A 55845-nucleotide genomic window follows, 5' to 3' on the forward strand; every position below is an offset into this window, starting at 1 on the left:
GCTCGCCTCCCCCGACACCCTCGCGGTCAACGCGGGCGCCCACCTGGCGATCGTCGCCGTCGCCGCGTTCGGCGTCTCGTTGCCCGCGCTGCCCGCCGGTGGCCTCGCCTTCTGCGGAGGGCTGGCCGCCGCCGGGCTGGTGATGGCGATGTCCTCCGGTGGGCAGGCCGGCACCACCCGGCTGATCCTCGCCGGCTCGGCGACCGCGCTGGCGCTCGGGTCGGTGACCACCCTGCTGCTGCTCCTGTTCGAGCAGGCCACCATCGGTCTGTTCGCCTGGGGCAACGGCTCGCTGGTGCAGAGCGACCTGACCGCGCTGACCCAGCTCGCCCCGGTGATCGTCGGCGCGGCCGTCGTGCTCGTGCTGCTCGGGCACCGCCTTGACATCCTCGCCCTCGGCGACGACACCGCTACCGTGCTCGGCCTCGACGTGCGGCGTACCCGGCTCACCGTCATGGTGCTGGCCGTGCTGCTGTCCGCCGCAGCCGTCACCCTCACCGGCCCGGTCGGCTTCGTCGGCCTGTGCGCCCCGGTGATCGTCCGGCTGCTCGCTCCCGTGGTGCCGGGGGTGCACCGGCACCGCGTCCTGCTGCCGTTGTCCGGCATCGCCGGGGTCATCATCGTGCTCGGCTCCGACGTGCTGCTGCGTGCCGTGCTGGGCGGGCAGGCCGGGGTCGACATTCCGACCGGAGTGGTCACCACCCTGTTCGGTGCGGCGATCCTCATCTGGCTGGCCCGCCGGCACCGCGACGCGGGCCCCACCCGCCGCCCGCCCGGCGGGCACGCGGCCGTCCGCTCCGCCGTCTTCCACCGCGGCGTCGTCGCCGCCACCGCCGTCCTGACCATCTCCGCCGTGGCGGTCGGCATGCTCGCCGGTGACACGTGGGTGCTGCTCGGTGACGTCGTGAACTGGGTCAACGGCACCACCGGGCCCGCGTACACCTTTGTGCTGGACCAGCGGTGGCCGCGCGTCGCCGCGGCGGTCCTGGCCGGCGCGGCGCTCGCGGTCGCCGGCACCACAGTGCAGGCGGTCTGCCGCAATCCGCTGGCCGAACCCGGCATCCTCGGCATCACCGCCGGCGCCGGGCTCGGGGCCGTCTCCCTGCTCACCTTCGTGCCGCTGGCCGGGGTATGGGCCGTTTCCGGCGTCGCCGGGCTCGGCGCGATGGTGGCGTTCGCCCTGGTCTACGGCCTGGCGTGGCGTGGCGGGTTGAGCTCCGACCGACTGGTGCTGATCGGCTTCGGCGCCTGGCAGGGCGGCATGGCGGTCATCACCTACCTGGTCATCGCCTTCGACCCGTGGAACACCGGGAAGGCGTTGACCTGGCTCTCCGGCTCCACCTACGGCCGCATGCCCACCCAGGTACTGCCGGTGCTGATCGCCCTGCTGGTGCTCACCCCGGCCGTGGTCGCCGCCCGTCGGGAACTCGACCTGATGGCGTTGGATGACGACACCCCCCGGGTGCTGGGCGTCCGTCTGGAACGCACCCGGTTGGTCGCGCTCGGCGCGGCGGCGCTGCTCACCTCCACCGCGGTCTCGGCCGTCGGGGTCATCGGCTTCGTCGGCCTGGTCGCCCCGCACGCCGCGCGGGCGCTCGTCGGCGGACGGCACTCCCGGGTGCTCCCGGTGGCAGCCCTGCTGGGCGCGGCGCTGGTCAGCATCGCCGACACCCTCGGACGGACGATCATCGCTCCGGCCCAGGTCCCTGCCGGCCTGGTCACCGCCATGATCGGCACCCCGTACTTCGTCTGGCTGCTGTGGCGCTCCCGCGCCGTGGCGAGCAACACCCGGTAGACACCGGCCCGAGTCGAGGAGAGGCACCATGACCGAGACCCTGACCATCGCCCCGTGGCGCGTGTTCGACGTCACCGTCCGCGCGGTACGCCGACTCAGCCCGTCCTTCACCCGGGTGACCTTCACCGGGTCGGACCTCGACCGCTTCGCCGACAACGGTTACGACCAGCGGATCAAACTGGCGCTGCCGCTGCCCGGCCAGCGCCGGGCGGACCTTCCGGAGGGTGCGGACTGGTACGCGAAGTGGCGGGCCCTGCCGGAGCACCTGCGCAACCCGATCCGCACCTACACCGTGCGGGCGGTCCGACCGCACCTGGCCGAGGTGGACGTCGACCTGGTGCTGCACGGTGACAGCGGTCCGGCGACGCGCTGGGCTCGGCGGGCGAGCGTCGGCGACGGGATCGCCCTGGTCGGCCCGGACGCCGGCTTCGACGGCAACCACGGCGGGATCGAGTTTCGACAGTCGAACGGCGCCACCCTGCTGCTGGCCGGGGACGAGACCGCCGTACCGGCGATCAGCGGCATCTGTGAGCGACTCCCCCTCGACGCCCGGGGCACTGTCGTGCTGGAGGTGCCCGACGCCGCCGACGTGTTGCCGCTGGTCGCGCCGCCCGGCATCGAGGTCCGCTGGCTGTCTCGGGGCACCGACGGGTACGGCAGCCGGCTGGTGCCCGCCGTCGCCGCCGCGGCCGGGGAGCTGCTGACCCCCGGTGCGTCCAAGACCGCCCAGCCCGTCCCGGACGTGGACGTGGACACCGAGATCCTGTGGGAGGTTCCCGACGAGGTGGCCGCGGTGCCGCTCTACGCGTGGCTGGCCGGGGAGGCCGGCGTCATCCGTACGCTGCGCCGGCACCTGGTCGTCGAGCGGGGTCTGGACCGGCGGGCGGTGGCGTTCATGGGCTACTGGCGTCTCGGCCAGGCCGACGCCGACTGAGCGCCACGCCGACTGACAGCGACGCCGACTGGCGGCCGTGTCGACTGGTAGCCACGCCGACTGAGCGCCGCGAGGTGCGTCGGAGGCGATGAGGCGCGTACCGTTTCGGGTCGGACTTGGGGCAGGCCGGTTGGATCCGGCACGGGACACGGGACGAGACAACGACGCATGACGGTGGACAACGTTACCGAAAACGGTCACGAGGGTATTGACCGAAGCCGGCTGGAGGCCTGCCTCAGCGTCTTCGAGGCGTTGGAGGCGCTGCCCTCCGACCACCCCGACGTGGTGCGTGTGCAGCGGGCCACCGCCCGGCTCTACAAGGTGATCAAGCAGCGGCGACGCGAGGAGCGGCGGGAGGCCATCCTCACGGCCGACCGCGCGGTGACCGAGGCCACCGCCACCGGCGCACCCGGGCGGATCGACGACGAGACACAGGGCATCCCGCTCGCGACCTCCGTCGCGGGCGAGACGGCGGGTTTCCTGCACAACCCGCGCGGCTGTTACGTCTGCAAGCAGCGCTACCGCCAGGTGGACGCGTTCTACCACCAGCTCTGCCCGTCCTGCGCCGCGCTCAACCGGGAGCGCCGCGACGCCCGTACCGACCTGACCGGCCGACGTGCGCTGCTCACCGGCGGCCGGGCCAAGATCGGCATGTACATCGCGCTGCGGCTGCTGCGCGACGGCGCGCACACGACGGTGACGACGCGGTTCCCGCACGACGCGGTCCGCCGGTTCGCCGCGATGCCCGACAGCGGCGACTGGCTGCACCGGCTGCGCATCGTCGGGATCGACCTGCGCGACCCCGCCCAGGTGATCGCTCTCGCCGACTCGGTCAGCAGCCAGGGCCCGCTGGACATCCTGATCAACAACGCGGCACAGACCGTCCGCCGGTCCCCCGGGGCGTACGCGCAACTCATCGCCGCGGAGGCCGCGGCCCTGCCAGACGGTCCACTGCCGGAGCTGATCACGTTCGCCAAGCCGGACGGGCCGGGCGTCCCGGTGGGCAGCCTGACCGCCGGCCCACAGTCGACCGCGCTCACCCCGCACGCGCTCACCGCGTTGGCGCTCACCAGCGGCTCGGCCTCACCGGAACGGATCGCGGCTTCCACGGCGATCGACGCCGGTGGTCTCGTGCCCGACCTCGACTCGGTCAACAGCTGGGTTCAGCGGGTGCAGGAGGTCGACCCGGTCGAGCTGCTCGAAGTGCAGCTGTGCAACGTCACCGCGCCGTTCGTGCTGGTCAGCCGGTTGCGGCCGGCGATGGCCGCCGCGGCGGCCCGCCGCAAGTACGTGGTGAACGTGTCGGCGATGGAGGGCCAGTTCGGCCGCGGTTACAAGGGCCCGGGGCACCCGCACACCAACATGGCCAAGGCCGCACTGAACATGCTGACCCGCACCAGCGCCGAGGAGATGCTGACCGACGGCATCCTGATGACAAGCGTCGACACCGGCTGGATCACCGACGAACGCCCCCACCCGACGAAGATGCGGCTGGCCGACGAGGGCTTCCACGCCCCACTGGACCTGGTCGACGGCGCGGCGCGGGTGTACGACCCGATCGTCCGCGGCGAGCAGGGCGAGGACCTGTACGGCTGCTTCCTGAAGGACTACGCGCCCTGCGCCTGGTGATCGCCTTCGTTCGACGAGGAGAAAAACATGTCAACTGACCGTGGATCGTGGCCGACGCTGGACGAGCTGCTCCGCGAGGAGGAAGAGCTACAGCTCGCGGGCCTGTCCGAGACCGACGCGTACGAGCTGGGGATGCTCGCCGTCGCCGCCGCGACCGAGCAGCGGCTGCCGGTCGCGGTGGGGGTGTGGCGGGCCGGGCGGCAGCTGTTCCACTGTGGCCTGCCGGGGTCGACGGCGGACAACGACGCGTGGCTGCGCCGCAAGGGGCGGGTGGTGATGCGCTTCGAGCACTCCTCGCTCTACATGGCCCGGCTGTGTCAGGACAAGCAGGTGACGTTGGCCGAGAAGTTCGGCCTGCCGGCCTCGCGGTACGCCGCCGCCGGAGGCGCGGTGCCACTGCGCGTCCGCGGCACCGGCGTGGTGGGCTGGGTCGGTGTCTCCGGGCTGCCGCAGCTGGACGACCACCGTTTCGTGGTCGACGTCCTCCGCAAGCTCCCCCGTTAGTGCGCGGCCCCGGCGGCCTCGCATGAGGCCGCCGGGTCACCCGTTCAGCGTGCTCGCCGGTTGGCGCGCAGGGCGCCCAGGAGCACGCCGGGCCGGGCCAGCGTGCGCGGGTGCTCGCGCATGGAGACGACCTCGTTGAACCGCCGCGCGGTCGTCACGTCCGTGACGGTCGCGGCGATGATCTGCCTGCTGGCCCAGCTGGAGAGCCGGTGACCACGCGGGTAGGGCCCGTCGACGTGCGGCAACGCCAGGTCCGCCGAGGTCGAGAGCGACCAGGCGGCGTCGACCACGACCTTCTGTAGCGCGAGGAAGTGACGCGCGGGCGTCCGCAGATCCGGGCCGGAGCGCAGGTACGTCGACAGGCAGACCGCGTGCAGGGCCGCCGCCGTCATGCCCTGCCCGTACACCGGGTTGAACGACGCGACGGCGTCACCGACGCTGACCAGACCAGCCGGGAACCGGTCGAGCGCGTGGAAGTCCCGTCGTCGGCTGTCGGCATGGTGGTAGGTCTGGACGTCGCCGAGCATCTCCTGGTCGGCGACCTCGCCGAACTCCGGCGGAAACTGCTCGCGCAGGCGGCGGACGAAGTCCTCCGCGGTACGCCCCGGACGGTCGTTGCCGTAACCGGCCATCATGGTCATCCACTGGCCATCCTCGATGGCGAAGAACGCGGCGCCGGCCACGTCCACCGCCGTCGTCGGGGTGTGCAGCGCCATCACGACCGTCGAGGCCGGGGCGACCTCCGGCCGGCGGAACAGGGCTGTCGCGTAGTTGAGATGCACGGTCATCCGCCGGGTGACCGGCCGCTCCCAGCCGGCCTGCTCCAGCCAGTCCGACAGTCGGCTGGACCGCCCCATGGCGTCCACCACGAGGTCACCGCGCTCGACACCGGGCACCCCACCGACGTCGCAGCGGACCCCGGTGACCACGGTGCCGTCGAACACGAGGCCGGTGGCGCGGGCGGTGACCGTCTTGACGTTGGGCAGTCGAAGCACCTGCTGGCGGATCAGGCCCTCCAGGAGCGGCCGACTGCCCGCCAGGCTGTCGGCGTCGTCGGGGACGACGACCTTCGGGCGGCCGTCGAGGTAGTTGCGGCGAGCCTCGGGCGGCGCCTCAACCGCCCCGTGCGCCACCGCCTCGTCACGAAACCCGGGGAACAGGCGCTCCAGCTGGAGGAAGCCGCCGGGCAGCAGCGCGTGCAGCTGCGTTCCCTGGGGTACGCCGGGCCGCGCGCCGCTCACCTGCGGGTCGTCCCGGTCGATGATGACGACGCTGTCGGCGTGGTCGGACAGCACCCGGGCGGCCAGCAGCCCGGCGACACTGCCGCCGACCACCACGGCCGTTCCCATCATCGGGGCGGCCTGGTCAGGGGGTCGAGCCGCGTTCAGCTCGGCAAAGACCCGGGACGGGGAGAGGGACATCGTGCTCTCCAAGGGGGTAACGAGGTGTGTGCCCTCCCCGGTGTCTGCCCGCGAGCGCGCGCGGACAGACCGGTGGACGGTCAATCGACGATGATGCCAGCCGATCGTCGCACAACCACCCGAAAGGCAACCGACAGTGTCTGCCAGATGACCATCTGTTGACCAGCGGGCTGGACGGGATCGACGTTCGGGCCGGTCGGGTGGCGCGCGTCCCGGCTGGCTGTCACGATCTCCGGCATGCCCGTTGCGCGTCGTACCCTGCTCGGGGCCGGCCTGGCCGCCGCGACCTCCGCCCTCACCGGTTGTGGCGACAACGGCGCTGCGGACCCGGGCGCGGCCGGTCCCGGCGACGCGGTGACCGCGACCGACGCCGCCGGAAATCGGGTGGGGTTCGGCTCGGCGGGGAATGCCTCGTCACCGTCCGGCGCACCGAGCGCCACCGCACCCCCGAGCGGCGGTGCCGCGCCAGCCGGCCAGGCCCGCTACGCGCAGAACGTGACCGCGCTGCTCCGCAAGCACCTGCCCGCCACGCCGCAGACCGTGCAGCACCAGGGCTTTCCCGGCGCGGTCGCGGTCGTCCTGGTCGATGGCAGGACGACTGTGCACACTGCGGTCGGGGAGGCGTTGCGCTACGGCGCGGGCCCGAAGCTGCTTCCGGCGAGCGGACGCGTCGCGATGCGTCCCGACTCGATCTTCGACCTCGCCTCGGTCACCAAGATGTACACGGCCATCCTGCTGTTGCAGCAGGTCGACAAGGGGCGTGTCGACCTCGGCGCTCCGGTACGCGACTACCTGCCCGCCTTCACCGGCACGGGCAAGGAGCGGATCACCGTCGAGATGCTGCTCACCCACACCAGCGGCCTCCCGGTCGGCGCCAAGGTCACCGGCCAGCCCGACAACGCGGCCCGGTGGAATGCCGTGCTCAGCACGCCGCTGGTCTCCGGCGCCGTGCCCGGTCAGACGTTCCGCTATTCAAGCGTGGGGCTGATGACCGCCGGCAAGATCGTCGAGAAGGTCACCGGTCAACGGCTCGACCAGGCCCTCAAGAGCAACCTCACCGGCCCGCTCGGCCTGCGCGACACCGGCTTCAACCCCAACAGTTGGTTGTCGACAAGCGCGAAGGCCGGCCGACTGGTCGCCACCGACGCCCGCTCGTCGCGGGGCCTGCTGCGGGGCACGGTCCACGACGACGTCGCCAACCATCTCGGCGGCGTCGCCGGTCACGCCGGCATCTTCGCCACCGCCAGCGACCTCGCGGCGATCGGTCAGCTGCTCCTCGACGGGGGCACCTACCAGGGCAAACGGATCCTCGCCGCGGCGACCGTGCGCCGGATGCTCACCAACCACAACGCCGGCAAACCCGCCATCGACCCCGAGCGCCCCAACCGGACCTCGGCGCACGGTCTCGGAGTCGTCCTCAACCAGAGCTGGTTCATGGGGAGGCTCAGCTCCGCCCGGACCTTCGGCCACACCGGGTTCGCCGGCCCCTCGCTCCTGGTCGCGCCCGACCGCAAGCTCGTCCTCGCGCTGCTCACCAACCGCGCACACCCCAACTGGAGTTGGGCGAACCCCGATCCGGTCCGCGCCGCCGTCGGTGACCTGCTGGCCAGAGAGGTCAGCTGACCGCCCCGCACGGGCGGCCCGGCCAGCTCAGGTCGAGACGGTGGCCGGGATCCGCTCGCGCACTCGTCACACGGTGGCCGGAACTCGGTCGCGCGCTCGTCGCCCGACGGCGAAGCTGACCAGCCCCAGGATCAACCCGACGACCGCCAGGACGACGCCGACCCGGGCCGGCGCGAGGTAACCGAGTCCCGCGGCGATGGCGACGCTGCCCAGGGCGGCGCCCATGCTGTTCGCGATGTTCATGGCCGACTGGTTGAGCGCCGCACCCATCAGTTGCGCGCCGGGGGCGACGGTGATCAGGCGTGCCTGCAGGACCGGACCGAGATAGAGGCTGGTCGCGCCGACCAGGAACGCGCCCACGAACAGGCCGACACGGGTCGACGCCACGAGGCTGAACACGGCGATGCTCACGATCATCGCCACGAACCCGATGACCATGCTCCGCTGCAGGTCACGGTCCGCCAGCCAGCCACCCAGGGCGTTGCCGACGGTCATCCCGAGACCCACCGCGACCAGCGCCCACGGCACCGTCGCGGCGGAGAGGCCGGCGACATCGGTGGTGACCGGCGCGATGTAGGTGTCCACCGCGAAGAACCCCGCGAAGCCGACCGCGCCGGTCGCGGCGACCAGCCAGACCTGCGAGGTCCGCAGCGCCCTCAACTCGGCCGCCGGCGAGCCGTCGACCGCCGCGGCGACCTCCGGGACGACCGCCAGCACCGCCAGCAGGGTGAGCACGAAGACCCCGGCGATGACCAGGTACGCGACCCGCCAGCCGGCTGCCTGCCCGAGCCGCGTGATGAGGGGTACGCCGACCACGTTGCTCACGGTCAGCCCGCCGAGCACGGTGGCGAAACCCCGGGCCTCGTTACCGGGGCCCATCAGGGTCGCCGCGAGCAGACCGGCCGCGCCGAAGTACGCGCCGTGCGGCAGCGCCGCCACGAACCGGGCCACCAGCACCAGGTCGAAGGTGGGGGCGATCGCGGATGCGACTGTGCCGACGGCGAAGAGCACCAGCAGCCCGAGTACGAGCTTCTTGCGGGGCAGGCGCGCGCTCAGTGCGGCGATCAGGGGTGCGCCGACGACCACGCCGAGCGCGTACGCGGTGATCATCCAGCCCGCGCGGGCGACCGCGTCTGACGACGACTGCGCGTAGTCCTGCGGGAGCAGACCGCGGGCGATGTCGGGCAGCAGCCCCATCGCCACGAACTCGGTCAGGCCGATCGCGACGCCACCCAGTGCCAGCGCCACCAGCGCCGCTATCCGTCGACCTCTGCTCATCTCGATCACCGAAAAAATTTAGCAACAGCGTTGCGTAATAGGGTGGTGAGATGACTCGCGTCACTGCCGACGTCAGCTTCCTGCGCGGCTACAACGAGGCACTGGTCATGGCGGTGGGGCGTACCGCCCGGACGTTCGAGCGCTCGACCGTGGTCGAGGCCACCGGCCTGACCCCGCAGGCGGTCTCCAAGGTCATCGCCCGGCTGACCACCGACGGCCTGATCCGTTCCGCCGGCGTCCGGCGTCCGGGCATCGGCAAGCCCGCGGTCGTCTACGAACTCGTCGCGGACAGCCGGTACGCGATCGGCGCCCACGTGGCCCGGCGCACGCTGCGGCTGGTCCTGGTCGACCTGGCCGGCACCGTGCACCACTCGACGGTCCGGCCGCTGCCCCGCGACTTCACTCCGGAGCAGCTCCTCGACGCCCTGAGCGTCGGCATCGACGCGATGGCTGGCATCGGTGACCTGCGGGGCCGGCTCACCGGGCTGGGCATCGGCATGATCGGCCCACTCGACCACGCCAACGGCCTGGTCCGCGACGCGCACGGCCTGCGGCACTGGCACGACGTAGCGCTGCGCGAGATTGCCGAGAAACACCTTGGCCTCCCCGTCCACCTGGACAAGGACGTCACCGCGGGGATCACCGCCGAGGCCTGGCGGCACGGCGCGACGTTCGGCGACGCGGCCCTCATCATGGTCGAGTCCGGCATCGGCGGCGGCTTCTGGCTGGGCGGCGCGGCCCACCGTGGCGCGCACACCAACGCGGGCGAATTCGGCCACACGGTCGTCGACCTGAACGGGCCGCGCTGCGTCTGCGGTCGCCACGGGTGCCTGGAGATCGTGCACCACCACGCCATCGAGGCCGGGGACATCGCGTACGCCGCCCGCGTGCTGGCCGTGGGCGTCGTCAACCTGCTCCAGACCCTCGACCTCGCCCACGTGGTGCTGACCGGCGCGGACCTCCTCCAACACCCGCAGACCTATCTCGCTGCGGTCACCGAGGCCGTCGAGGCGGACGCGCGACGCGCGGGCTGGCTCAGCACGAGGGTCGCCCTGTCCAGCCTCGGCGCGGACGTGATCGCCGCGGGCGCCGCCATGCAGGTCCTCGACCAGCACTACGGCATCCCGGAGCTCGCCCCGATCTGACCGCCGACGCGCGCCGGCCAGCCCTCGGCGGGCTGGAACTGCGCGTCGTCAGGTGGTCAGGGCGTCGGCGTTCGTTCGGGTGCAACCGCTGGCCGGGCTCTCGCTGAACGCGATGACCGCGTCGAGCCGCTCGCGCGCCTGCCGGAGTTGGGTGATCTGCTGATCGATGCGGTCGCGTTCGGCGCGGAGCATGGCCCGTGACTGCGGTGTGTTGACCTTCGCGTCGACGCAGGGCAGCAGGTCCAGGATGGTCCGGCTGGACAGGCCAGCGGCGTACAGCATCTGGATCAGGTGCACCCGGTCGACCGCGCTGTCGAGGTAGTGGCGTTGACCGCCGCTGCTGCGGGCGGCAGTCAGGAGATCCTGCTCCTCGTAGTAGCGCAGGGCTCGCACCGACACCCCGGTCTTCGTGGCGAGTTCCCCGATCCGCATGGCCCTCCCCCAACCGGTGACACCTGTCACACGACCTTGTCCCTCACGTGGACGTCAGGTTTTAGCGTAACTCGCGTACGGCTCGTCCCTGAAACCTGCCAGGAGGCAATCATGCAGATCTCCGGTTCGATCGCTCTGGTCACCGGCGCCAACCGCGGCATCGGCCGACACTTCGCCGGACAACTGTTGGAGCGCGGTGCGGCCAAGGTGTACGCCACGGCCCGCACCCCGGAGCGGATCGACATCCCCGGCGTCGAGACGCTCCGGTTGGACATCACCGACCCGCGATCCGTCGAGGAGGCGGCGGCCGTCGCGTCCGACGTCACCCTGCTGGTCAACAACGCCGGGATCTCCACCTTCACCAACCTCGTCACGGGTGACCTCGGCAAGATCCGGTCCGAGCTGGACACGCACTTCTACGGCACCCTGAGCATGGTCCGGGCGTTCGCGCCGGTGCTCGGCGCGAACGGCGGCGGGACGATCCTCAACGTCCTGTCGGCGATGTCGTGGTTCTCCTACGACGGGGCCAACGCCTACGGCGTGGCGAAGGCAGCCGAGTGGAGCCTTACCAACGGGATCCGACTGGAACTCGCCGGCCAGGGAACCCTCGTGACCGGCCTGCACCTGGGCAGCGCCGACACCGACATGTCGGCCGGGTACGACGGCGACAAGATCGACCCCGCCGACGTCGTGCGCGCCGCACTGGACGGCATCGAGGCCGGCCGGATCGAGGTCGTCGCCGACGAGTGGAGCGCATACGTCAAGGCGTCCCTGGCCAACGACCCGAGCGCCTTCTACGCCGCGACGGCGCGGTGACTCACTGACAGACGCGCCACTGGCCGCCCTCCTTGACCAGCGCCATCCCCTGCGTGAACCTCGCACCGGTGGCTTCCTGGACCGCCTCGACCTGGGCGGTCCCGGTGACCCGCCCGTTGTAGTTGTTGACGTTCACGCCGGTGATCTCATAACTGCTGATCTTCAACTGCGCGGCCTGGATCCGGGTGAAGTCCTCCTGGGTCATGGTGTCGCGCACCCGGTCGCACAGCCGCCCGTACGCGCCCGGGTAGTTGCCGGCCTGCACGTCGTCGAGGTACGCCGTCGCGGCCGCCCGGGCCGGTTCGACGGCGTCCTTGACGGTGCGGTAGAGCCACAACCCGACGCCGGCACCAACCACGCAGCAGACCGCCAGCAAGGCGCTGACGACGATCAGGACCGTACGAATCGTCCGGTGGGGTTTCGGGCTGGGAACCATTATCGGCTCGTACGTCATGGCCCGGAGGGTAGGGAGGTCGGGCAAGCGGTAGAGACTCCCGAAGCCCGGTGGTTCAGCTTCCGGCAGCGACCGGACCCGGTGTCGGCGCGCCGCCGACGACCGCACGCGCGGGCGGCGCCGACTTCGGAGCCGGTCGAAGATCCGCCGGTACGGGCAGTGCGCTGCCCTTGACGAACTGGGCCCAACTGGTGTTCCAGGCCGTCCAGCCGTTGCCCGCCTGGAGCCGGACCTCGGTGCCGGTAAAGGTGACCAGGTCGCCTACCTGGGTGACGCCCATCAGCCAGTCGGCGTTGGCCGCCGAGATGTTCGTGCAGCCGTGCGAGACGTTGCGGTGTCCCTGATCCGACACCGACCAGGGTGCCCCGTGGATGAACTCGCCGCCCCAGGTGAGTCGCTGCGCGTCCTCGACGTTCACCACGTAGCCGCCGTTCGGCTCGCCGCGCGTGTCGAACGTGGTGTACTGGTGCTTCTCCATGATCACCATCTTGCCGCTGGACGTCGGTGTGCTCGGCTTGCCGAGGCTGACCGGGATCTTGCGGATCAGCTTGCCGTCGCGCAGCACGCGCATCTGCTTGGTGGCGTTGTCGACCTCAAGCGCCACCTGCCGCCCGATCCTGGACGTCGCGGTGCGGTCGGCGTCACCGACCTGGCCCGCCCCGATCGGCAGACCCTCCAGGCCGGCCCGGACGCTGATGGTCGTGCCAGGCCGCCAGAAGTCGGGAGCCCGGTAGTAGACCTGACTGCCGTCGTCCACCCAGGACCAGGCCCCCGGCTGGGGTGGGCTCGTCGTGACGAACAGCCGACGCTGCACATCCGCACGGGCTGCCCTGGGGATGGGCGGATCGAAGCCGATGGTCACCGGCATGGCCGTGCCGTAGGTCCGCTTGTCGCCGAAGTACAGGGTGCTGGTCACCTGCGGCTTCGTCGACATCGCCATGGTGGTGAAGGTCGCGGTGCGGGTGGTGGTCCCCCCGGCGTCGCCGGTGGCGGTCACCTGCGCGGTGTACGTGCGCTGCGGCCGCAACGGCGCGGCCGGCACCCAGGCCGACCCGTCCTCGCGGGGCTCCACCCTGACCAGAGCACCGGTGTCGTCGACGAGGCGTACGGCGGTGATCTTGCCGCCCGTGACGAGCGGCACGACCTCGGCGCTGAGCGGCACGTTCCGGGACAGGTCGGCGGGTGTGAGGGTCAACTCCGGCGATGGCACCACCACCCGATCGGGGGGCCGCGCGGCGGGCTTCCGCTCGGTGGTGCACCCGCCGAGGACCAGGGGTGTCGCCGCGACGGTCACCGCCACGAGTGCCAATCGCCTTCGTAACCGCATCCAACGTCCCCCGGCTCCCGTGTGCTCCGTGGCGGCAATTCTCTCCACGTCGGCGACGCCCTGCGCTGTTTCCCGGAAAACACGAACCCAAGGGGGGAACGTTCGGCACGACGCGCGCCGCAGGTCCGTCGGTTGCGCCTCCCTTTCGTGACCGTCGGGGCATCGAAGCGTGACGCTGCAGTGGAAAGCTGCGGACATGCGCAGAAGACGACGGTCATGGATTCTGCTACCGCTGCCCCTTCTCCTGCTGGCGGCGTGCTCGCCAGTGGATGAGCCGGTGGTCGCTCTCGCCGTCACCGATGGCCGGCCGGTCGGTCTACTTGTCACGTGCGACGACAGCTTCTCCCAACTCGGCGTCTTCGAGAACAACCACCCGGGTGAGGCGGGAAATCGGCCGCTGATCCGGTGGGGCGTCAACGGCCGACCGACGAGCGAGGTCGTCGAGGTCACGCTGTTCGGCCAGCCGCCGGAGGGCTGGAAGGTCGCCGAGGCTGTCGACATCCCCGCCGCCGAGGCAGGCATTGAGGTGGATGTCGAGCCGCTCACCGAACTTCGACCCGGGGTCACCTACAGCGTCGACGGGTCGAGCCGCCGTAACGCCATCTCGGTGGACTTCACCCTCGCGGACCTGCCACGGATCGGCCCGGACGAGGTGCTGGCACCGCGCGGACATGACTCGACGACCGTGGTGTCGCGGGAGGCGTTCCTGCGCAAGGCACGCGACCGCTGCTGACCGGCGGCGGTCGACCAGGCGCGCGACGCCAAGGCCTCGGTCGGCAGAGGACTCAAGTATGTGGAGTGCCGCCGCAGTCGCGGATTACAGATTTTTGAAGAAGATCAGAGAAATGAGATTGAGATGTCATCGTGGCGGCTCCGCAAAGCTGACCAGGCAATCGCTGAGCGATATTTAAGGGAGAATTAATCGTCTCAGTTGGAAACGAGCAGGGGGTCGACTCGTACTCTTCGTTCTCGGAAGAAAGGTGCGCCCCCCGTTGATAAAACTGCGATCCACCCCTCGACACCGTCGTTCCGTCACCGCTCTGCTGCTGCTGAGCGTGGCGCTCGCAGGCGGATGCAAGGAGGCGCCGGGCACTCCCGGCGCGTCCGGCCCATCCAGTGACACCGGCATCGGCTCGCCCGGCCCGGACGCGCCGACGGCCGCCCCAGGCGACCCGTCGGCCACGCCGAGTGCCCCGGGCACGTCGGCCACCCCGTCCGCTGGAGGCAAGCCGTCGACCCCGACGACCAGCGCTGCCCCGCCCACCGTGTCCGGTGGCTGGATCACCATCGACGCTGCCGCGCAGGCCGCCGCGACGAGAGCGTTCTTCGCGCGCAAGCCCAAGCCGGTGACCGGCAACCCCGTCAAGGTGCCCGAGTTCAATGTCGGCTGTAAGACCAGCCACCACAACAGCGACGACCCGATCGTGCTGCCCAAGCTCGTCGGCGGCTCGCACAACCACACGTTCTGGGGCAACAAGTCGACGAACGCCAACTCGACCGCCGAATCGCTGCGGGCGTCGAAGGCGACCACCTGCAACTCGCCGGACGACCAGTCCGCGTACTGGGTGCCGACGATGTACCAGAACGGCAAGGTCGTGGACCCGAAGGAGGTGACCGTCTACTACGGTTCCCGTCTGAAGGACCCGAGCAAGACCCAGCCCTTCCCGTTCGGCCTGCGCATGATCACCGGGAACGCCAAGACCCAGGTCGACACCCCGGACAAGCAGGGCAACCACTTCTGGTGCGCCGGCATCGGCGGCGAGGTCGGCCGCAGCGCCGACAAGACGTTCCCGGTCTGCGCCAAGACCGCGAACATCGTCCGGCAGGTCACGTTCCCGGACTGCTGGGACGGCAAGCACCTGGACAGCCCCGACCACAAGGCGCACATGGCCAACGGTGACCACACCGGGGCGTGCCCGAAGAGCCACCCGGTGCCCGTGCCGTCGGTCTCCTTCGTGATCTCGTACCCGTTGAGCGCGAACACGGACGGCATCACCCTCGCGTCCGGCACGTCGTTCTCCATGCACGCGGACTTCTTCAACGCGTGGAAGGACGAGGCGCTCGCCGCGCGGGTGCGCAACTGCCTCGACCAGGGCGTGAAGTGCAACTCGGCAGGCAACTTCTAGCCTGATCTGGCGGTCGTCGCGGGTCAGCGCTCGACATGGCGCGAGGTCTCCGGTAGGTGGTCAGCAAGGACCGGAGACCTCGCGTACGACTTGCGCTGGGCCGTGGTCAGAAGGTGGCGATCGGGTTGACCGGGCCGCCGGACGTGCCGGCGAAGCGGACCGGCGCGACGGCGAGGTGGAAGTCCCACTGACCGAGCTCGGCGGCCGTCGTCGCGCAGGCCTCCAGGTCGCAGTTGTCGAGCAGCCACAGACCCATCGCGACGAGACTCACGGCGTGCACCGGCATCAGCACGTCGTCGTACCCCGACGGCTGAACGTCCTGCGGGGTGTCCGCGCCGATCAACGCGACGCCGCGTTCATGCAGCCACGGCAGGCAGGACGCGTGCCAGCCGGCCTGCGTGAAACCGCTGGCTGCGCCTTCCTCGTGCCGGAATCGACCGTAACCGGTACGTAGGAGCACCGCGTCGCCCGCTCGCACCCGTACGCCCTGACGACGCTCGGCCTCCTCCAGATCGTCGGGGAACACTCCCTGCCCCGGTTCCCACCACGGCACACCGCGGGCCCCCGCGACGTCCAGCAGGACACCACGCGTGATGATCCCGTTCGCCGCCGCCGTGACGGCCGCCCACGCCGAGCCCGTCACCGGGTCGACGAACGAGTGTGACCGCCCGTTGTACATCTTGCCGTCCCAGAAGATGTGGCACGGCGAGTCGAGGTGAGTGAGGGTGTTGCCATGGAAGGCGATGCCGAGCCGCTCCGACGAGAAGCCCCAGCGCCGGTCGGCGTGGAAGGCGGGCGGCATGTTCTCGGCGCCCGGCATGTCGGCGGCGCACGGGAACGTCGTGGTCGACCGATCCATGTCCCCCGGTACGGCAACCTCCCAGGCGCAGGACACGCTTCGGCCGTGACGCACGGCCCGAGCCGCCGCCAGCCGGACGTCGTCGGTGATGTGGTTCAGCGTGCCCAACTCGTCGTCGCCGCCCCACCGTCCCCAGTTCGACAGCGTGTCGAAGTACCCGAGCACCTCGTCCTGTGTCGGCATCGTTCGCCCAGCCGTCATCCCAGCATCGACTCCTCCGGCCCTGCGTTCGAGGCACCCCGGACAGGCTATCCGCTGCTGGGTCGGAGCAGCGGCACAGACTCGACGACTAGAAACGCATGAAGTTGAGGAAGTCGGCGGCGGCCGGGAACGGCCGGTCCGGCGCGAACTCGCTGATGTAGACGACGGCCTCCTCGTCCTGGGAGTAGGAGTAGCCGTCCAGGGTCGGGCCCACCACCAGGATGTTCCCGGCCCGTCGCCAGGCGGCGTACCGCCAGGAGTAGCTGCCGATGGAGATGTTCCTGCCCTCGGTGCGGACGTCCCACTCCGCAGGGCCGAGGCATTCGGCGAACCGCTCGATGGCGGCGTCGACGCACGCCTCGAAATCCTGGCGACCGGCGTCGCGCTGGCTCGACCAGCCGGGCTGCGAGCCCCAGAAGTCATCCGGCCACAGCTCTCCACCCACCATGTAGTAGTGGACGAAGGGCAGGTAGAGGCAGTAGTCCCCGTAGACGGCGTGACCGGCCGTGGTGACGAAGCGGGTCTCGTCGGTCGGCCCCTCGTCGGCGGTCCAGCCCAGATCCCGCATCGCTCGGCCGGTGACGTCCGGGTCGCTCCAGGCCAGGTCGGCTAGGCCGATCAGCTGGTCGGCAAGCTCCGCGTCGATGCGGCACTCGGCGACGTAGCTCTCGATGACCATCTCGTCCTCGCCGTGCTCCGGCTCGTGATCTTCCGACACGACCGGCGATTCTGCCGACGCCGGCACCGACACGCAAGCACGGGCCGCGACGAGGTACGACGGTGGCGGCCGGTCACCCCTCGATCCGGGGGTGACCGGCCGCGCGTCGATCAGTTAGAGCCGGGCAGCGCCCGCCTCGGTGGCCTCCTGCACCGCCGAGGTACGGCGAACCTCGGCCCGCTGGCCGCCGGCGTCCTCCCGGTCCGGGCCGGCCACCCGGGCCACCCGGTTGGTGGTGGCCGCCGCCTGCTCACCGGTCACGCCGCCACGGATCCGGTTGTTCGCGGCCACCTGGGCGGCCGGGTCGTTGGACGTCACCGTCAACTGGCCGTTGATGATGTTGTCATCGACCGTGACGCCACCGGTGGTGCTGGTGACGCTCACGTCCCCACCCCAGTAACCGCCGGAGGCGCAGCTGTCCAAGTTGCCGTTCGGGCCGAGCTGCACGCCGCCCAGGTTGCCGGCGAAGGTGGCCCGGCCCTGGACGGCGCTGCCACACACCACACTGCCGGTGGCGCTGTTGAGCACCGACAACGTGCCGTCGACGAACGAGTCGTGCAGGTCGGTGTAGTAGGTGCCGGTGCTGCTGAGGTTGCGCTGCACCTGCGTGCCCTGGTCGAGCCGGACCTCGCCGGCACTGACGTTGACGTGCCCGGTGACCGTCGACGCCTCGGCGAACAGGAAGCTGTCGATGGTCGTGGTGCCCTTCGGCTTGACGGTCACGGTGCCGGTGCGGGCGTCCTTCAGGAAGATCCCGTACCCGCCGGCCGCGAGCACCACCTGGCCGTCGACGGTCGTCTCGGTCGCGTCGAGGTAGCCGTCGGCGGCGACGCGTACCTCACCGCTGACCCGGCCACCGGTCACCACCAGGTTGCCGCCGGCCGCGACGGTGACGTTGCCGGTGATCGTCGTGCCGGTCAGCGCGCAGGACTGACCCGCCGGCACGAGCAGGTCGTTGGGGACGGTCACCGCGCCGCCGGTGCCGATGCAGTGGGTGACCAGGTCGGCGTGTGCGGTGGGCGCCACGGCCAGCACCGAGGCCGCGATGACGGCGCTCACGGTGGCCAGCTTGGCGACGGTACGTCCGGGCATCGTGGTACTCCCTGTCGATGAGGTGTGAGGACTCATGCGCCGACGTCCGATCGGGCCGCAGCCCGGACGATGGCGCCCTGCTGCCGCCGGTCGAGCGTGCCGCCGGTCACGAGCGCGGCGGTGACCGCCTCGACGTGCCGGACGAATGCGGCGTGGCCGGGGTAGTCGGCGTGTTCGTCGATCAGATCGTTGATGGTGCAGCCGTCGCCGGTGTCCACGTTGGCCACACCGGTGTCGCCGCCGTCGATGATCACGGTGGCCCGGGTGTCCGAGTCGGGGCAGCGGTCGCTGCCGTCGGTCACCACGGTGAACGTCGTCGACTGCTCGGTGGAGGTGTTTCCCGCCGTGTCGGTCGCCCGGTACCGCACGGTGTGCGCTCCGGGTGCACGGACCGCGACCGGGGCGGCGTACGCCGTCCAGCCTCCGGTGTCGAGCGCGTACTCGATCTTCGCGACGCCCGACTCGGCGTCGGTGGCCGTGACGGTCACGGTCGCGCCGCCGACGTACGCGCCGTCGTCGTTGCGGTCACCGGCCACCGTGGCGGCGACCGTGGGTGCGGTGGTGTCCGGAGCCTGCGGCTTGACGACGGTGAAGTGGGACATCTGCTCGGCCGACGTGTTACCGGCGGCGTCGGTCGCCCGGTAGTGCAGCATGTGCATCCCAGCCGCGTTCACCACGATCGGGTTCGCGTACGCGGTGAAGGCCGCTCCGTCCAGCGCGTACTCGATGGTGGCGACACCGGATCCACTGTCGGTGGCGGTCAACGTGGCGGTGGCCGTACCGATGTAGTTGCCGTCGCCGTCGCGGTCGCCGGCCAGTGCGGCCGTGACCACCGGCGCGGTGGTGTCCTCCTCCTCCCCCGGCTCGACGATCCGGAACGACACCGAGCCGACGGCGCTGGTGTTGCCGGCCTGGTCGGTGGCGCGGAACTGCACCGCGTGGTCGCCGATCGCGGTCACCCGCACCGGCTCGGTGTAGGGGTGGAAGCTGGTGTCGTCGACCTGGTATTCGACGGTCTGGACACCCGAGTCGGCGTCGGTGGCCGTCACGGTCACCGTGGCCGCACCGAGGTAGTTGCCGTCCTGGTCGCGGTCGCCCGCTACGGTGCCGGTCACGGTCGGCGCGGTGGTGTCGCCGCCGCCACCGCCCTCGGTGACCACCAGCTCACCGACCATCGTGCTGTGCCCCGGGATCGAACAGAAGTACCGGTACCGGCCCGGGGTCAGCGTCACGGTCGCCTGGTGGCGGCCGTCGTTGGCGTCGAACGGGCTGGCCAGGATGTTGAGGGTGACGTCGTGGTTGTAGCCCTCGGTGCTGGTGTCGAAGGTGAGCGTGTGCGGCATCCCGGTGGTGTTGCCGGTGGCCGCGCTGTTCTCCCAGATGATCGTGGTGGCCCCGGCCACCGCCGTGGTGGGCGCGGACTTGTAGCGGGTGATGCTGTCGTCGGCGGTCCAGGTCAGCACCTGGTCGGCGGCGACACGCGGGGCGGCGGAGGCGGGCGCTACTGCCAACGGGATCACCGTGAGCAGGAGCGCCGCCAGCGCGGCCGTCAGTCGTCGGGTCATCGTCACTCCTAGAGTTCCCGCGCACGGATGTTGCGGAACTCGGTCAGGTCGTTGTCACCGTGGTTCTGCAGGCCGATGAAGCCGCGCAGGAACTGCCGCAGGTCGGTCGGCGGGTCGCCGGCGCGCGACGACTGCTTTCCGGGCGTGTTGTCGAACTCGTTGATCACCACGCCGTTGCGGATCATCGTGTAGTGCTGCCCGACGGCGCGGATCTCGTAGTCGTTCCACTCGTTCTTCGGCGTCACGCCGGCCTGGGCCAGCGGCACCGAGTCGAAGTTGTAGACAGATCCGGTCTTCTGCGGCTCACCGGTGTCCCCGTCGTAGATCTGGATCTCGTGTCCGCAGTAGATCGCCATCCAGGCGGGCGAGGTCCGGGCCGACCCGACCGTGCCGCAGCTGTCCGGCGGTCGCTGCTCAAGGGGGGTGCGCAGGTCCGGGAACCGGATGAAGACGCCGGTGTTGGCCCGGCCGGTGCCCGGTGCTATATCCCGGAACTGCACCTTCAGTGAGAAGTCGCCCAGCTCCTTGGTGTGCCAGAGCATGCCCAGGCCACCGCTGGAGCGCAGTGACCCGTCCGGCTGGATGGTGAACTGCCCCGTCGGCGCCTGCTGCCAGCCGAGCAGCGACTCGGCGGTGCCGTCGAAGAGCGGCTCGTACCCGGTGTGACCGTCGCGGCCGATCTCGGACGCGGCAGCCAGTCGGGTGAGGGTGCCCGCCTCACGGCTGCTGAGCAGGTCGTCGTCCTGCAAGGTGCGAGCGACCGCGGTCACGTGCCGGACGAAACCGTTGTGGTCGGCCCAGGTGCTCTCGTCGTCGATCAGGTCGTTGGCCGTGCAGCCCTGCCCAACCGTGCGACTGGGCACTCCGGTGTCCGTGTCGCCGAGCCACACGGTCGACCGGTCGTCGGGCACCGCGCAGCCCACTGTCACCGTGGTCGGCACCGTCGCCGTCTGACCGTCGGCGTACGTGACGGTGAGCTTCGCGGTGTAGGTGCCGACCGTGGCGTACGTGTGCCGGGGGTTCACCTCGGTCGACGTGGTGCCGTCGCCGAACTCCCACCGGTAGCTGACGCCGCCGGAGCGGGAGCCGGTGAAGGCGATGGTCAGCGGCTTGTTCTGCACGGCGACCGAGGTCGCCGCCGGTGCCGGGGTGGGTGCGCCGCCGGTGTAGGTGATCCGGATCAGCTTCTGGTTGGCGTGCAGGCTGAAGAACCCGCCGCCGTAGTCGAGCAGGTAGAGCGCGCCGTCCGGGCCGAACTTCGCGTCCATCCAGCTCTGCAACTTGGTGTCGCCGTTGCCGCCCGGGATGATGGCCCGCAGCGACTCGGCGTACACCGGTGGGGCGGCCTGCGGCACGCCGGCCGGGTCGACGGTGACCGCGACCCGGTTGGCCGCGTTCGACTGGTCGCCGATGAACCACTTGCCGTCCCAGTGCTCCGGCCAGGCCACGCCACTGGTGGTGTCGACGAGGCTGCGGTGGTACGTCGGGCCGGACATGATGGCCTGCCCGCCGCCGCGCAGGTACGGCTGCGTGTAGGTGGCGTCGGCCGCGACGTAGGTCGGCAGGCCGCTGCCGTCGGTCCGCTTCGGGAACACCGGGCCGCCGCCGTCGGGCGAGTACCAGATCATGTTGTCCCGGGCCGCCGGGATGTCCACCAGACCGGTGTTACGCGGCGAGTTGTTCTTCAGGTTGTCGCAGTCGTACCAGCCGGTCAGCACGGTCGCGTCGGTGCTGCTGCGGTCCCGGTACGGCTGCCGGTTGCCCATGCAGTACGGCCAGCCCTGGTTGCCGGCCGAGGTGATGATGGTGGCCGTCTCGTACTTCGCCGGGCCCAGGGTGGGGCTGGGCGACGAGGCGTCCGGGCCGACCCAGCCGGCGGTCAGCCACTGGTGCACCGGGTCGATCTGCAGGCGGGCGATGTTGCGCACGCCCATCACGTAGATCTCCGGCCGGGTCTTCTCGGTGCCCGGTGGGAACAGGTTGCCCTCCGGGATGGTGTACGTGCCATCCGCCTCCGGGTGGATCCGGATGATCTTGCCGGCGAGGTCGTTGGTGTTACCCGAGGTGCGGCGGGCGTCCTGGAACGAGATCCCCTCGTACGTCTCGGTCCAGTTGTTGCCGGCGTAGCCCTGCGACCCCTCGGAGGAGTTGTTGTCGCCGGAGCCGACGTAGAGGTTGCCCTTGGCGTCGAACGCCATGCCGCCGCCGGCGTGGCAGCAGCTGTGGATCTGCACCGGGAACTGCAGCAGGTCCTTGCGGGTGGCCTGGTCGATGGTCTGCGCCTGACGGTCGTAGGTGAACCGCGAGACGGTCCGCTGGCCGACCCGCTTCACCCGGTCGATCGAGTCGTGCGGCATCCAGTAGACGTAGAGCCACCCGTTCTCGGCGAACGCCGGGTCGGGCACGATACCGAGCAGGCCCTCCTCGTTCTTCACCAGCTCGGAGCCGCTGCCCCGGTTGCCCATCACCTCAAGGGTGGTGAGCAGCTTCACCTGCTTGGTACGCGGGTCCCAGGAGTGGATGGTGCCGCAGCCCAGGCCGACCTTCGGGTTGTTCCAGTCCGCGATCGCGCCGCTCGGGCAGGCCGCCTTGCCGACGTAGAAGACCGTGCCGTCCGGGGAGATGGTGAGCCCGTGCGGCTCGCCGATCTGGTCCAGCTGCCCGGTCTGGTTGGCGGCGGTGAGTCGCTCCACCTTGTAGTTCGCGGCGATGGTGGCCTGGCAGTCGCCGCGTACCCGACCGGTGGTCCAGTTGAGGGCCCCGGTGAGGTGGGTGCGGAACGCCTCCTCACCGTAGCTGCCCTCGGTGTGGCCCATGCCGGTGTAGAACGACCGGCCGCCGTCGTAGTCCCGGCACCACGACACCGGGTGGAAGGGGCCGTTGGCGGCCGCCCCCGGGTTGTAGTGCCGCTCCTCGACCTGGGCGAGCGTGTGCACGGTGCCGATCGGGTTCGGGTCCCAGTTCTCCCAGCGATCGGAGCGGGTGACGGTCAGCGGCAGCGACGCCGTGGCCGGGTGCTTGCGGTCCAGGATGTTCACCACCGCGCGATTCACCGGAGGCAACTCCGGCGCGGTGGTGCTGCCGGTGAACAGGCGCAGGTCGGCGAGCTGGATCAGCGGCTCACCACTGTTCGCGGTGATGTAGAGCCGGTAACGCGAGAACTCCCGCGGCGTGGCGATGTCGAACCGGCGGGTCTGGAACCGCTCCGCGAAGGTCTGCCCGGTGCGGCGGTCCAGATCGGTCCAGCTCTGGCCGTCGGTGGAGCCCTGCAGGGTCCAGTCCTTCGGATCCCGACCGACGAAGTCGTTGGCCGACGTGAGCGCGTACCCGGTGATCCGCTTCGGCGCGCTGAGCTCGTACGTCACCCAGCCGCTCGGGGTACGGGTCAGCCACTTGGTGTTGGCGTCGCCGTCGGTCAGCTTCTCCTTGGTCTCGTTGGGCGCGTTCTCGCCGCTTGCGGTCACCCGGGCCACCGGCTCGGCCACCGGGATGGCGCCGGCCGGGCGGGTGCCGATCAGCCCGGTGAACCAGGTGGAGTCGACCTGGGCACGGGCGGCGTCGGCGATGCCGACGAAACCGCCGCCGGCCTTCACGTAGCTCTGCAGCGCCGACTCCTGCTCGCGGTTCAGCGCGGCGCCCGTCGCGGAGAGAAAGACCACGCTGCGGTACGCGGACAGCCCGGTCGTGGTGAACGAAGCCGGGTCCGTGGTGACCGTGACATCGATGTCATGACCGGCAGCAAGCTGTTTGATGGTGGCCACGGCGCGCGAAACCGGGTCTTGTTGCTCGGCCACCGGGCCGTGGAACACGAGGACCGCGGTCTTCTGTGGCTGCGCCGCCTGCGGGGCGGCTGCCGTTCGTGGTGCGGCCGCGGCAGCCGCCGTCGTCGTTGCCGGGATCAGTGTCGCCAAGGCCGCTACCGCGGCAAGGGTTCGTCGTAGTTTTCTGGTCATGCCCGTCCCCACTTTCGGTTCGGTCAGCTTCCGTGCGTGTGGGTGTGGCCCTGGAACCGGTGGATCGCCTCCTCGGCGCCCGGCGGCATGCTGCCGTCGGCGTTGCGCACCAGGAAGATGCCGGCCATGCCGCCGTCGGAGTGCGTCTGTACGTGGCAGTGGTACATCCACGCGCCGGGTCCGACGCCCTCCCCGGCCAGCACCTGGAAACCGAACGAGCTGCCGGGGTTGAGGTCCTTGTTGTCGACCACCAGGCTCGGGTCGCTCGGCCCCTCCAACATCCCGGTGCGGTTGTCCGCCCAGCGGTGCGCGTGCAGGTGGAAGGTGTGGAACAGATTGCCGTGGCCGATGGCGATCCACTCGACGCGCTCGCCCAGGTTCGCCTCGAACATCGGGGTCGCCGGGGCCATCTTGTTGTTGATCATCATGTCGTGGAACACGGCGGTGAACTGCTTCGACGGCAGGATGTCGCCGCGCCGCCGGACGATCAGCGCCCCGTAGAGGCCCTTCGCGACGCCGCCGGTGCCGTGGTCGGTGCCCATGGCGTGATCGTGGTAGTGCCAGTAGCCGGCACTGCCCGGCATGTACCGCCGGCCCGCCGCCGCCACCATCTCGTGCGAGCGCCAGACGTACGTCCGCGTCTCGCCGGGATTGTTGAACGAGGCGTTGAACGGGCTGCCGTCGGACTCGGTGCTGTAGTCCACCCCGTGCGGGTGGATGGAGAGCCGCTGGCTGGTGGTGTTGACCAGGGTGATCTCCAGGGTGTCACCCTCGTACATCTCCAGGATCGGTCCAGGAACGGTGGCCTGGCCAGGTGCCAGGCCGTACCCGTACAGGTTGCCGGGCAACTGCTCGGCGTAGATGGTGATCTTCTTGGTGACGCCGGTGGCGGCCCGGGCGGGGCTACCTCCGAACGCGGTGCCGATCGCTGGGGCGGATGCGCCCAACGCACCGGCGGCGAGCGCCCCGGTGGCGATCAGCGATCTTCGGGACAGGTGGCGGTGAGGGCCACCAGCGTGATCGTCCATTGGTCTCCGTTCCCGACCGGGCGAAGACGCGACGAGGGCAGGGTGCAACGACCCGAGCACGGGGGCGGTAGCACGACTGAGGGTGAGGCCCGTCGCGAACTTTGCTCGGAAGACTCAGAACTTTCGATTAATGTGAGCAACTTATGTAATCCATCGACGGAAGTACAGGGTCTGATTGCAAAAAGATTGCCTTGACATCACAACGTCCATCGATTGACATGAAGCTGACACGTACGCGGTCGACCTGGTCAGTCGTGGGCGGACGCCGCCCGCACCGGCCACCGAGGAGCGCACACGACGACGCCGGGCTGCCCTCGGAAGGGCAACCCGGCGGACGGACGTACGGAAGCTGTCGTCAGAGGTTGTGGCGGTCGTCCGCCGGCAGGCCGGCGGCCTGCGGCGGCGCGGGCGACTGCTCGGGCTGGCCGAGCTGCGCGACGTGCGTCGGGTCGAGGACCCGGGAGAGGAACGCGCGGGTCCGTTCGTGCTTCGGCGCGCCGAGCACGTCCTGCGGCGGCCCCTGCTCGACGACCACGCCGCCATCCATGAAGACGACCCGGTCGGCGACGTCGCGGGCGAACGCCATCTCGTGGGTGACCACCATCATCGTCATGCCGTCCTCGGCCAGCTTGCGCATGACGGTGAGCACGTCGCCGACGAGTTCCGGGTCGAGCGCGGAGGTCGGCTCGTCGAAGAGCATCAGCTTCGGCTCCATCGACAGCGACCGGGCGATCGCCGCCCGCTGCTGCTGCCCACCGGAGAGCTGCGCCGGGAAGGCGTCGGCCTTGTCAGTCAGCCCGACACGCTCCAGGTTGGCCCGCGCGATCCGTTCGGCCTCGGCCCGACCGCGCCGCAGCACCCGGCGTTGGGCGATGGTGAGGTTGTTCAGGACGGTCAGGTGCGGAAACAGGTTGAACGACTGGAAGACCATGCCGATGCCGCGGCGGACCGCGTCGATCTCGACGTCCGGGTCGGTCATCTCGACCCCGTTCACCCAGATCTTGCCGGCCGTCGGCTCCTCCAGCAGGTCGACGCAGCGCAGCAGGGTCGACTTGCCGGAGCCGGACGGCCCGATGACGCAGACCACCTCGCCCTGGCCGACCTCGAAGTCGATGCCCTTGAGCACCTTGAGCGCTCCGAACGACTTGTGCAGGTCGCGGATCTCCACGGCGGGGCGGGAGGGAGTGGTCGTCATGGGGTCACCGAGCCTTGGCGTAGCGGAGTTCGAGGCGTCGTACCACCTGCGACAGTGGCAGGGTGATCACCAGGTAGGCGAGGCCGGCCACCAGCAGCGGGGTGGCGTTCACCCGGTCGTTGAGCATGTCCCGACCGAACTTGGTGATCTCGATGGTCTGCGCCGTCACACCCAGCACGTACGCCAGCGACGAGTCCTTGGTGAGCAGGATCAGCTCGTTCGTCAGCGGTGGGATCACGATCCGGAACGCCTGCGGGATGACGATGGTGCGCATGGCGGTGAAGTGCGACATGCCGAGGGTCCGCGCCGCCTCCATCTGCCCCTTCGGGACGGCCTGGATGCCGGCCCGGATGGTCTCCGCCATGTACGCCGCAGCGGTCAACCCGAGGCCGATCGCGATCGAACCGAACACCCCGCCCGGAATCTCGCGCTCCGGGAAGGCGATCGGGATGCCGTATCCGACGAGGAAGAGCACCAGCAGCGCGGGCAGGCCCCGGAACAGCTCGATGTACGCCGTCGCCACCCAGCGGTACGGCGCCACCCGGGACAGCCGCATCAGCGCGAGGATGGTGCCGAAGACGAGGCCGAAGGCGAACGCGCCAAGCGTGTAGAGGACGGTGTTGCGCAGCGCGACGGTGATGATCGTCGGGAACATCGACTTGATGATGTCGACGCGGAAGAACGCGTCGGCCAACCTGTCCCAGTCCGCGGCGACGAGCACCGTGGCGATGATCGCGATGAAGACCAGGTACTGGAGCCCGAGGGACAGCCGCTCCCGCTGGCGGCGTCGCAGCTTCACGTTCGTTCGTTGCCTTCCCGGAGTTACCGACGGAGGGCGCGCGGGACGCGCGCCCTCCGGTACTGCGCTGTGCTCAGGCGCTCGGCCGCTACGCGGCTCAGGCGCTCGGCCGCTTGCCGATCCACTTCTCGTAGATCGTGTTGTACGTGCCGTCCTGCTTGGCCTTGGCCAGCACCTCGTTGATCTTCTTGAGGAGCTCCGGGTTCGTGTCCTTCTTCACCGGGAAGCCGTACTGCTCGCCGGTGTCGAACTCGGCGGCCACCTCGAACCCGCCCGGGTTCTTCTTCAGGTACTCGGTCCAGACCGGCAGATCGTTGATGGCGGCCTCGACCTGGCCGTTGGCGACGGCCTGCTGAAGGGCGGCGAGATCCTCGAATTCGACGAGCTTCAGGCCCTTCTCCGCCTCAAGCTTCTTGGCGTAGTCACGACCCGTGGTGGCCGCCTGGACGCCGAGCTTCTTGCCCTTGAGGTCGTCGAGCGACTTGTAGGTCTTGCCGGTCTTGACCAGCATCGCCTGGGTGGCGTCGAAGTAGGGGTCGGAGAAGTCGATGACCTTCCGCCGCTCCTCGGTGATCGTCATGCCGGCGGCGGCCGCGTCGCACTTGCCGGTGTTGAGGTCCTGGCCGGACTTGATCCCCTCGAACGGGGTGTCGACGATCTTCTGCTCGACACCCAACTCCTTGGCGACGAGGTCCATGATCTCGACGTCGAAGCCGGTCACCTTGCCGCTGGCGTCCTTGGACTGGAACGGCGGGTACGGCAGGTGGGTGCAGACGGTCAGCTTGCCGGCCGCGACGAGCTTGACGCCGCTGGCCTGGACCTCACTGTCGTCCTTCTTGGCGCATCCCGCGGTCAGCGCGAGGGCGGCGACGGCCACGACGAGGCCGGCCTGGCGGACGGCGCTGGGGAACCTCACGGCTGTGTCCCTCCGGTTCGGCTTCCATTGCATAGAAAGCCAATCTGGTTCATAGACTTTGTGGTAAGCGACCGTACCCGATCCGGCGGGTCGCCCCCAGGGCACGCTGCGGCCGTTCGACCGGTGCGGCACGCCGACACCCGGCGCAAACCCGACACTCGTGCCGCAACGTGCCTCAGCCACCCGTTCCCTCGGCCGCCCCGTCCGGGGTGAGTGCCCCTTCATGCGCGTCTGTGTCCAGGAACACGTGCTGATGGCCATGGCCGGCATCGATGCTGATCTGGTCGAGTTGGGTCGCGGCGACCGACCAACTCGTCGCGGCCTCGGCCGCCTGCCGCGCGGTGACATCCAGCAGGGCGGCCCGCTGCGCGGCCGGAACGCCGGCGGCCAGCGCATAGGCGTCGACGGCCAGCGACGCCTGCTGGACCGCTCCGCGCAGACCTCCCCGCGCCACGTTGGTGGCGGTGGTCCCCGACGGCGGGTCGGCGAACGGCTCGGCCGCCTGCCGCATGGTCTCCTGCCATTGGCGTGCCTTCGCCGCGTCCGGCGCACGTCCGGCGGTCGCCTCCGTCTTGATCGCGGTCAGGACGGGGCCGATCTGGTCACGGAGTCGTCGGGCCGTCTCGATCAACTCCGCGATCTGCTGAGCGTCCCGCTTCGCCTCGGCCTGCTTGATGCTCGCGATGGCCGACTCGGTGGCGTCCGGACGACCCACCTGGTAGCCGATCAGCCCACCCAGCAACGCGGTGACCAGCGCGATCACGCCCGCGACGGCCGCGAAGCGCACTGTGCGGCGACGACGCTCATCGGCGGTGTCCAACTGGTAGGAAGGCCGGCCGGTACGGCGCGCCATCGCATCTCCTCACATCGATGGAGTGTGTGGTGCCACAGGGTAGCCGTCCCCCTTGATATCCGTCGATAGCAGCGCGGGTGCGCAGTACGGCATGGATGAGCCTCAGACCTGGTAGCCCCACTCGGCCAGCGGCTTCTCCAGCACCCGTTCGATCGCGGCGAGCTGCGCCGGGCTGAGTTCGTCCCGGTACGCCGCCGCCCGGCCCGCCGTGAAGTCGTACCGGGAGAAGCCCTTCTCGAAGGCGGCCGACCAGTCCAGGCCGAGGAAGTCGAGCATTCGGCCGACCTCGGCGCGCGGCTGCTCGACCAGGTCCTCGTAGCGCACGTCCAGCCACTGGTCGGCCGGGTGGCACAGCCGGGCCTGCGCGAAGGCCTCCATCAGCATCTTCCAGCCCAGCGCGGCCAGCACCTGGAAGGAGCGACCGGACTCGGCCCACTCCTCCCGCAGGTCGGTAGGCAGCGGCCCGTAGATCCAGTTGTCCGGCCCGCGCCAGCCGTCCCACCAGCCCATCTGGAGCCAGGAGTTGGCGACCGCCCGGCCGTCGCGCACCACGTTGACCACTCGCAAATCCGGGTACGCGGCGTGCAGCAGGCCGGTCCGCGGCCACCCGGTGATGTGCTGCACCAACTGCTCACAGCCCTGCCGTGCGATCCGCTCGTCGAAGAAGGCCCGCAGCCGCCGGGCCACGAACGGGGTCAGGTCCTCGGCCAGCAGATCCCGGCACGGTCGGGAGAAGCCGCCCAGCACCTGCCGGTCGAGCAGGTGGTACGCCTCCGACGGCGCCACCCGCAGCCGACCTCGCTCCAGCAACCGCCGGCTGTGCCGCAGCGAGGTCATGCCCGCCGGGCGGGGCGCCGACCGCCGGTAGAGCGCGCCGTTGAACCGGCCCTTGGGGTTGAGCCGGGCGAGTTTGTCGTCCAGGCCGGAGACGAAGCCGACCCCGGGATGTCGGGAGAGCAGCTCCTGGACCAGGGTCGAACCACAGCGACCGGTGCCCACCACCAGTGAGAGCATCATTCAGCCTTCCTGCCGGGTGGCGGGTGACGAGGAGACGACCGGGTCCGCGCTGAGGCGGGCCGCGAGGGACGGGGCCGCCGGGCGGCGCAACGGGTAGCCGAACCGGGACAGGGCCACCCCGGTCAGCGCGGTCACCACGGCGTACGCGCGGGTGGAGAGCCCGGTCAGCCACTCGGTGTCGGCGACCACGTCGACCAGCCCGGTGCGGTGCCGCGAGGGGTTGCCGGCCACCGAGTGGGTGGGGGTGAGCCGCACCGTGGCCGGTGTCGGGAACGGAAGCTCCTCGGTGCTCGCGCCGACGAAGCCGGCGATCCGGGCGGTGCTGCCGGCCGGATCGGCCACGAAGTCCTCGTACCGCATCCGCAGGTAGCGCTCGCCGCGGCCACCCCACAGTCGTAGGGTCGCGGTGTTCCAGACCAGCCAGAGCAGCGCGGCCTTGCCGACGGGTGGTCGGCTCATGAGCTGGTCGTCCGCCCGCCCGTCCAGGGGGCGTCGGCGACGCCAGGAGTACGCGGTCGCGCGCGGGTCACGCACCACGTGCAGGACGTACAGGTCGATGCCGGGCAGGCTGCCGAGCAGGGCACCGTACGGCGGCAGCTTCGACGAGTCGACGATGACACCGCCGGACGGGCCGGGCAGGGTGTGCTCGGCGATCGAGGCGTAGAGCCGGGCCAGGTGCGTGTCGTCGGGGTGGCCCGGGACCGGTGGTTGCCCCCGACGCTGGCGACGCAGCAGCGCGGGCAGCCCCCGCAGGCGCAGCCGCGCGGCCAGCCGGGCGGCGATCCCGGCCGGGTCGGCCTCGGTCAGGTCGGCGCGCACGCGGGCCCAGAGCGGGCAGTCGGCCAGCGCGGATCCGCAGCCGCAGGGCCGGTTCTCCAGGAGGCCGCGCCGCCACAGGTACCGCAGCTCGCCCGCCGCGAAGAAACCCGGCAACTGTCCCAGCACGGTGGTCACCAGCGTGCTGCCACTGCGACCACTGCCGGCGAGGTAGAGCACCCGCACCGGGCTCACCGGGCCGCTCCCCCACCGGCGGGGGCCCGGCCGGCTCGCCGGGACGGCAGCGCCTCGGCGGCCTCCGCGTAGAGCCCACGGATCCGGTCCAGGTGCAGTTCCGGCGCGAACTGGGCGGCGACCTTCGCCCGGCCGGCCCGGCCCATCCGGTACGCCCGCTGGGGGTCGGCCAGGACGTCGTTGAGCGCGTCGCCGAGGGCCGTGGGCTCATCGGCGGCGACGATGTGACCGTCCACCTCGGACTCGACCAGCTCGGGAAGCCCGCCCAGGTCGGTGGTGACCACCGGGACACCGCAGGCGAACGCCTCCAGCACCGCCATCGGTTGGTTCTCGTGCCAGCGGGACGGAACAGCGACCACCGCCGCCGACCGGATCAGCTCGTGCAGGCGGGGCTTGTCGAGGCGGCCGTGGAACCGGATCCGACCGGGCACCCGCCGCGCGGCGAGCGCCTCCAGCTCCGCACGTGCCGGACCGTCTCCGGCGATGTCCACGGTGACCCCGTCGGGCAGCGCGGCGACGGCTTCGACAAGCACGTCGACTCCCTTCTCCGGGGCCAGCCGGCCGGCGAAGACGACACCGCCGCCGGGTGACTCCTTGGCCGCGACACCGGTCAGGTCGACGAAGTGGTTGACCACTCGCAGCCGGTCCGGGTAGACGCCCGCGCGACGCATCACGTCGGCCAGGAACCCGCTCGGGCTGACGAATCGCTGCACCGGGTCGTACGCGTCGAACTGCCGGTGCAGCCAGGATTCGACCGCGAGCAGCCCGCTGCGCGACAGCGATCCGTCCTTGCAGCGGCGACGGGCCGCCTGCATCGGGCCGCCGGTGACGCACGCCTGGCAGGGGCGGCCCCGGTCCAGCAGTTGGTAGCTCGGGCAGGCGAGCTTGTAGTCGTGCATGGTCAGCACGCACGGCACTCCGGCCGACCGGGCCGCGGCGAGCACCGACGGGGAGAGCTGGTGGTAGATGTTGTGCAGGTGCAGCACGTCCGGCTGGAAGTCGTCGATCACCCGGGCCAGCCCGCGGCGGCTCGTCGGTGACCACAGCATCCGGCCGGCGGCCACCGCGCGGGGCCGCAGCCCGCTCGGTGCCGGTTCCAGCTCCACTTCGGCCGGGAACCGCGCGGCGTACGCCAGCGGCGTCTCGTTCTCCGGGTGGCTCATCCCGAAGTAGGCGACCGTGTCGCCGGCTGCCCGTTGCAGATCGGCGAGGTCGAGCAGGTACCCCTCGGCGCCGCCACGGCGGTAGAGGAACTTGTTCACATGCAGCACGCGCATCGACTCGGCCTGCTCACGTCGATCGGGCGAACCGGGCCCGGAGGTGATGACCGAGGTCTGCCCGCCCCGGCCAGGGCTCACGGTATGCAGGGCGAGTCGGCGAGTCCAGCTCACGTTTGGCATGTGGCTGAACGGTTGATCTTCGTCTGTCCGAGCGGTCCGCGGCCTGGCCTCCCGCCATGATCTTTCGATAGCCTGGCTGCCGCCGGTCGCACCCGCTCTGGTGTTGGGCCGGGCTGGTGCCCGACGAGGAGGACCCGTGGCAGCCGACGACGAGGTCTCCGCGCTCGCGTACACCGCTCGGCGGGTCCGACGGCATCTTCGCTGGGCGCGTACCGAGGGGATCGGACGGCTCGTCGAGGAGGACCGCCTCAATCCGGTCGAGCGGATCGGCACCGCCCTGGCGAAGCGACGTTGGCGACGGCGGGCTGGCCGAGCGCCCGGCTCGGCGATGCCGGTCTACCTGGTCGGCCTGCAACGCTCCGGCACGAACATGCTGGTCCGGGGTCTGGACGCGGCCCCCGAGGTCGAGGTGCGCAACGAGAACGACAGCACCCTCTTCCACCGCTTCCAACTGCGCTCGGACGCGGTGCTGACCGCCACCGTCGGGCGCAGCCGGCACGCGTACGTCCTGGTCAAGCCGCTCTGCGAAAGCCACCGCGTGGACGAGTTGCTGGCCCTGCCGGGGTTGCCGCCCGGTCGTGCGCTCTGGGTCTACCGCGATGTCGACGACCGGGCCCGCTCCGAGGTCGCCAAGTTCGGCGACGCCAACCTGCGGGCCCTGCGGGCGATCGCCGACGGCAGCATCGGCCGACGGTGGCAGGGGCAGCGGCTGGACGCCGACGCCATCGAGCTGATCCGGGCCCACGACCCGCAGCGGCTCGATCCGCACAGCGGCGCGGCGCTGTTCTGGTACGTCCGCAACTCGCTCGTCTTCCAGCTCGGTCTGGACCAGCGGGCCGACGTGCTGCTCTGCCGCTACGACAGCCTGGTCGCCCAGCCGGCGGCACAACTGCGGCGGCTCTGCGCCTTCCTCGACTTCCCCTACGATCCCCGACTGCACGCGCACATCGCCCCCCGCGAGTCGCACGGCGCGACGAACCACCGGCTGCTGCCGATCGACCCGCGCGTGCGGGCTCGCTGCGACGAGCTGACCGACCGGCTCGACCGCGCCGCGGCCGACACCCGATCCGAGACGACGAAGGCGGTCGACCGTGGCTGAGACCGACACCCGTACCGCGCCGATCTTCCTGGTCGGGTGCCAGCGGTCGGGCACCACGATGGTGCGCCTCGTCCTGGACTCGCACTCGCGCATCAGCTGCGGCCCGGAGACCCGGTTCCTGCCCGACCTGCGACGGATCGTCGGGCGGGACTGGGAGCGGCTGGCCCGCTTCGGCTTTCCACGCGAGGACTGGCTGCGCCGGATCCGGGACTTCTTCGGCGGCGTGCACGCCGACTACGCCACCGCGCGGGGCAAGGCCCGGTGGGCCGACAAGACCCCGCTGTACGCGATGTCGCTCGACTTCGTCACCGAGGTCTTCCCGGACGCCCAGATCGTGCACCTCATCCGGGACGGACGCGACGTGGTGGTCTCGCACCGCAAACGGTTCGGCTACTGGTCGGCGGTGAAGTGCGTGGTGAAGTGGCCGCGCTACATCCGCACCGCGCGGGCGTTCGGCGCCACCCTGCCGGCGGACCGCTACTACGAGCTGCGCTACGAGCAGGCGGTCAGCGAGCCGGAGAAGACGATGCGGGGCCTCTTCGAGTTCCTCGGCGAGCCGTGGGAGGACGGCATCCTCGACTACGACAGCAAGCAGCACGACGTGGCCCAGAAGTACACCACCGAGGCGGAGAAGCGGCGGGCGGCGGCGAGCGTCACCGACCCGATCTACGGCTCCCGGGTGGGCACCTACCGCCGCGAACTCGACCCGTTCCTGCGCCTGCTGGTCTGGGTCTTCTCCGGGCCGACCCTGCGCGCCCTGGGTTACCGGTGACCCGCCCGGCCCGGCTGCGCGCGCTCGCCGCCACCCTCGCCGCCACCCTCGCGCTCACCGCCGGCTGCACGGCCGGCGACAACGATCCACCGAAGGCCGCCACCCCCTCCGCGACTCCGGCACCCGGGGCCACCAGCACCGCCGGCGCGGTGAGCAACCCTTTCGGCGCGCACTGGGACTGGTCGCGCTACCAGCAGTTCGCGCCGTACCTACGTCGGATCGCCGGTTCGGCGACGTACGAGGAGATCTCCTGGTGCGAGATCGAACGGGCCCCGGGGCAGACGGACTGGGCCGGGTTGGACGAGGTCGCCTCCCGCAGCCGGGACCTGGGCATCACCCTGCACCTGAAGATCCGCACCGGCGTGTGCTGGGCGACCGGTGGCACCGCCCGCTACACCCGGGGTGAGGCGAACAAGACCGAGTCGGCGATGCCCACCGACCTCGCCGCGTACCAGCGTTTCGTCGGCTCGGTGGTGCAGCGCTACGGCCCGTACGGGGTGCGGGAGTACGCGATCGAGAACGAGGTCAACGCCCCGAGTTACTGGGCCGGCAGCCCCGAGGAGTACGCGCGGCTGGTCCGGGCCGCCGCCGAGACGATCCGCGCGACCGACCCGAAGGCGCGGGTGGTCGACTCCGGCATCAGCAGCGTCGCGTACGGCATGGGTGTCGCCGACCGGCTGCTGCGCGCCGGTCGGGTGCCCGAGGCCCTCGCCGCCTACCAGGCGTACTTCCAGCGCCGCGTCGGCACCCGGGGGCAGCAGATCCCGGCGGTGACCGGGGAGGCGCAGCTACGCAAGGCGCTCGGCACCGCCACCAACAGCCGCAGCCTGCGCTTTTTGGCCGTGACCGAGTCGCTGCTGACCGACCGCACCGTCGATGTCCGGCAGGTGCACTTCTACGAGCACTTCAGCGGGGTGGCGCCGCTGCTGGACTACCTCCGGGCGACCACGCCGCCGGGCACGCCGATGCAGGCGTGGGAGGTCGGGCAGTTCTGGCGCGACGCCGACGGTGACCCGGCCAGCCGGGCAGCGGAGATGGTCAAGACGGTCACCCTGCTGGCCGCCGGTGGGATCGGCGAGATCAGTTGGCTGCCGTTGGCGTACAACCCGAACAACGCGGCCGGCAGCGAGGTCCGCTACGGCCTGCTCGACCCGGACGGCACCGAACGCGAGGCCGGCCGGATGCTGGCGGCGCTGGCCGACGCCGCCCGGGACGCCAACGTCACGCCGCTGCCCCCGTCGGTGGCCGGCAAGCTGAGCGGGGTCGCGTTCGTCCGTGGCGGGCAGAGCACGCTGGTGCTCTGGTCGGCGTCGAACACTCCGGTGACCGTGCCGGCGGCACCGGGCGGGCGGACCGGGGCGGTGGGTTCCCCGCTCGGCGCGGCCAGCGGCGGCACCACCGTGACCGACGTCCCCGTCCTGCTCCGCGCCGACCAGCCGGTGGACCGGATCCTCGCCACCGTGCGCTAACCGGCCGGCCAGGGATCGTGCCAGTCGAGCAGGGTGGCCAGGCGGGCGTTGTGCGGCGCGAAGTGCTCGCTCAGAAGCTCCCGCAGCTCCGGCGTGAGCTGCGAGGGGCCGTGGTCGACGCGACGGGTGTGCCGGGTGAACGCCTCGGGGGTGAAGGCCGGCAGCCCGAGGAAGCGCAGGATCTCGCCGTACGTGCCCACCGGGTCGGCGTGCAGATCCTCGGTCCGGGCGACGTGGATCCGCTCGCGCGGGACCGCCGCGAACCACCGTTCCAACTGCTCGGCGTAGCGACCCCGGGCCGCGTACGAGTAGTTACGCAACGCCCGGTGCGCTGCGGGGCTGTCCGGGCCGCCCCGCGTCGCCCGGGCCAGCCGGTCCTCCTCCGCGTCCAGCGCGTCGGCGAAGGAGAGCGGCTCGGCCCCGTACGAGCGGGTGTGCAGGTAGTGCGAGTACGCCCGCTGCACCGGGTCGCGCAGCAGTGCGACGAAGCGTGCCTCCGGCAGGGTCGCCGCGACCCGGGCCGGCACGCTCGGATGGAACAGGTAGTAGGGGCTCGCCTCGAACGTCCGCTCGCCCGAGGCGAGGCGCGGGAAGTGCCCCCGGTACCACCGCGTCCCCCGACCATGGTGGACGCTGAAGAACTGCAACTCCTTGCCGCTGGCCACCCGGACCCGGGGATGCGCGGCGAGGTGGTGGTAGAGCGAGGTGGTGCCGCAGCGCTGGCCGCCGATCACCAGGAAGTCCGGGAGCGGGCCGGGCTCGCCCGGTCGTGCCGCGCGTCCCCACGCCCGCGTCGCGCGTACCCCCCGGCGCAGCCGGTCGGTGACCTGACGCCGCACGCCGCCGGTCACGAGCCGACCCTGACGGCGGGGCCGGAGGCGGCGGCGCGTCGACCGCCTCGGCGGGTCACCGACCGCAACACCATGATGTCCTCCCGACTGAGCCCGAGGGCGAGCACCGCAGCGAGGTACGCCACCCCGATCGCGGCCAGACCGACCACGAGCTGCGCGGTCCAACCCTCGACCAGCCAGCGCACACCGAACCCGACGCCCAACGCCAGCAGCGCGGCGACCAGGCCCTTGACCATGCCCACCGTCACCGGCACGGTGTGTACCTGCGCGCGCACCTGCCAGACCCGGGCGATGTTCACCACGGCCAACGAGACCGCCCAGGCCACCGCCGCGCCGAGAATGCCGTACGCCGGGATGAGCCAGAGGTTGAGCAGGATGTTGAGTAGCAGGGCGGCGAGGTTGTCGACCATGTTGACCGAGACCCGGCCGGACATGTTCAGCAGCGTCCCGCAGGGCCCGGTCGCGGCGTTGACGAGCTGGCCGAGGGCCAGCACGACAGTCACCGCCGCGCCGCCGGCCAGACCTGGCCCGCCGACCAGGCGCAGCAACTGCTCCGGAAAGACCAGCAACGCCACGAAGGCCGGCAGCGACAGGCGCAGCACCCAACCGGTGGCGACCCGGTAGATGCGGCGTACCTCGTCCAGTCGGCCCTGGTGGTAGAGGTGGGCCAGGTGCGGGCCGAACGACGCGTTGACCGGTGCCAGCACGAACACCGCGATGGTGACCAGCCGGGTCGCCACGTGGTAGATGCCGATCGCATCGGCGCCGTAGTCGAAGAAGCCGAGCAGCAATGCGTCCACCCAGATCAGCCCGGTGGACGAGAGCGAGGAGACCCAGCTGACCGTGGAGAACCGGAACAGCTCACCCGGCCGGTACGCGGGTCGGGCGGCAGGCACCCGGCGCACCATCCGGGCCAGCGCCACGAGAGCGAACGCGGCGGCGCTCCAGCTCGCCGCCACCAGCGCCCAGAACGCGCCGGTCAGGCCCGCACCGAGGGCGAGCGCCAGCGCGGTGAGCACCAGCCGGGCGGCCGGCTCGTAGACCTGGCCGATGAGCGCATAGGCCCGTTGCGTGCGCCAACCTCGGGTGGCCGCGAGCGCGGCCTCGCAGACGGTCGTGGCGGGCAGGCACAGCGCCACCAACCGCAGCCCGGTGGTGAGCTGCGGGTCGTGCAGGGCCCCGGCCAGCCACGGCGCGCCGACCGCCAGACCGAGGGCGATCACCGTCGACGCCACGGCCGAGATGCCGAGCCCGAGCCGGATCGCGCCTCGCAGCGCGGCCGGATCGTCGTCGGCGAGATGCACCGCCACGAACCGGGTCAGCCCGGCCCGGAAACCGGAGAGCGAGAGCAGCCCCAGCAGCGACAGCACGGCGTAGACCTGCGCGTACCGGCCGAGTTCCGGTACCCCCAGGGCCCGGGCCAGCAAGAGCATGACCAGGAAGAGCGCCACCTGGCTGAGCACCGCGCTCGCCAGGTTCAGCACACCGCCGCGCGCCATGCCGCGTACCTGCCGGTCGCCGGCCTCCGTCGCGGCCGGCGACCCGCCAGCCTCCGTCGCGGCCGGCGACCCGCCGGAGTGTTCCGGGACGGTCACGGTCGTGCCGCGGCCACGGTCTCCGCCGGCACCGAGGGGGCCGCCGGTGCCGTCGGGCGGGCGGCGGCACGACCCCGCGAGAGCAGTTCGAGTACGCCCACCAGCAGCACCCCGAGCAGCAGACCGGCGCCGCCCACCGGCAGGGCGGTACGCACCAGCTCCGCCATCCGGCTCACCTCGTGCGCCTCGCCGATGCTTGTCACCTGCTTAGGATCGGCGGCCTGGGCCTGCGCCCGCGCCGCCTGCAACCCCTCCCGCGCCTGGGACAGTGCGTTGGTCGCCGCGTCCCGCTGAGCGAGCAGGGCCTGGTAGTCGGGGAGCTTCGGCCCCAGCTCGTCGAGCTTGCGCTGCGCGGCGGTGATCGCGGTGGCAGCCGCTTCGGCGCCCCGGCCGTTGCCGACCGCCTGCATGGAGAGCTGCTGCTGGCGCAGGCTGGTCAACTCACTAAGCGTCGCCTGGTAGATCCGGTCCGGCTGGGAGACCTTGTTGGCCTTCTCCCACTCACCGATCGCCTTGGTCGCCGCGGTGACGTCGGCGTTGGCCGCCTCGACCTCACCGGTGGCGATGCCGACCTGGGAGGAGAAGAGGAAGGCGAGCGCACGGGTGGTGGTCGCGGTCAGCACCGGCGCGACAGTTGCCCGGTCACCGGCGGTGTACGTCACCTCCAGCTGGCTGCTCGCGCCGACCTGGGTGATGGCGAGCCCGTCGCGCAGCCGCTCCGGCGGCACGCCGGTGTCACCGGCCACGTCGGCGAGGACCCGGGGCGAGGTGACCGCCGCGCCGAACGCCGCGACGAACTGGTTCGCCGCCTGCGTGCCGCTGTACTGCGTCCCGGCCGCACCGCCCACCAGCGCCGGCGCCGCCACGTACGCGGTCCCGCTGTGCTGCTGTGGCGCGGACAGGACGATGGCGGCTGCGGCGCCGGTGGCGAGCACCGGCACCCCCACGAGTACCCAGAGGCGCCGCCGGGCGACCCGCAGGTAGTCGACGATCTCCACTTTTTCCCCAATGCTGTCGTTCAGTCAAACCGGGATGGACGTGCTGCGTGGCTGCTCGCCGACCAGGTTTGGGGCCGGTTGGCGGGCGATCGCGCTGGCCGCCGCGGCGAACGCGACGAAGTACCAGAGGGTGACCACGTTGGAAATGACGTTGGAGGCGGCGCTGACCGCCACGAACGCGGCGGTGCAGCCGGCGAACCCGACCGCGACGCCCCGCTCGAAGCTGCCCGGAGGCGCCCGCCGCAGCGCGGTTCGCGCGGTGTAAGCAAGGGCGAGGAGCATCATCAGGTACGCCCCGAGACCGAGCAGCCCGGTCTCCACGTACGCCCGCAGGAAGTCGTTGTGCGGCTTCTTCGCCTCGTCGGTCTCGCGCTGGGTCATGTTCGGCCCGATGCCGGTCACCGGGTTCCGGTCGGCGAGCGTGACGATCTCGGTCCAGTAGCCGATCCGCCACGCCAGGGTGTTGCCGGTCGGGTCGCCGCCGACCGTACGCGACGTGCCGAGTTGGGCGAACCGCTCGCCGACGGCGGGCACCAGGGCCACTCCGGCGATCGCCACCACGCAGAGGGTGACCAGCATCCGCTTGCTGCGGTGCAGCGCCGCGACCACGACCAGGCCGATCGCCGCGCCGAGCAGGGCACTGCGGGTATTGGTGAGCAGCAGGAACAGCAGCGAGAACGCGAGCAGCACCCCGAGTGACACCCGCAGTCGACGACCCAGGAAGCGGTACACCGCGAACCCGAAGATCACCATGAACATCAGGTAGCGGCCGAACGTGGTCGACTGACTGAACGTGCCGCTGATCCGGGTGAAGTCGCCCTTCACCTCGGCCGGCGGGTTGCCGAGCAGCGACAGGACGACGGTGTAGCCCAGCGCCAGCACCAACGAGGCGTAGCAGGCGAGCAGGACCCGACGGATCGCCGCGGTGTCCGGCATGAGCTGTTCCAGCACCACGAACATCACCACCACGGTGAGGATCCGCAGCGCCTCCAACAGGCTGTTCGCCGGTCGACTGGCCCCGAGGGCACTGACCAGGCTGCTCGCGCCGAGCAGCAGCATGGCCCAGCTGAGCGGGGAGCCACGCAGCCGCCCGTGCCGGCGCAGTTGGGCGGCCAGCCAGAGCCCGGCGGCGAGGAGGAACAGCACCGCGAGCAGGGTGGAGGGGTCCGTGGCTCGAGTCGTACCGGCGGAGTCGGCCTGACCGGCGCTCGGGCCGGTCAGCTTGAACAGGTCGACGCAGGAGCGGACCGCGAGCATCAGTAGCACGTACCCGGCGAACCGGGTCAGCGCGAGGACGGCCACCGCGATCCCGGCGACCGCCGCGAGAGGCAGCACCATGCCCCTGCGGTCACCGGCCGCCATGGAGACACCCGCGACCACCGCCACGACCGCGGCGGCCAGCGCCGCGCCGCCGGTGAGGAGGCGGGTCGGGTCGAGCCTGCTGGTCATGGGCGGAGTCACCTGCTGCGTGTGTTGTTCCACTGATCCCACTGAACTGAATCGGCGCTGCCCGGCCGCTGCCGGGCGCGGCCAACCGATGTTCTCCCGGCACAAGATCGGTTCAATCTAGCGGTGTCCCCGCGACGGCAGAAGGGGCCGTTGCACCGACCGCTCCGTCCACCGCGAGGCTGATCCCACGCTGACCCGGCGAACGCCGCACGGTCAGTCGCTGGTTACCGCGAGTCGTGCCCTGCCCCGGCGGCCCGGCTCCGGAGCCAGGCGGAGATAGAGCCGCTCCAACTCGCGGGCGGCGGTGTCCCAGCTGTATCTCCCGGTGACCCGCTCGCGCAGCGCCACCGCACCGGCCCGTTCACCGGGCAGGTCGGCGAGGAGCGCCGTCAACACCCGGACCAGGTCGTCCTCGTCGCCGTCGCGGAACAATCGCCCGCCGGCGGCGTCGGAGTGCAGCACCTCGACGTGCGGCGCGATGTCGCTCGCGACCACCGGCAGCCCGTACGCGGCCGCCTCCAGTAACGTCAACGGCAACCCCTCCAACCGGGACGGCTGCACGAAGCCCGCAGCGCCGGAGTACAGCTCGGCGAGCAGGTCGCCGTAGGCGAACCCGGTGAAGACGATCCGGTCGTCCCCGTCGGCCTCGCGGCGCAGCCGGTCGACGAAGTCGTCGGTGAACGACGACCCGCCGACGATCGCCAGCCGGATCGGGGTCTCGGTGCGGCGGAAGGCCCGGATCAGCAGGTCGGCCGCCTTCTCCGGAACCAGCCGGCCGACCAGCAGCAGGTAGCCGCCGGGGGTCAGCCCGAACCGGTCCTGGATCTGCCGGGTCCGCGCCGGTCGCGCCGGGTTTACGCCGTTCGGGATGTAGGTCGTCGGGCGGCCGAACCGGGTGCCGTAGTGGGCGGCGAGCCCTTGGGAGACCGCGACCCGCTGGTGCGGGACGTACCCGCTGAGCCAGTGGGCGCTGCCCAGCACCGCCCGCGCGGCGAGCCCCCACTTGTTGCGCTGGTTGTCCAACCCGTGCACGGTAAGCACCACTCGCGCTCGGGACAGAGCGCGTGGCAGCGGGGCGACCAGGGCCGGCCCGAGCCCGTGGTAGTGCACGATGTCGGGCCGCGCGGTCATCGCCGTCATGGTCGAGGTCGCGGCGTGCACGATGGCGTCGAGGTGCTTGCTCGCGATCGTGTGGGTCTGGCGCAGCCGTACGCCCCGATAGCCGTCGGCGGGTGTGTCGCCGTAGCTGCGGCGGCAGTAGACCGTGACCTCGTGCCCGTAGCTGACGAGCCGGCTGGCCATCTCCTCCACGTGCCGTTCGATGCCGCCGTAGGTCGCCGGCATCCCCTTCTGGCCGATCATCGCGATCCGCAGCGGACGCCAGCCGGTCTCCGCGACGCTCGCGCCAGGCGGCCGGGTGGGGACTACCCGCCGGGCCGGTGCGCCAACACCCCGCTGACGGGGAATCGCAGGGCCTTCGGTGTGCTGGTCCAACTCCTCGGCCTGAAGGTCGGGATGGGCCACGATGACTCCCCTGGGTGACTCGGTCCGCGCCCGCCGCCCGGGCAGGTCAACACCTTGCCATGAAAGGGCCCGTCCGCCAGCTGATCAACTAGACAAAAAAGATCATCCACGGGATTCGTAATCGAGGGAATGGCAGCTGGATGTCAGTTCGATGACGGCGCTGGTGTCGCGTCGAACGGCACGGAGAAGCCGACGAGCCCCGGTCGATCAGTGACGGATCGACCGGGGCTCGTGGGTGGGGAACCTGTCAGGCGAGATCGAACCGGTCGAGCTCCATGACCTTGGTCCAGGCCGCCACGAAGTCGGCCACGAACTTCTCCCGGCCATCCTGGCTGGCGTAGACCTCGGCGAGGGCTCGCAGCTGCGAGTTGGAGCCGAAGATCAGGTCGACCGCGGTGGCGGTCCACTTCACCTCGTCGGTGGCCAGGTCGCGGATCTCGTACACGTGCTCGTCGGACTTCGACGTGCTCCACCGGGTGCCCGGGGAGAGCAGGTTGGCGAAGAAGTCGTTGGTGAGCACGCCCGGCCGGTCGGTGAGGACACCGTGCTGGCTGCCGCCGGTGTTGGCACCGAGGGAGCGCAGGCCGCCGATGAGGACGGTCATCTCGGGAGCGCTCAGGTTGAGCATGTAGGCCCGGTCGATGAGCAGCACCTCCGGCTGGGTCTTCTCGCCGGCGCGCAGGTAGTTGCGGAACCCGTCGGCGCGCGGCTCAAGAACCCGGAACGAGTCGGTGTCGGTCTGCTCCTGGGTGGCGTCGGTGCGGCCCGCCCGGAACGGCACGGTCACCTCGACGCCAGCGTCCCGCGCCGCCTTCTCGACGGCGGCCGAGCCGGCCAGCACGATCAGGTCGGCGAGCGAGATCGTCGCCCCGCCGGCCGCGTTGAACTCCTGCTGGATGCCCTCCAGGGCGGTCAGGACCGTCGCGAGCTGCTCGGGCTGGTTGACCTCCCAGCTGCGCTGCGGCTCAAGACGGATCCGCGCGCCGTTGGCGCCACCGCGCTTGTCGGTGTGGCGGAAGCTCGCGGCGGACGCCCAGGCGGTGGAGACCAGCTGGTCGACAGTGAGCCCGGATTCCAGGACCTTCGCCTTGAGGGCGGCGATGTCGGCGTCACCCACGAGCTGGTGGTCGACGGCCGGCACCGGGTCCTGCCACAGCTGCGGCTCCGCCACCCACGGCCCGAGGAAGCGCTCGACCGGGCCCATGTCGCGGTGCAGCAGCTTGTACCACGCCTTGGCGAACGCCAACGCGAACTGGTCGGGGTTCTCCAGGAAGCGGCGTGAGATCTTCTCGTACGCCGGGTCGACCCGCAGCGACAGGTCGGTGGTGAGCATCGTGGGGCGGTGCTTCTTCGCCGGGTCGAAGGCGTCCGGGATGATCGCCTCGGCGTCCTTGGCGACCCACTGCTTCGCGCCACCCGGGCTCGTGGTGAGCTCCCACTCGTAGCCGAACAGGATCTCGAAGAAGCGGTTGCTCCACTGCGTCGGCAGGTCGGTCCAGGTCACCTCGAGACCGCTGGTGATCGTGTCGGCGCCCTTGCCGCTGCCGTGGGTGCTCAGCCAGCCCAGGCCCTGTGCCTCCACCGGTGCACCCTCGGGCTCGGGGCCCACGTGGTTGTCGGCGACGCCGGCGCCGTGGGTCTTGCCGAAGGTGTGGCCACCGGCGATGAGGGCGACGGTCTCCTCGTCGTTCATCGCCATCCGGCGGAAGGTCTCGCGGATGAAGTGCGCCGCCGCGGCCGGGTCCGCGTTGCCTCGCGGGCCCTCCGGGTTGACGTAGATGAGACCCATCTCGGTCGCCCCGACGCCGGCGGCCATCTCCTTCTCGGAGGCGTAGCGCTCATCGCCGAGCCAGGTGTCCTCCGGACCCCAGAAGATCTCCTCGGGCTCCCAGACGTCCTGGCGGCCGAAGCCGAAGCCGAAGGTCTTGAAGCCCATCGACTCCAGGGCGACGTTGCCGGCGAGGACGAGCAGGTCGGCCCAGGAGATCTTCTGGCCGTACTTCTGCTTGACCGGCCAGAGCAGCCGGCGGGCCTTGTCGAGGTTGGCGTTGTCCGGCCAGCTGTTCAGCGGCGCGAACCGCTGACCGCCGTCGCCGGCACCGCCCCGGCCGTCCTCGATGCGGTACGTGCCGGCGGCGTGCCAGCTCATCCGGATCATCAGGCCGCCGTAGTGGCCGAAGTCGGCGGGCCACCAGTCCTGCGAGGTGGTGAGCACCTCCACGATGTCGCGCTTGAGGGCCTCGACGTCGAGCTTGGCGAACTCCTTGGCGTAGCTGAAGTCCTCGCCCAGCGGGTTGCCCTTGGCCGAGTGGGCGTGCAGCACCGAGAGGTCGAGCTGGTTCGGCCACCAGTCCCGGTTGGTGCGCGGACGCCCGCCGGTCTTCGCGGTCGGCGAGTCGATCGCCGGGTTCTCACTCTCGCTGCCCTGCGCGGTCACCGAGTCGTGCGCGACCGGGCAGCCGGCCGCTGCCTTCTGGTCCACGCCCTGCGCACTGATGGGGCCGTTGTCCTGGGTGTCGCTCATGTACTTCCTTCCGAGCTTGCGGATCTCTGGGGCGTGCGTTCGGTCGCGCACTCGGGGCAGGTGCCCCAGTAGACGACCTCCGCCTCGTCGACCACGAAACCGTGGTCACCCGAGGCGGTGAGACAGGGGGCATGACCGACGGCGCAGTCGACGTCGGCGATGGCGCCGCAAGAGCGGCACACGACATGGTGGTGATTGTCCGCGACCCGGGACTCGTAGCGGGCGGTCGCGCCGGCCGGCTGGATGCGCCGCACCAGACCGGCGTCGGTGAGCACCCGCAGCACGTCGTACACCGCCTGGTGCGAGACCGTGGGATGACCCGCGCGCACCAGCGCGATCACCGCGTCGGTGCCGAGGTGCGGGTGGTCGCGCAGCGCCGCGAGCACCGCCAGTCGGGGCCGGGTCACGCGCAACGAGACAGCCCGCAGCTGCGCCTCGAAGTCGGACGTCACGCGACGAACACTAGCCCACTTTTCTGGAACGAATCAAGTTTTTGCGCCACGCCGAACACCCCCGTGGGGGACATTTCGCCCCAGGTTAACCTGCCGGAGCGCAACAATCCGGACGGCGTGTCGAGAACCGGTGCCCGGCTCCGTCCCCCGAGTGAACGTGACCACGATGGGTCGCCAGCCAGCACCAAGGAGAACGACGATGGCCAAGTACCTGCTGCTCAAGCACTACCGGGGCGCCCCGGCCGCCGTGAACGACGTGCCGATGTCCCAGTGGACGCCGGAGGAGATCTCGGCCCACGTGCAGTACATGCGCGACTTCGCGGCCCGGCTCGAGGGAACCGGCGAGTTCGTCGACGGTCAGGCGCTCGCCCCCGAGGGGACCTTCGTCCGGTACGACGGCGCGGGCCGCCCGCCGGTCACCGACGGCCCGTTCGCCGAGACCAAGGATCTCATCGCCGGCTGGATGGTGATCGACGTCGACAGCTACGAACGGGCCGTCGAGCTGGCCGGAGAGCTGTCGGCCGCCCCGGGTGCGGGCGGGAAGCCGATCCACGAGTGGCTGGAGCTGCGTCCGTTCCTCAGCGAGCCGCCGACCATCACGGAGTGACCACTCAGATGGATGAGGCCCTGCTGCGCAGCCTCACGCCGAGCGTCCTCGGAGTCCTCGTCCGCCGCGGAATCGACTTCGCGGCGGCCGAGGACGCCGTGCAGGATGCCCTGGTCGAGGCGGTCCGCGTCTGGCCGGCCGACCCACCCCGCGACCCCAAGGGCTGGCTGGTCACAGTGGCGTGGCGCCGGTTCCTCGACACGGCCCGCGCCGACGCCGCCCGCCGCCGGCGCGAGGCAGTCGTCGACGAGGAGCCGACGCCCGAGCCCGCCCCCACGGTGGACGACACGCTCCAGCTCTACTTCCTGTGCGCTCACCCGTCGCTGACACCGTCGTCTGCGGTCGCGCTCACGCTGCGGGCCGTCGGCGGGCTGACCACCCGCCAGATCGCGCAGGCCTACCTGGTGCCCGAGGCGACCATGGCGCAGCGCATCAGCCGGGCGAAACGCACCGTCTCCGGGGTGCGGTTCGACCGGCCCGGCGACATGGCCACCGTGCTGCGCGTCCTCTACCTGGTCTTCAACGAGGGCTACTCCGGCGACGTGGACCTCGCCGCCGAGGCCATCCGGCTCACCCGACAGCTCGCCGCCGCGATCGACCACCCCGAGGTGGCCGGGCTGCTCGCCCTCATGCTGCTGCATCACGCCCGGCGCACCGCCCGGACCAGGCCCGACGGCAGCCTGGTGCCGCTCGCCGAGCAGGACCGCCGCCGCTGGGACACCCGGTCGATCGCCGAGGGCGTCGAGATCCTGCAGGCGGCCCTGGCCCGCGACCAGCTGGGCGAGTTCCAGGCCCAGGCCGCCATCGCGGCGCTGCACGCGGACGCACCGAGGGCCGCCGAGACCGACTGGGTACAGATCGTGGAGTGGTACGACGAACTCGCGCGCCTGACCGATAGCCCGGTCGTTCGGCTCAACCGCGCGGTGGCGCTCGGCGAGGCCGATGGGCCCCGGGCTGGCCTGACGGCGCTCGCGGCGCTGGACGAGGCGCTGCCCCGCTACGCGGCGGTGGCGGCGTACCTGCACGAGCGCGACGGCGACGTGGCAACGGCGGCGCGGCTGTATGCCGAGGCGGCCCAGCAGGCCCCCAACCTCGCCGAACGCGACCACCTGACCCGCCAGGCCGCCCGGCTCAACGCCCTGCGGCGCCGCTGACCGGCCGGTTACCCGCCGGCCCCCGCACCGCTCTGCGTGGCCAGCTAGCGGCAGTCCGGAAAGTCTCCGGAATTTTCGGCGTCTGCCACCCGGTCGACGCTCCGCCATCGAGACGTCAGGCAGACTTCCCCGAACTACTGACCTGGAATGATGTTGCCCAGCCAGAGGTCGGCGACGATGGCTATGTTGCTGCCCTGTTTCCGGAATTTGTTGACAAGTGGACGGCCGGGTCAATACGGTCGCCATCGACGACACTCAATTGTCGTCGGCACCGACCACCACGACCCACTCCTCCGGTCGTCGTGCAGGACGACCGGCCCACCACCACCAAGCGGTACGACGCCGTGGCCGTTACCTGACCACCGGCAGCCTGCCGAGGCGTACCGCGCCGCTGGCCCCCGCCAGCCGTCACGAGGAGGCACCAGCTACATGACCGACACCATTCACACCACGCCAAGCAGGCGCGGCCGGATGCGGCTGCTCCTGGGCGCCGCGTGCGCCGCCGTCCTGGCCGTGGCCGGCACGATGACGGCCACCAACGCGTACGCCGAGGCCGACCGGACCCTCACGTCGAACCTCACCGGCACGCACAACGGGTACTACTTCTCGTTCTGGAAGGACAGCGGCAACGCCAGCATGACGCTGCGCGAGAACGGCCGCTACTCCAGCAGTTGGGACAGGAGCACCAACAACTGGGTCGGCGGCAAGGGTTGGGCCACCGGCAACCGACGGACGGTCAGCTACTCGGGCAACTACAACCCGGGCAACAACAACACCTACCTCGCCCTGTACGGATGGACGCGCAACCCGCTCATCGAGTACTACGTGGTGGAGAACTTCGGCAGCTACAACCCGAGCAGCGGCGCCACCCGGATGGGCACGGTCACCACTGACGGCGGCACCTACGACATCCTCCGCAGTCAGCGGGTCAACGCCCCGTCGATCGACGGCAACCAGACGTTCTACCAGTTCTGGAGCGTCCGCCAGAACAAGCGCTCGAGTGGCACGATCACCACCGCCAACCACTTCGACGCCTGGGCCCGCGCCGGCCTGAACCTCGGCACCAACCACAGCTACCAGGTCATGGCCACCGAGGGCTACCAGAGCAGCGGAAGCTCCGACATCACCGTCCAGGAAGGCGGTGGCGGTGGCGGCAACCCGACCACCCCGCCGACCACCGGCAACCCGGGGACCGGCAACTGCAACGCGACGATCTCCGCCGGCCAGCAGTGGGGTGACCGGTTCAACCTCAACGTCGCGGTCAGCGGCACCAACAACTGGGTCGTCAGCCTCGGCCTCGGCGGCGGCCAGAGCATTCAGAACAGCTGGAACGCCAACGTCAGCGGCAACAGCGGCACCGTCACCGCGACGCCGAACGGCAACGGCAACAACTTCGGGATAACGGTCATGGCCAACGGCAACTGGAACTGGCCGACGATCACCTGCCGTACCAGTTGACGCTGATCAGCTCCTGACACCACACCTCTGGCGTGGCGGCCTCGGCCGCCACGCCAGACTGGCATCACTAGACCTGCGGCGCCTCGGTCTCCTGCACTGCCGGCACCCCCGCGGACGGCTTCTTCGTCTCCTCCGCCGCCGGCTCCTCCCCTGGCTCCTCCGAAGCTGTCCCGGTCGGTGCCACCGTCGTTGCACCCGTCGGGGCCGTGGTCGGGCTCGCTGAAGGGCTCTCGGAGGCACCCTGGGTGCTCTCGCCAGGCGGCGTCGACTGGTCAACCAGCCCCGTACCCGCCGAACTGCTGACCGTCGGGGTCGGGGAGCTGGGCGCTCGGACCGGCAGGCCCGCAGAGCCGCGGGTGGCCGGCTCACCGCCACCGACGCCCGGGCCAGGCTCGCGCTGCGACGAGCCCGTTGGCGACACCGCGGGTGGCGTCGACGGTCGTTCGGCCGGGCCCGACATCATGCCGGTGGGATCGGCGACCACCAGGACGGCAGCCGCGGCGGCCATCGATCCGAGAAGCACCGCGAGCACCTTCGGCCCAGGTCCTCCCGACCGCTTCGCCGCGCCACCGACGACCGACCGCCGGACCTCCGCACGCTCGACCGCCGCCCCGACAGCCGTCCGCACCAACGGGCCTGACGGATCCGCGAGCAGTTGGGCTTCGGCGGCCATGGCCGTCGCCGTCGGGAAGCGGCGACTGGGCTCCTTGGCCATCGCGGTGGCGACCAACCGCCCGACCGCCTCCGGAACGTTCTCGGGCAGTGGCGGCGGCTCCTCTTCGAGATGCCGCAGCGCCACCGCGACCGCGTTCTCGCCCTGGTGCGGGGGCCTACCGGAAAGGCAGTGGTAGACGACCGCCCCCAGCGCGTAGATGTCGATCGCCGACGTGGTCTCGCTCCTGGTGACCTGCTCGGGTGCCATGTAGAGGGCGGTGCCGACGACCTGGTTCGTAGCGGTCAGGCTGGCCGCCTCCTGCGTCACCGCGACGCCGAAGTCGACGAGTACGACGTGCCCGTCCGGCTCGATGATCAGGTTGCTGGGCTTGACGTCCCGGTGCACGACGCCGGCGTCGTGTGCGGCCTGAAGCGCACGGGCAGTCTGCGTAGCGATCGACATCGTCTCGGCCACACCCAGCCGGCCCACCTCGGCGATCCGCTCCGACAGGGGCTGCCCCTGGACACACTCCATCACGATGTACGCGAGGACCGGCGCGTCGGGCCGGGACACCTCACCGTAGTCGTAGACCTGCGCGACACCCGGGTGACGCAGGGCCGCCATCGCCCGGGCCTCGCGACGGAACCGCTCGCCGAAGCCGGGATCGGTGACGAGCCGAGGTCGCAGCATCTTGATCGCGACGCAGCGGTCCAGGGTTTCGTCGATGGCCCGCCAGACGTCACCCATTCCACCGCTGGCGATGCTTTCGACCAGGCGGTAACGGTCTCCGACGACTTCCCCCACACTCGTCATGACACCGTCGGTACCCCGGACTCGTCGATCTCAAGCACCGGGCCCCGTTGGTACCTCCGCGACCTGGCCCCGCCGCTTGCGACGGGACCAGGTCGTCCGAGCGCGGGTCCGATCAGCTGTTCAGCCTGGCCAGCAGGGCGGTGGCCATGCCCTGCTCACCTCGGGCGTTGGGGTGGAAGGGCGCGGCCGAGTTCTGCGGCACCAGGCCCTCGACCCAGCGGGTGCCGCTGCCCTTGCAGGCATCGCGGCCGATCGACGGGGTGTAGACATCGGCGTAGGTGGCGCCGTTGGCGCTCGCGGCGGTGGCCAGCATCGCGTTGAGCGACTTCTCGATGCCACGCAGGTACGGCACATCCTGGTAGGCGATCGGCACGACGGGCCAGCAGCCGTAACCGCTGTCCGGCAGGATCGCCGGATATCCGAGCACCACGACCCGCGCGCCCGGTGCGGCCTGCCGGACCGCCTGCAGCACAGCGGTGACCTTCGGCGTGGCGGCGACGATTCTCGCCTGCAACTGGTCGACGCCTCCGGCGGTGTACCGGTTCTTGCACGGAGATCCAAGCGGGCTGCTCAGACTCGCCTCCGCACAGTCGCCGATGATGCCGGAGAAGCCGATGTCGTTGCCGCCGATCTGCACCGTCACCAGCGCGGTGTTGGACGTGACCGCGCTGAGCTGCGGTGGCAGCGTGACGCCCAGTTGGCCGCTGCCGCCATAGAGGATGTCGTCAGTGGTGGCGCCGGAGCAGCTCACGTCGGCGAACGACGACGAGCCGGCGGACGCGGCCACCAGCGACGGGTAGTTGCGGTTGGATCGCAGGCAGTTCAGGTCGACCTGGGTGGGGATCAACGGTCCAGCGGTGTACGAGTCACCCAGCGCAACGTAGCGGCCGGTGGGCACAGCGGCGCTGGCGGGTGTGGCGACGGTGAGCAGCACGCCGGCGGTGGCGAGGGCGAGTGCGGCCAACCGGGTGGCTGACCGCAGGAGGGGCAAGCGGGGACGGGGCATGGCGCCTCCCAGGAGGGATCACGGTGGTGGTGGTGCCCGAGATCCTGTCGCCGCAGCCGTCGCACGTCAATATCGATGGGCCTCACTAAATAATGGTCCGAAGTGTGGGATGAATCGGTAGCGGTCAATCAACTGGTGCGTACCACTGGGCGCCGGTAACCCGGATCCGCCGGGATTGCTTGCGGTTCCACTCCACCTGCATGCCGTGCTTGCGAAGCACCGGAAACGCGATGTCGTCCAGCAGCCGTTCCAGGTCGGCCTGGTAGTTGGCCTGCTGTTCGGCCTCCGACAGGCCCGCGTAGGCAACCTCGTCGAAGTCGGCCGGAGGGTAGGCCCCGTAGCCGAGGTAGACCTCGCCGTCCTCGCTCGCGAGCAGCGACTCGGTGTCCTGCTGGTGGTACCAGAGAAACCCGTGCCAGTGCCGAGAGTCGTCCCGCTCGTCGTGGATCTCGGCGCTCGCGCAGGTGCCGCAGCAGCTGAAGTTTTCCCGGGCCACCACCCCCAGCTCGTTGAGCTCGACGAAGGCACGGGTGACGTTGCCGCGCACCTCACCCCACCCGCGTTGCTGCTCCCGCCGAGCGGCCAAGGCCGCCTCGTGCGCGGCCCTGAGCTCATCGTCGGTGGCGCCGCAGCGCTCCTCGGCGTCATCGAAGAAGTCGACGAACTCGTCGGCGTCGGCCTCACCACGCACGATCCAGGCCCACAGCTCGCCCTCGATCGCGGTGCGGCCCGGCTCCGGGATCCGATCGGTGAGGAACCTGACACCCACGGGGCGATCGTTGTACGTCCACTCAGTCACGACGAGATCTTCACACGGGCGTACGACGTCCTAATACTCCAACGTCACTTGGCTTCGGCGTTGGGCGTGGCGCGGGCATGAGGACGGCCACCGCGTTGATCATCGATGGTTTGTGAGGACAACCGAAGATCGTGCGGTGGCCGTGTGCCACAGCGTAGACCCGACCGGGTGGCGGGTCATCCTGAACGAGGCGGTGACACATGTCGCGGACCGGTTCGTTTGGGCGGAGCCCCGTCGGACCGCCGGGCAGTTCGTGGAAGGGCTGCTGTCGGGCGTGGAACGTAAGACCTGCTGGACGTTGGCCGAACGGGCGGGTCACGACGATCCGCAGGCGATGCAGCGGCTGCTGCGTACGGCGGCGTGGGACGCCGACGCCGGCCGGGTCGAGAACAGCCAGGTCGGGGTGTTCCTGGCCTACGTGTCACCGGCGGGGCGGGCGATGATCGATCGCCGGCTCTACCTACCCGAGACATCCTGGTGCGACCGGCTCGAGCGTCTCACCGCCGCCGGCGTCCCGGACGACGTCGGGTTCGCTACGAAGCCTGCCCTGGCCCGGCAGATGATCGCCGACGCGCTGGACGCCGGAGTCCCGGTCGGGTGGGTGACTGGCGACGAGGTCTACGGCGCCGACCCCGGCCTGTGCGCTGACCTGGAACACCGCGCGATCGGCTACGTCCTGGCCGTCGGCTGCGACCGACGCGTGCACGTCAACGACGGCCGCACTTTGATCCGCGTCGACGACCTCGCCGACCGGATACCCACCGCCGAGTGGCTGGACCGGCTGGCACCGGTTCATCACCCTGGCCATGCTCGCCCTGGCCGTCCTGACCATCCTCGCCGCCACCACCGCGCAGCAGCCCGACCCCGACCCGGAGATCATCGCGTCGACCGTCGCCGAGATCCGCCGACTCCTCGCCCTGCCACTACCCCCAGCGCACACCCTGCACTGGTCCACCTGGCGACGAACATCCCAAGCCCGAGCCCGGCGATCCCACTACCAGCGCAGACTCGGCCACTTAGCTTGAGACTTACTCGTCTAGGGCTCGAGCGTGGCGGGCATGCTGAAGGCGGCGACGTGACGGGCACCGATGAAGGCGTTGCTCTCTACGATCTTCCCGTTCTCGATCCGGAGTACGTCGACGACCAGCGCCTCATAGTGCGGGCTGCCGGGCCGGCGGAGATAGTTGATCAGTGCCGGGCGCCCGTTGGCCGAGGTGGGGAAGGTACGCCAGTCGAGCGGTCGGCCGAGGAACTCCGCGGCCGCGTCGATCCCGACGACCGGTGGCTCGGGCGGCATCGTGATCCGTACGTCCTCGGCGAGCAGTGCCCGGACCGTCTCCGGGTCCTTCGCGTTGGCGTAGCGGCGCAGGATCTCTTCGTCCTCGCTGGTGAGCTGCGGGCGGCGCCAGTCCTGTGGGTCCGACGGAGCGCGCCGCCGGAGGGTGTGGCGGGCCCGCTGGAGGAGGCTGTTGACGGCTGCTACGGCGGTGTCGAGCGCGCCGGCAATCTCCTGCGGCGTCCAGCCGTAGACGTCGCGCAGCACGAAGGCCGCCCGCTGCCGCGGCGGCAGGTACATGAGCGCTGCGATCAGGGCCAGCTCGACGGTCTCCCGGGCGGCGAGACCGGTCTGCGGATCGTCGGCCAACAGGGCGTCTGGATAGGGACCGAGCTCGGTGGACCACTCCAGCGGGTCACCATACGGAACCGTCCGGTGACCGGCCGCCTTGCGACTGTCGAGGAAGACGTTCGTGGCGATCCGGTAGAACCAGGTGCGCGCCGACGCCCGACCCTCGAAGCGGTCGCGAGCCCGCCAGGCACGCAGGAAGGCCTCCTGCACCAGGTCGTCCGCGTCGGTGACGTTCCCTGCGAGGCGGTAGCAGTGCACGTGCAGCTCGCGCCGGTGCTCGTCGAAGGCGCGCTGCAGCCAGACCGCCTGCTCGTCAGGCGAGTCGGACATGCGATCTCCCCGGGGCTGAGTGGTCCTCACAACCGTACTGACGACCGCGGACCCCATCCGTCATCGGTCACCGATGACGATCGCCGACTCGGTCGTCTGTACCTGTGACCAATCCCCACCCCACGAAGGAGACAGCCATGACGGCAACCCCCGCGTCCAGCGCAGCCATGCCCCCGGTCGTCGACCGGGAGACCTGGCTGCGCGAGCGCAACGAACTGCTGGTCCGGGAGAAGGCCCATACCCGCGAAGGAGACGCGATCGCAGCCGCTCGTCGTCAGCTGCCGATGACCTTGATGCCGACGGTGACGGTCCAGGGCCCCGGCGGGGACACCCCGCTGGTGGAGGTTTTCGAGGGCCGCCGGGTGCTCATCGCCTACTTCCACATGTGGCACGACGGCAAACCGTACGGCGATCAGTGTGAGGGGTGCACCTTCTCGACCTGTCACATGCAGATGCTGGACTACCTGCATGCCCGGGACGTCACCTACGCCGTGTTCTGCCAGGGCCCCTACGACGAAAGTGCCCCGTTCGCGGAGTTCATGGGCTACCCGTTCCCCTGGTATTCGGCGAAAGACTCCGACCCGGCTCTGGCCGACGGTCGCGAATTTGGGTTCATCGCCTGCTACCTGCGCGACGGCGACCAGGTCTACGAAACCTACTGGACCACCGGGCGGGGCGTGGAGGCGTTGACGACCAGCTACCACGCCTTGGACCTCACCGTGTACGGCCGGCAAGAGAACTGGGAAAACTCACCCCAAGGTTGGCCGCGGGTCAGTGGTCACCCGTGGCGGCTCAACGGCCGCCCCACCGCCCAATGGTCACGCCCCGGCGTTACGCCGGCGGTGACGTCCTGATGCTCGAGATGATCATGCTCGGGTCGGCCGCGGTGTCGGCCTGCTGCTGCGTCGTGCCGCGGGCGGGCGCGTCCCGCAGGGCCCGGATGCTCGCGGGTGCGATGGTGGCTGTCATGGTCGCGGTGACCCTCGACGCCGCACCGGTTGTGCAGTACGCGGGCGCGCTGCTGCTCCTCGCCTTCGCGGTGGCACTCGTCACCAGCGGTCCGACCGAGCGCGGCCCGGAGGTGGAGTGGCACCGTACGGCCGGGGCCGTGCTCATGGCGCTCGCCGTGCTGATGCATCAACACGGCGGGTCGATGGCAGTCCACCACATGGCCGCCGGGCCCCGGATGGACCACGGCACCGTCACCGGCCATGACGCGGCGCTCGTGTTGCTACGCGCCGCCACGGCGGCTTACCTCTGCTGGATGGCGGCCGCACTCGTCCGGCTGCGCAATCGACCGATCACGGACCTGCTCCGTTGGGAGCACCTGGCCATGGGGGCAAGCCTCGCGGCCATGATCTTCTTCATGAGCTAGCCGAGTAAGCCAGCCGGCAGATCTAGTGACGTTGGAGTACTAACCGGCCTTCACCGGTGCCGTGCCCGGCGCGTAGATCACCCGGAGGACACCCGTCGGGAACGCTTCCGAGGCCACCACTCGCAGGTGGTACGCCTCATCGCCCTCGTCGAACAGCTTGCGTCCCTTGCGCGCGGCCACCGGGTGCACCAGCAGGCGTAGCTCGTCGACCAGTCCTGCGGCAAGCAGTTGCTGCACCACGGAGATCGAGCCGGGGATGAGGATGCCCCGAACGCCGGCGTCGGCCTTGAGCGCGGTGACGGCGTCGACGAGATCCCCGTCGATCAGCTCCGAATTGCGCCAGGAGAACTCCAGCGGCTGGTGTGAGACGACGACCTTGCGCACGTCCCCGAGTTGCTTGGCGAACGGCGCGTCGTCGCCGCCGGCGGCCTCCCGGTCGGGCCAGGCACCGGCGAAGCTGTCGTACGTCTCGCGGCCGATGAGCAACACGTCGGCGGCGTCATAATCCTCGGTGACGGCGCGACCCATGTTCTCGTCGAAGTACGGGAAGTGCCAATCGGGGTCGATCTCGGCCACACCGTCGGCCGAGATGAACAGCGTGGAGATGACCTTTGCCATCGCGGAGATCCCTTCGAGTCGGATGATGTCGGCGGATCGACCGGCGCATCATCCCAAACTCATCGACCGCGGGCCCGTCCCGCTGCTTGATGTCGTATCCCGTCTTTCCTTCTTCAGTTGGTGCGGGCGGGCTCGGCGTGACGCCGAGCCCGCCCAAGGTGTCAGCGCTGCAGGGTCAGCAGACCCGGCCGGTACGGCAGGAGCCCGTAATCGCCACCCGAGCTCGGGGAACGACCCTGATAGAGCAGGCGCAGGTTGCAGGCGTCGACGGTCATGGTCTGGTCGGCGTTGGTGCGCAGCAGCTCACCGTGGCTGATGTCGTTGGTCCAGGTGGCACCACTGTTGGCCTTACCGGCGAACGGGTTGCTCTCGCTTGCGGCCTGCGGCGTCCACGTACCGCCCAGGCTGGTGGCCGTGAACGAGCGGAAGTAACGGCCCTGCGAGCCGATCGCCTCGACGATCATCAGGTACCGGTTCTGGCCCTGCAGCTTGTAGACCTGCACGGCCTCGAACAGGTTGTTCGTCGTGTCGCTCATGATCGTCGTGTAGTTCGACCCGAAGCTGCCCGGGAAGTTCCCG

48 protein-coding genes and 2 pseudogenes (1 of these 50 only partly in view) are annotated in these 55845 nt (G+C 70.7%); 18 read left to right on the forward strand and 32 right to left on the reverse strand.

Annotation, left to right across the window (positions count from 1 at the left end; translation table 11 throughout):
* The 4 genes from IF46_RS0122240 to IF46_RS0122255 form a co-directional block, all read left to right on the forward strand.
* Positions 1 to 1795 carry the 3' portion of an iron ABC transporter permease gene (locus IF46_RS0122240; RefSeq protein WP_030490295.1) on the forward strand. Its footprint begins 305 nt before the window's first position, so only the last 1795 of its 2100 coding nucleotides appear in the window; its start codon lies beyond the left edge, outside the window; its stop codon occupies positions 1793 to 1795.
* Between the two features lie 28 nt (positions 1796 to 1823).
* Positions 1824 to 2729 carry a siderophore-interacting protein gene (locus tag IF46_RS0122245; protein WP_030490296.1) on the forward strand — a complete coding sequence of 302 codons (906 nt, stop codon included), beginning with the start codon at positions 1824 to 1826 and terminating at the stop codon, positions 2727 to 2729.
* 168 nt (positions 2730 to 2897) lie between these two features.
* Positions 2898 to 4358, forward strand: coding sequence for an SDR family NAD(P)-dependent oxidoreductase (locus IF46_RS0122250; RefSeq protein WP_030490297.1), 1461 nt, complete (start codon positions 2898 to 2900; stop codon positions 4356 to 4358).
* Positions 4359 to 4385: 27 nt separating this feature from the next.
* Complete coding sequence (locus IF46_RS0122255) at positions 4386 to 4862, forward strand: heme-degrading domain-containing protein (RefSeq protein WP_030490298.1); 477 nt, start codon at positions 4386 to 4388, stop codon at positions 4860 to 4862.
* Positions 4863 to 4906: 44 nt separating this feature from the next.
* Here the strand turns inward: IF46_RS0122255 and IF46_RS0122260 are convergent, their stop codons facing one another.
* Positions 4907 to 6283 carry an FAD-dependent oxidoreductase gene (locus IF46_RS0122260; RefSeq protein ID WP_030490299.1) on the reverse strand — a complete coding sequence of 459 codons (1377 nt, stop codon included), beginning with the start codon at positions 6281 to 6283 and terminating at the stop codon, positions 4907 to 4909.
* A gap of 80 nt (positions 6284 to 6363) precedes the next feature.
* Entirely contained in the window at positions 6364 to 6522 is a 159-nt protein-coding gene (locus IF46_RS34510) for a hypothetical protein (RefSeq protein ID WP_157563322.1), read from the reverse strand.
* Between IF46_RS34510 and IF46_RS0122270 the strand changes: the two genes are divergently transcribed.
* The gene (locus IF46_RS0122270) at positions 6521 to 7906 is read left to right on the forward strand and encodes a serine hydrolase domain-containing protein (RefSeq protein ID WP_030490300.1); all 1386 of its coding nucleotides are present in this window, start codon (positions 6521 to 6523) and stop codon (positions 7904 to 7906) included. The genes IF46_RS34510 and IF46_RS0122270 overlap by 2 nt on opposite strands.
* A gap of 66 nt (positions 7907 to 7972) precedes the next feature.
* Here IF46_RS0122270 and IF46_RS0122275 read toward each other — a convergent pair whose 3' ends face one another.
* The gene (locus tag IF46_RS0122275; RefSeq protein WP_030490301.1) at positions 7973 to 9184 is read right to left on the reverse strand and encodes an MFS transporter; all 1212 of its coding nucleotides are present in this window, start codon (positions 9182 to 9184) and stop codon (positions 7973 to 7975) included.
* A gap of 50 nt (positions 9185 to 9234) precedes the next feature.
* On the opposite strand from IF46_RS0122275, the gene IF46_RS0122280 reads away from it, so the two are divergent.
* Positions 9235 to 10329, forward strand: a complete 1095-nt coding sequence (locus IF46_RS0122280; protein WP_030490302.1) for an ROK family transcriptional regulator — start codon at positions 9235 to 9237, stop codon at positions 10327 to 10329.
* Between the two features lie 48 nt (positions 10330 to 10377).
* Here IF46_RS0122280 and IF46_RS0122285 read toward each other — a convergent pair whose 3' ends face one another.
* Positions 10378 to 10761, reverse strand: coding sequence for a MerR family transcriptional regulator (locus IF46_RS0122285; RefSeq protein ID WP_030490303.1), 384 nt, complete (start codon positions 10759 to 10761; stop codon positions 10378 to 10380).
* Between the two features lie 111 nt (positions 10762 to 10872).
* Between IF46_RS0122285 and IF46_RS0122290 the strand changes: the two genes are divergently transcribed.
* Positions 10873 to 11577 (forward strand): SDR family oxidoreductase, encoded by a 705-nt coding sequence (locus IF46_RS0122290; RefSeq protein WP_030490304.1) that lies wholly within the window; start codon positions 10873 to 10875, stop codon positions 11575 to 11577.
* A 1-nt stretch (position 11578) separates the two neighbouring features.
* Here the strand turns inward: IF46_RS0122290 and IF46_RS0122295 are convergent, their stop codons facing one another.
* Complete coding sequence (locus IF46_RS0122295; RefSeq protein WP_030490305.1) at positions 11579 to 12031, reverse strand: DUF4878 domain-containing protein; 453 nt, start codon at positions 12029 to 12031, stop codon at positions 11579 to 11581.
* Positions 12032 to 12086: 55 nt separating this feature from the next.
* A complete protein-coding gene (locus tag IF46_RS0122300; protein ID WP_030490306.1) occupies positions 12087 to 13358 on the reverse strand; it encodes a L,D-transpeptidase in 1272 nt (423 codons plus the stop codon).
* Between the two features lie 196 nt (positions 13359 to 13554).
* Here IF46_RS0122300 and IF46_RS0122305 point away from each other — a divergent pair, with 196 nt between their 5' ends.
* The gene (locus IF46_RS0122305) at positions 13555 to 14091 is read left to right on the forward strand and encodes a hypothetical protein (RefSeq protein ID WP_232234118.1); all 537 of its coding nucleotides are present in this window, start codon (positions 13555 to 13557) and stop codon (positions 14089 to 14091) included.
* 259 nt (positions 14092 to 14350) lie between these two features.
* Positions 14351 to 15484, forward strand: coding sequence for a DUF1996 domain-containing protein (locus tag IF46_RS32715; protein ID WP_157563332.1), 1134 nt, complete (start codon positions 14351 to 14353; stop codon positions 15482 to 15484).
* Positions 15485 to 15590: 106 nt separating this feature from the next.
* On the opposite strand, the gene IF46_RS0122315 is transcribed toward IF46_RS32715, so the two are convergent.
* From IF46_RS0122315 to IF46_RS0122375, 13 genes and pseudogenes are all read right to left on the reverse strand, one after another.
* Entirely contained in the window at positions 15591 to 16544 is a 954-nt protein-coding gene (locus tag IF46_RS0122315; protein ID WP_232234119.1) for a cyclase family protein, read from the reverse strand.
* 88 nt (positions 16545 to 16632) lie between these two features.
* On the reverse strand, positions 16633 to 17262 hold the full coding sequence (locus tag IF46_RS33365; RefSeq protein WP_157563335.1) for a hypothetical protein: 630 nt from the start codon (positions 17260 to 17262) through the stop codon (positions 16633 to 16635).
* Between the two features lie 114 nt (positions 17263 to 17376).
* Positions 17377 to 18354, reverse strand: a complete 978-nt coding sequence (locus IF46_RS0122325; protein ID WP_030490311.1) for a hypothetical protein — start codon at positions 18352 to 18354, stop codon at positions 17377 to 17379.
* Positions 18355 to 18662: 308 nt separating this feature from the next.
* A pseudogene (locus IF46_RS0122330) lies at positions 18663 to 19820 on the reverse strand (cupredoxin domain-containing protein); the annotation flags it as partial.
* Between the two features lie 107 nt (positions 19821 to 19927).
* Positions 19928 to 23872: a ThuA domain-containing protein gene (locus IF46_RS0122335; protein WP_030490313.1), complete on the reverse strand. Its 3945-nt coding sequence runs from the start codon at positions 23870 to 23872 to the stop codon at positions 19928 to 19930.
* Between the two features lie 23 nt (positions 23873 to 23895).
* Positions 23896 to 24900: a multicopper oxidase domain-containing protein gene (locus IF46_RS0122340; RefSeq protein WP_030490314.1), complete on the reverse strand. Its 1005-nt coding sequence runs from the start codon at positions 24898 to 24900 to the stop codon at positions 23896 to 23898.
* A 355-nt stretch (positions 24901 to 25255) separates the two neighbouring features.
* Positions 25256 to 26095, reverse strand: coding sequence for an amino acid ABC transporter ATP-binding protein (locus IF46_RS0122345; protein ID WP_030490315.1), 840 nt, complete (start codon positions 26093 to 26095; stop codon positions 25256 to 25258).
* 4 nt (positions 26096 to 26099) lie between these two features.
* A complete protein-coding gene (locus tag IF46_RS0122350; RefSeq protein ID WP_030490316.1) occupies positions 26100 to 26894 on the reverse strand; it encodes an amino acid ABC transporter permease in 795 nt (264 codons plus the stop codon).
* Positions 26895 to 26991: 97 nt separating this feature from the next.
* A complete protein-coding gene (locus tag IF46_RS0122355; RefSeq protein ID WP_030490317.1) occupies positions 26992 to 27810 on the reverse strand; it encodes a basic amino acid ABC transporter substrate-binding protein in 819 nt (272 codons plus the stop codon).
* 175 nt (positions 27811 to 27985) lie between these two features.
* The gene (locus IF46_RS0122360) at positions 27986 to 28663 is read right to left on the reverse strand and encodes a hypothetical protein (protein WP_030490318.1); all 678 of its coding nucleotides are present in this window, start codon (positions 28661 to 28663) and stop codon (positions 27986 to 27988) included.
* Positions 28664 to 28765: 102 nt separating this feature from the next.
* Entirely contained in the window at positions 28766 to 29680 is a 915-nt protein-coding gene (locus IF46_RS0122365; protein WP_030490319.1) for a sulfotransferase family protein, read from the reverse strand.
* A complete protein-coding gene (locus tag IF46_RS0122370) occupies positions 29681 to 30691 on the reverse strand; it encodes a sulfotransferase domain-containing protein (RefSeq protein WP_051724078.1) in 1011 nt (336 codons plus the stop codon).
* Complete coding sequence (locus tag IF46_RS0122375; RefSeq protein ID WP_084597998.1) at positions 30688 to 32091, reverse strand: glycosyltransferase family 4 protein; 1404 nt, start codon at positions 32089 to 32091, stop codon at positions 30688 to 30690. Before IF46_RS0122375 ends, IF46_RS0122370 begins: the two co-directional genes overlap by 4 nt.
* 136 nt (positions 32092 to 32227) lie before the next feature.
* Between IF46_RS0122375 and IF46_RS0122380 the strand changes: the two genes are divergently transcribed.
* From IF46_RS0122380 to IF46_RS0122390, 3 genes are read left to right on the forward strand one after another with little or no spacing between them, the layout of a single operon-like run.
* Positions 32228 to 33190: a hypothetical protein gene (locus tag IF46_RS0122380; RefSeq protein WP_030490322.1), complete on the forward strand. Its 963-nt coding sequence runs from the start codon at positions 32228 to 32230 to the stop codon at positions 33188 to 33190.
* Positions 33183 to 33962 carry a sulfotransferase family protein gene (locus tag IF46_RS32725; protein ID WP_036392903.1) on the forward strand — a complete coding sequence of 260 codons (780 nt, stop codon included), beginning with the start codon at positions 33183 to 33185 and terminating at the stop codon, positions 33960 to 33962. Before IF46_RS0122380 ends, IF46_RS32725 begins: the two co-directional genes overlap by 8 nt.
* Positions 33959 to 35431: a hypothetical protein gene (locus tag IF46_RS0122390; protein ID WP_030490323.1), complete on the forward strand. Its 1473-nt coding sequence runs from the start codon at positions 33959 to 33961 to the stop codon at positions 35429 to 35431. The genes IF46_RS32725 and IF46_RS0122390 overlap by 4 nt, the downstream gene beginning before the upstream one ends.
* Here IF46_RS0122390 and IF46_RS34855 read toward each other — a convergent pair.
* The 7 genes from IF46_RS34855 to IF46_RS0122425 form a co-directional block, all read right to left on the reverse strand.
* A complete protein-coding gene (locus IF46_RS34855; protein ID WP_051724080.1) occupies positions 35428 to 36282 on the reverse strand; it encodes a sulfotransferase family protein in 855 nt (284 codons plus the stop codon). The genes IF46_RS0122390 and IF46_RS34855 overlap by 4 nt on opposite strands.
* On the reverse strand, positions 36279 to 37877 hold the full coding sequence (locus IF46_RS0122400; protein ID WP_030490325.1) for an oligosaccharide flippase family protein: 1599 nt from the start codon (positions 37875 to 37877) through the stop codon (positions 36279 to 36281). Before IF46_RS0122400 ends, IF46_RS34855 begins: the two co-directional genes overlap by 4 nt.
* Positions 37874 to 38875 (reverse strand): hypothetical protein, encoded by a 1002-nt coding sequence (locus IF46_RS0122405; RefSeq protein WP_030490326.1) that lies wholly within the window; start codon positions 38873 to 38875, stop codon positions 37874 to 37876. Before IF46_RS0122405 ends, IF46_RS0122400 begins: the two co-directional genes overlap by 4 nt.
* Before the next feature lie 24 nt (positions 38876 to 38899).
* Positions 38900 to 40324, reverse strand: coding sequence for an O-antigen ligase family protein (locus IF46_RS0122410; protein WP_157563343.1), 1425 nt, complete (start codon positions 40322 to 40324; stop codon positions 38900 to 38902).
* Between the two features lie 213 nt (positions 40325 to 40537).
* Positions 40538 to 41848 carry a glycosyltransferase family 4 protein gene (locus IF46_RS0122415; RefSeq protein WP_051724081.1) on the reverse strand — a complete coding sequence of 437 codons (1311 nt, stop codon included), beginning with the start codon at positions 41846 to 41848 and terminating at the stop codon, positions 40538 to 40540.
* 247 nt (positions 41849 to 42095) lie between these two features.
* A complete protein-coding gene (gene katG / locus IF46_RS0122420; protein WP_030490329.1) occupies positions 42096 to 44372 on the reverse strand; it encodes a catalase/peroxidase HPI in 2277 nt (758 codons plus the stop codon).
* Positions 44369 to 44824, reverse strand: coding sequence for a Fur family transcriptional regulator (locus IF46_RS0122425; RefSeq protein ID WP_030490330.1), 456 nt, complete (start codon positions 44822 to 44824; stop codon positions 44369 to 44371). The genes katG and IF46_RS0122425 overlap by 4 nt, the downstream gene beginning before the upstream one ends.
* 199 nt (positions 44825 to 45023) lie before the next feature.
* On the opposite strand from IF46_RS0122425, the gene IF46_RS0122430 reads away from it, so the two are divergent.
* The 3 genes from IF46_RS0122430 to IF46_RS0122440 all read left to right on the forward strand — a co-directional run bounded on the left by IF46_RS0122430 (position 45024) and on the right by IF46_RS0122440 (position 48043).
* Positions 45024 to 45431 (forward strand): YciI family protein, encoded by a 408-nt coding sequence (locus IF46_RS0122430; protein ID WP_030490331.1) that lies wholly within the window; start codon positions 45024 to 45026, stop codon positions 45429 to 45431.
* A gap of 8 nt (positions 45432 to 45439) precedes the next feature.
* Entirely contained in the window at positions 45440 to 46585 is a 1146-nt protein-coding gene (locus tag IF46_RS0122435; RefSeq protein WP_030490332.1) for an RNA polymerase sigma factor, read from the forward strand.
* A 429-nt stretch (positions 46586 to 47014) separates the two neighbouring features.
* Positions 47015 to 48043 (forward strand): glycoside hydrolase family 11 protein, encoded by a 1029-nt coding sequence (locus tag IF46_RS0122440; protein ID WP_030490333.1) that lies wholly within the window; start codon positions 47015 to 47017, stop codon positions 48041 to 48043.
* 67 nt (positions 48044 to 48110) lie between these two features.
* On the opposite strand, the gene IF46_RS0122445 is transcribed toward IF46_RS0122440, so the two are convergent.
* The 3 genes from IF46_RS0122445 to IF46_RS33370 form a co-directional block, all read right to left on the reverse strand.
* The gene (locus tag IF46_RS0122445; protein ID WP_084597999.1) at positions 48111 to 49511 is read right to left on the reverse strand and encodes a serine/threonine-protein kinase; all 1401 of its coding nucleotides are present in this window, start codon (positions 49509 to 49511) and stop codon (positions 48111 to 48113) included.
* Positions 49512 to 49623: 112 nt separating this feature from the next.
* On the reverse strand, positions 49624 to 50517 hold the full coding sequence (locus IF46_RS0122450) for an SGNH/GDSL hydrolase family protein (RefSeq protein WP_030490335.1): 894 nt from the start codon (positions 50515 to 50517) through the stop codon (positions 49624 to 49626).
* 124 nt (positions 50518 to 50641) lie between these two features.
* Complete coding sequence (locus tag IF46_RS33370) at positions 50642 to 51286, reverse strand: DUF6891 domain-containing protein (RefSeq protein WP_051724083.1); 645 nt, start codon at positions 51284 to 51286, stop codon at positions 50642 to 50644.
* Positions 51287 to 51452: 166 nt separating this feature from the next.
* Here IF46_RS33370 and IF46_RS33925 point away from each other — a divergent pair.
* A pseudogene (locus IF46_RS33925) lies at positions 51453 to 52341 on the forward strand (IS701 family transposase).
* An 11-nt stretch (positions 52342 to 52352) separates the two neighbouring features.
* Here IF46_RS33925 and IF46_RS0122465 read toward each other — a convergent pair.
* On the reverse strand, positions 52353 to 53273 hold the full coding sequence (locus IF46_RS0122465; RefSeq protein ID WP_030490338.1) for an RNA polymerase subunit sigma-70: 921 nt from the start codon (positions 53271 to 53273) through the stop codon (positions 52353 to 52355).
* Positions 53274 to 53410: 137 nt separating this feature from the next.
* Between IF46_RS0122465 and IF46_RS0122470 the strand changes: the two genes are divergently transcribed.
* Entirely contained in the window at positions 53411 to 54127 is a 717-nt protein-coding gene (locus tag IF46_RS0122470) for a DUF899 family protein (RefSeq protein ID WP_030490339.1), read from the forward strand.
* Positions 54127 to 54648, forward strand: coding sequence for a hypothetical protein (locus tag IF46_RS0122475; RefSeq protein WP_157563346.1), 522 nt, complete (start codon positions 54127 to 54129; stop codon positions 54646 to 54648). Before IF46_RS0122470 ends, IF46_RS0122475 begins: the two co-directional genes overlap by 1 nt.
* 39 nt (positions 54649 to 54687) lie before the next feature.
* On the opposite strand, the gene IF46_RS0122480 is transcribed toward IF46_RS0122475, so the two are convergent.
* Entirely contained in the window at positions 54688 to 55266 is a 579-nt protein-coding gene (locus IF46_RS0122480) for a dihydrofolate reductase family protein (protein ID WP_030490341.1), read from the reverse strand.
* A 161-nt stretch (positions 55267 to 55427) separates the two neighbouring features.
* Positions 55428 to 55845: non-reducing end alpha-L-arabinofuranosidase family hydrolase (locus IF46_RS0122485; RefSeq protein ID WP_269639787.1), on the reverse strand; the 418-nt coding region annotated here is incomplete at its 5' end.

Source organism: Micromonospora chokoriensis (assembly GCF_000718555.1).
GTDB lineage: Bacteria > Actinomycetota > Actinomycetes > Mycobacteriales > Micromonosporaceae > Micromonospora > Micromonospora chokoriensis_B.

Excerpts from the sequence above, each read along its gene's own strand:
- IF46_RS0122245 (WP_030490296.1), top strand. The coding sequence starts at position 1,824 with ATGACCGAGACCCTGACCATCGCCCCGTGGCGCGTGTTCGACGTCACC.
- IF46_RS0122250 (WP_030490297.1), top strand. The coding sequence starts at position 2,898 with ATGACGGTGGACAACGTTACCGAAAACGGTCACGAGGGTATTGACCGA.
- IF46_RS0122255 (WP_030490298.1), top strand. The coding sequence starts at position 4,386 with ATGTCAACTGACCGTGGATCGTGGCCGACGCTGGACGAGCTGCTCCGC.
- IF46_RS0122260 (WP_030490299.1), bottom strand. The coding sequence starts at position 6,283 with ATGTCCCTCTCCCCGTCCCGGGTCTTTGCCGAGCTGAACGCGGCTCGA.
- IF46_RS0122270 (WP_030490300.1), top strand. The coding sequence starts at position 6,521 with ATGCCCGTTGCGCGTCGTACCCTGCTCGGGGCCGGCCTGGCCGCCGCG.
- IF46_RS34510 (WP_157563322.1), bottom strand. The coding sequence starts at position 6,522 with ATGCCGGAGATCGTGACAGCCAGCCGGGACGCGCGCCACCCGACCGGC.
- IF46_RS0122275 (WP_030490301.1), bottom strand. The coding sequence starts at position 9,184 with ATGAGCAGAGGTCGACGGATAGCGGCGCTGGTGGCGCTGGCACTGGGT.
- IF46_RS0122280 (WP_030490302.1), top strand. The coding sequence starts at position 9,235 with ATGACTCGCGTCACTGCCGACGTCAGCTTCCTGCGCGGCTACAACGAG.
- IF46_RS0122285 (WP_030490303.1), bottom strand. The coding sequence starts at position 10,761 with ATGCGGATCGGGGAACTCGCCACGAAGACCGGGGTGTCGGTGCGAGCC.
- IF46_RS0122290 (WP_030490304.1), top strand. The coding sequence starts at position 10,873 with ATGCAGATCTCCGGTTCGATCGCTCTGGTCACCGGCGCCAACCGCGGC.
- IF46_RS0122295 (WP_030490305.1), bottom strand. The coding sequence starts at position 12,031 with ATGACGTACGAGCCGATAATGGTTCCCAGCCCGAAACCCCACCGGACG.
- IF46_RS0122300 (WP_030490306.1), bottom strand. The coding sequence starts at position 13,358 with ATGCGGTTACGAAGGCGATTGGCACTCGTGGCGGTGACCGTCGCGGCG.
- IF46_RS0122305 (WP_232234118.1), top strand. The coding sequence starts at position 13,555 with ATGCGCAGAAGACGACGGTCATGGATTCTGCTACCGCTGCCCCTTCTC.
- IF46_RS0122315 (WP_232234119.1), bottom strand. The coding sequence starts at position 16,544 with ATGACGGCTGGGCGAACGATGCCGACACAGGACGAGGTGCTCGGGTAC.
- IF46_RS0122325 (WP_030490311.1), bottom strand. The coding sequence starts at position 18,354 with ATGCCCGGACGTACCGTCGCCAAGCTGGCCACCGTGAGCGCCGTCATC.
- IF46_RS0122335 (WP_030490313.1), bottom strand. The coding sequence starts at position 23,872 with ATGACCAGAAAACTACGACGAACCCTTGCCGCGGTAGCGGCCTTGGCG.
- IF46_RS0122340 (WP_030490314.1), bottom strand. The coding sequence starts at position 24,900 with ATGGACGATCACGCTGGTGGCCCTCACCGCCACCTGTCCCGAAGATCG.
- IF46_RS0122345 (WP_030490315.1), bottom strand. The coding sequence starts at position 26,095 with ATGACGACCACTCCCTCCCGCCCCGCCGTGGAGATCCGCGACCTGCAC.
- IF46_RS0122360 (WP_030490318.1), bottom strand. The coding sequence starts at position 28,663 with ATGGCGCGCCGTACCGGCCGGCCTTCCTACCAGTTGGACACCGCCGAT.
- IF46_RS0122365 (WP_030490319.1), bottom strand. The coding sequence starts at position 29,680 with ATGATGCTCTCACTGGTGGTGGGCACCGGTCGCTGTGGTTCGACCCTG.
- IF46_RS0122375 (WP_084597998.1), bottom strand. The coding sequence starts at position 32,091 with ATGCCAAACGTGAGCTGGACTCGCCGACTCGCCCTGCATACCGTGAGC.
- IF46_RS0122410 (WP_157563343.1), bottom strand. The coding sequence starts at position 40,324 with ATGACCAGCAGGCTCGACCCGACCCGCCTCCTCACCGGCGGCGCGGCG.
- katG (WP_030490329.1), bottom strand. The coding sequence starts at position 44,372 with ATGAGCGACACCCAGGACAACGGCCCCATCAGTGCGCAGGGCGTGGAC.
- IF46_RS0122430 (WP_030490331.1), top strand. The coding sequence starts at position 45,024 with ATGGCCAAGTACCTGCTGCTCAAGCACTACCGGGGCGCCCCGGCCGCC.
- IF46_RS0122435 (WP_030490332.1), top strand. The coding sequence starts at position 45,440 with ATGGATGAGGCCCTGCTGCGCAGCCTCACGCCGAGCGTCCTCGGAGTC.
- IF46_RS0122440 (WP_030490333.1), top strand. The coding sequence starts at position 47,015 with ATGACCGACACCATTCACACCACGCCAAGCAGGCGCGGCCGGATGCGG.
- IF46_RS0122445 (WP_084597999.1), bottom strand. The coding sequence starts at position 49,511 with ATGACGAGTGTGGGGGAAGTCGTCGGAGACCGTTACCGCCTGGTCGAA.
- IF46_RS0122450 (WP_030490335.1), bottom strand. The coding sequence starts at position 50,517 with ATGCCCCGTCCCCGCTTGCCCCTCCTGCGGTCAGCCACCCGGTTGGCC.
- IF46_RS0122465 (WP_030490338.1), bottom strand. The coding sequence starts at position 53,273 with ATGTCCGACTCGCCTGACGAGCAGGCGGTCTGGCTGCAGCGCGCCTTC.
- IF46_RS0122470 (WP_030490339.1), top strand. The coding sequence starts at position 53,411 with ATGACGGCAACCCCCGCGTCCAGCGCAGCCATGCCCCCGGTCGTCGAC.
- IF46_RS0122475 (WP_157563346.1), top strand. The coding sequence starts at position 54,127 with ATGCTCGAGATGATCATGCTCGGGTCGGCCGCGGTGTCGGCCTGCTGC.
- IF46_RS0122480 (WP_030490341.1), bottom strand. The coding sequence starts at position 55,266 with ATGGCAAAGGTCATCTCCACGCTGTTCATCTCGGCCGACGGTGTGGCC.